The sequence below is a fragment of the Streptomyces sp. NPDC030798 genome, assembly GCF_055572275.1.
The window spans coordinates 285,137-340,439 of the sequence record NZ_JBVIDR010000008.1 but is presented as its reverse complement, the minus strand read 5'-3'; the positions used below and the strand labels follow the sequence as shown (position 1 = coordinate 340,439).

Sequence of the window (55,303 nt, the reverse complement as noted above, 5' to 3'; positions counted from 1 at the left end):
CGGCAGAACGCGCTGTTCCGCGACCCACTGGCACAGGCCTTCGCCGCCGCCGGCGGCCTGTGGCCCTCCTCGCCGCCGCCCGGTGACGAGGCCGCGCGACGCCGCCGGTTGGCCGTGGCGTTCTCCATCGTCATCAGGACGAAGTTCCTCGACGAACTGCTGGAGCAGGCTTGCGCGTCCGGGATCCGGCAGGTCGTTCTGCTAGGCGCCGGTATGGACAGCCGGGCCTTCCGGATGGACTGGCCCGAGGGCACCCGGCTGTTCGAGGTCGATACCACCGCGCCGCTTGACTTCAAGGCTTCGGTGCTGCGCCAGGAGCGGGCTGTCGCGCGCTGCGAGCGGATCACCGTCGCGGTGGATCTCCGTGATGACTGGCCGGGCGCGCTGGCCGCCGCAGGGCACGACCCGGCGGTGCCAACCGTGTGGATCGCCGAAGGACTGCTGATCTATCTGCCCGAGGAAGCGGTGGAGTTGCTACTGGCCCGGATCGGCGCGCAGTCGGCGGCAGGCAGTCGGATGGGGCTGACATTGGGCTCGCGCGGTGTGATCGAGCGATTCGGCGCGGATGCCGGGCCGGGATCGGCGGCGTCCATGTGGGTCTCGGAGATGCCCGACGACCCGGTGGCCTGGCTGGCCGGGCACGGCTGGGAGGCCGACACCCACACCCTGCGCGAGCGCGCTGCCGCCTACGGCCGCCCGGTCAGCACCCCACCGCAGCGCGAGGAGGGACCCGGCGGGCTGATCTCGGCGGTCCGCCGGTAGAGCGCGTCCCGGTTCCCTCACGGGCTCGTACACGGTTTGGGGTGAGATAGGCCCGTGGGGTTGCGCAAGAAATCCGGTGGCGGTTCGTAACAACCGCGCCGTCCATGAGTCGAGAAGGAACGGCACGCCGTCGCACGCTCAGAGCTGCCCCGGCACTCGGAAGCCGCCTGAGTTGCGTTGCTGCTCACACGCCGGACGGGACCACGGCGGTGTGCCGTACTGTCCCGTGTAGTGCTGGCGCGCTGTTGGTGCTGTGCTCTCGTGCTGGGGAGTCAGGATGGCTGGACCTGGTCGAAGTGGGCGAGGGCTTCGGCGGGGTTGGGGCTCACGAGGCGGTCGAGACCGGCCATCGTGATCTTCGCCCACCTGCCGGCTCGTGCCCACATCTGTTCCTCGAAGGCGCGGATGGTCTTGTCCAGATCGTCGGGGCCGGTGGCGATGGCCTCGGCGAGTTCGGCGCCTTCCAGCATCGCGAGGTTCGCGCCTACCCCAAGCGGGGGCATCAGATGGGCGGCGTCGCCCAGTAGCGTCACCCCGGAGACGTGGGGCCAGGTGTGGTTCACGGGCAGGACGTAGAGGGGGCGGTGGACGAAAGCGGTGCCGTGGTGGAGGAGGTCGAGGACGGGAGCGGCCCAGCCGTCGAACAGAGCCAGCAGACTCGATCGCACCGCCTCGGCGTCGGCCAGGTCCAGGTTCGTGTGCCAGTCCAGCGGCGCGCGGAACCGGGCGTACACCTTGACGTGGCCGCCGCTGTTGCGTTGGGCGACGAGAGTTCGGTTGACGCCGTACACAGCCACGGAGCCCTCGCCGATCAACCGGGCGAGGTCGGGGTGGCGGGTGTCGACGTCGTCCAGGGACGTCTCGACCACGGTGACGCCTGTGTAGTGCGGCGTCACCGATGAGACTGCGGGGCGGATCCGGGACCAGGCGCCGTCCGCGCCGACTACGAGGTCGAACGCCTCTTGTCGCCCGTCCGCGAACTGGACCCGTACGCCGTCCCGGGTCCCTGGCACCACCTCGGTGACGCCCCTCCCCCACTGGACGTCCAGGGGGCCGAGCAGCAGATCGCGGAGTTGACCGCGGTCGATCTCGGGATTGGCCCGGTCATCCGGCCGGGGCTGCCAGTCACGCAGGACGGTACCGGCCGTGTCGAGAATGCGCATGGCCTGCCCCTCGGGACGAGACAGCGCCTGGAACTCCGCCAGCAGCCCCGCCTTGTCCAGCGCTAGCTGCCCCAGCCCTGTGTGCAGGTCCAGCGTGCCTCCAGGAGGACGGGCGTCGGGGGCGGGATCACGCTCGAGGATGGTGACGGGGTGGTCATGGCGGTGCAGGACGCGGGCGAAGGTAAGGCCGGCGGGACCGCTTCCGACCACTGCGATGCGATGCCTCATGGCGATACACCGTATTGCTCCGAGACAGTGTATTGCAACAGTACAGTGTGGCCATGACTGTGTGGGACCGGCCGGAGCCGCCGACTCGCCCCGTACCGCTCGACCGGGAGCGGATCGTCGCCGCCGCCGTCGCACTGGCCGACGAGGGCGGGCTGGAGGCGGTGTCGTTGCGCAAGGTGGCCGCCCGGCTGAACGCCGGCCCGATGCGGCTGTACGGGTACATCGCCACCAAGGAAGAGCTGTTCGACCTCATGGTGGACGAGGTCCAGGGCGAGATCCTCCCCGAGGAGCAGCCCGGTGACTGGCGGGAGGCGCTGCGCATCCTCGCCCACCGCACCAGGCAGGCCGCTCTCCGTCACCCATGGCTGGCCGACCTCCTCGGCGGCCGCCCGACCCTGGGTCCGAACGGCCTCGCCGTGACCGAGGCCAAACTGGCCGCCCTCGACGGTCTCGCCGACGTCGACACCGTCATGCGCGCCGTGGAGACTGTCAGCGCCTACGTCACCGGCGCGCTCAGGCGCGAGATCGCGAACCTGCGGGCCGAGCGGGCCACGGGTCTGTCCAAGCGCGACTGGCAGCGCGCCTCCGGCCCGCATGTGACGAGGATGCTGGCCACGGGCCGCTTCCCGGCGCTGGCCAAGGCCGTGCACGACGGCACCGATGTGGACGCCGAGACATCCTTCGCGACTGGCCTGGACTGGGTCCTCGATGCAGTGGCCGCCAAGCTCCCCCAGCCGCCGGCGTGATCCTCAGCCCGGTGAAGGGCGGCCGGGCATCGGAACTTTGGTTGTCGGTGGCTCCTGCCAACATGCATGGATGACCTCAACTGGCCCCCTGTCCACGGCCCCTGATGGACAGTCTCGTGCCCGCCTTCTCGAGTTGGTCGGTGCCATCGAACCGTGGGACGACCTGGAGCACACCCATCTGGAAACCGCCACGCGGTGGATCGCCGGCGGAGCCCCGCTCTACCGGGTACGCAAACCGGATACCCCAGCCATGCACCTGGTGAGCTACTTCGTCGTGCTCGACAACACGCGCCAGCAGCTGCTCCTCGTCGCACACCGCAAGGCAGGCCTGTGGCTGCCGGCCGGAGGGCACGTCGAGCCCGGCGAGGACCCGTGGGCCACGGTGGTCCGCGAATGCAACGAGGAGCTGGGCATCGAGGCCGTGGCATCACCGGTCACCGGCGAGCACCCTCTCTTCCTCACCGTCACTCGAACACGGGGGCACAGACCGCACACCGACGTCTCCCTCTGGTACCTCCTCAGCGCCGACGCCCGCACCATCACCTCCTACGATCAGGAAGAGTTCACCGCTGTCCGGTGGCTGACCGATGAGCAGGTACTCGACGAGCCCGCCGAGCTGCTCGACCCCCACATGCACCGCTTCACCCGCAAGCTGCAGCACGCCCGGACCAGAAGGCACCGCGGTTAGCCTCCTGCGGTACCCGAGGGCGGAGAGCTTGCGCAGCCGGGCAGGTGGGGCAGCCGCTTCCACGGCTGCAGATCGGCTTGCAACGCGCGCCATCCGGGTGAGCGTCCGACCGCCACAGCCAGCGGAGGGCGTCGGGAAGCAGGACACCGCCGTGGTGGGGGCTGTGGCCGCCGTCGCCCAGGGCAATGCGGAAGTCGTAGCCCACCATCAGCGAAGCCGGCTCCGAGGAGTCGTATCGCGCGGGCACGTGCACCCAGAACTTCCGTGACGTTCCTGGATAGATCGCGCTGTCGCTCCAGTCGTACTCGATCGTTTCGCCAGCCGGTACGCCTGACCGCACTGCGGAGTCGGGGCCATGGGCGTAACGCACGTCCGACTGGTCGATCAGAAGCGTGGGCGGGCGCAATGCCCGTAAGGCGCGCTCAGCGGCTGTTCAGCGGCTTGCCGTACTTCTGAGCCGTGGACAGGTACGGGAGGCCGAGCGTGCGGGGCGAGAAGGCCGCCGAGCCGCCCGCCGAGCCACTGCGGAGAAGCCACACGGCGCCCAGGGAGGCGTTCTCGCCAGGGGATCCGACCGTGACATCCGGTACGCCGTCGGCGTTGTAGTCACCCGTGGCGACCGCCGCACCGAAGGAGTCGCCAGCCTCTGCGACGCCCGGGACGCCGGGCGTGGCCTGGTTCCAGGCGACGGACGTGGCAGCGCCGTTGGCATCGAGCAGGCCCTGAGAGCCGCCGTAGAGCAGCCAGGCGGCGCCCGCCCCCGCCTTGCTTCCTATGGCCTCGCCGGGAGCGCCCGCGATCAGGTCGTCGCGGCCGTCGCGGTTGACGTCGGCGACGGCGAGGGCGGCGCCGAAGCGGTCGCCGGCCTCGGCCACGCCCGGGACGCCCGTCGTGTCCTGGTTGAGTGTCTGGGCGCGGCTGCCGAACGAGCCGCCCTCGGGGCTCTGGTAGTGGATGTGGATGCCGCCGCCCTTGGCGAGTTCCTCGGGTCCGCACGGGTCGTCGATGTTCTCGTCGGCGATCTCTCGGCATTCGCCGAGCGCCAAGTCGTCGCGGCCGTCGCCGTCGAAGTCGCCGGCGGCCAGGGCGGTCACGGCGGCGTTGTCCGTGTTCCAGAAGTTGGCCATCGCGGACTCGTCGGTGTCCCACTTCCACAGGCGTACGTGCGACTGCGTGTTGGGGGTGCCCGCCGTCCAGTACGCCACGGCCAGGTCGTCGCGGCCGTCGCTGTCGAAGTCGCCGGTGGCCAGGACGGGGGCGCGGCCGCCCATGGGGGCGGCGACGACGGTGGTGACCATGCTGTCCTCGCCGAGGATGACACGCGCGACGACCTTGTCCGTGCCGCCGATCATGATCTCCTTGTTGCCGTCTCCGGTCAGGTCGGCTGCCGCGAGCGATGTGCCGTACGCAGCCGACGGCGACGGACCGGTGAGGACCGTCGACCCCGGTCCCGGCCCGTTCTTCGAGCCGCCCACGGCGATGACCATGCCCGCGTCCTTGCCGCGGTCGGTGACGTCCTCGCCGGGGACGCCGACGAGCAGTTCCGCGATGCCGTCGCCGTTGAGGTCCGTCAGGGCCACGGACGCACCGAAGCGGTCACCCGCCTCCGGGGTGCCGGGGACCTCGGGAGTGGTCTGGGTGACACGGATGCTTCCGTAGGCGCCGACGCCCTTCGGGCCGCCCCACACGACGTTCACATACCCGGCCTTGGCCTGGCCGCCGACGGTTCCGTCCGGGACGCCGACGGCGACGTCCGCGTAGCCGTCGCCGTTGAAGTCGCTCGCCGGGGTGCGGGGTGCGGCGGCGGTGGCGGCGGACGGGAACACGAACCCGGCGGTGGCCGCGGCGGTTGCGATGGCGTACGTCAGGATGCGGCGGCTGTGTGCCACGGAGGCTCCCACTCGGTCGACGGGGTGCGGAACACCTGGTGTGACCGTCGAAGGGTAGAGCGGGTTGTACGGCGTTCACCGGTGGTTGGTGCCGAATCTTGGTGGGCGGGCGAGGCCGCCGGTGTTGCGGGCGGCACCGGGCTGGACAAGGTGTGGCACGAAACGGTGTTTCACGGGAAATACGGGCCGGTGTATCACTCACTCAAGTCCAACCAGTCCCCGGCGGGTCATGGGCGAACCCTGAGCCGTCCACGGACATACGGGTGCGAGGGGCGGTGACGGACACGGCGCCAGGTACTCCAGCAGCGGCTGGTGTGCTGAGCCGCGTTTTGGTGGTGGCGTCGTGGCGGTGGCGGGCGACCGGCCGGCGGTGCCTGCTCCGCCGTGGCCACGGACCGTCGTGGCCGCAGGCAAGCGGTCCTCCTCTCGGCTCAGGATCGGCGACACAGGAGCGTGGCCGTCAGCGGCGCAGCGCCTCGAAGGCCTGCCGAGTGGCGACGCCGATGGCGAGGTCGATGTCCGGTGCCTGGCGGGCGAGCCGGTCGGAGCGGGTCAGCGCGGCGATCGCCACCCGGTCGCCGGACTCGGCCCCCACCACGCCGATCTCGTGCCGCAGCTCTTGGCTGCTCCAACTCGCGCAGCTGACGGCCTGGAAAATGGGGTGCGGTCGGCTGAGCTGGGGTGATAGGGAGGCGATGTGACAGAGAGTCTTGAGTTTTCCACCCTGCTGCAATTGATCGACGAGCGGTCGGCAGTGTTCCGGAGTGCGGTTGCCGCCGCGCCCAGCCTTGACGCGCCGGTGCCGTCCTGCCCCGAGTGGACGTTGTTCGATCTGGTGCACCACTTGGGTACGGGCCAGCGCTGGTGGGCCGCGATCGTCGCCGCGGGGCCGGCCGAGGCTCCGCCGGCCAAGGATGCCGCGGAGGTGCCGCGCGAGCTCGAGGCGCTGCTGGCCTGGTACGCCGAGTCGAACGAGCTGCTCTTGAGTGCGCTGCGCGAAGCCGGCCCGGAGCGCGAGTGCTGGGCGTGGTGGGGCGCCGGCGTGTCGCCGGCGAATGCCTGGGGCGTTGCCCGGCGCCGGGTGCACGAGGTGCTGGTGCACACCTACGACGCCCAGCTCGCCGCAGGCGCCGTGCAGCCGATGCCGGTGGATGTCGCGATCGACGGTGTGGCCGAGTTTCTCGATACCTGCAACTCCACCCCGGCGGCCTGGCCGCACGAGGCCGCCACCCTCCACTACCACGCCACCGAGGGCCGCTCCTGGCGCCTCACGTTGGACGGCACCGGCGCCTGGCCCGCACCCCTCACGGACGACGCCGCGCCCGCCTCCGCTTCGGCCACGGGCACGGCCGAGCAGCTGCTCCTCTTCGTCTGGGGCCGCCTCACGCCGAGCGATCTGAAGATCGAGGGCGACCAGCAGGTGTTCGAGCGGCTGATCGCCTGGGAGCCCGAGGAGTAGGCAGTCCATACCGCCGGCGGCGGCCTTGATGACGTCCGCGCCGGTGAACGTCCCGAACAGCTCCGTCGCCGCGCGCGGGACGGCCACTACGGCCTCGTACAGCTCGGACACGAGCGCCTCCGCGCCTCCCGCAGCACTGCGCTCGGAAACGATCAGTCAGTCGCCGAGGATCCGCTCCCACAGCAGCGCGTCCCGCCAGTCCCCATCGAGGAAGATCGAGGAGTGCGCGACGCCATACGGACTGAACCCGTTGCGGCGCAGCACCCGCTGCGACGGCAGATTCTCCAAGTTGGTCGACGCCTCGGCGCGGTGCAAGCCGAATTCGTCCCGCATCACCCCGAGTACGAGCCCGACGGCGTGCCCGGCGTGCCCTTGATTCTGGGCGGCGCCGGCGATCCAGTATCCGACGGAGCCGCGGCGCAGGTGCGGCTGCGGCAGGATGCCTCCGACGGTGACCTGTCCGATCACCTGGTCGTCGGCGAGTACCACGCCCGGCCATACCGTGCCGGCCCGGTGTCCGGCCAACAGGCGGTCGATCCGCTCCGTCTGGCCCTCAGGGGTGAAGAAGTCGGCCGGCTGGTCAGGTTCCCACGGCGGCACTTCGCGCCCCCGCACTGCGTCGGGACCTTGTCGGCGACGTGCCCGCGCGGGTGATCACGGAGGGGATCACTGAGGTCGGGGTCTGCTCGGTCACGACCGTGTGCCGCACGGAGGCATGCGGTGGGATGCCGCCGGAGGTGAGGGCAGAGGGAGGTGCGGTGGCGATCGGGCAGGGCTCCAGGTGTGACCGGATCGGTCCGTAGCCGGACCCGATGAGGCCTGTCGCCACTGCCGTGCCGCCGGTCAGGGTGGGGGACATGACCCGAGCATTGATCGTCATCGACGTCCAGGAATCCTTCCGCGCCCGCCCGCTGTGGCAGACCATCTCCGACCCGAAGATCGCCGACCAGGTGGACCGACTGGTCCGGCTCGCCCGCCAGGCCGGGGACCTGGTGGTGTGGGTGCTGCATTCCGAGCCTGGCAGCGGCGATGTCTTCGACCCCGCCCTCGGCCATGTGCGGCTGATGGAGGAGTTGCAGCGCAAGGAGGGGGAACCGCTGGTCCACAAGACGTCGCACAACGCGTTCACCACCACCAACCTGCAGCAACTCCTCACGGAGCGCGGCATCCGCGAGCTCACTGTCTGCGGCATCCGAACCGAGCAGTGCGTCGAGACCACCACCCGCGTCGCGAGCGACCTGGGCTACGCGGTCACCTTCGTCATCGACGCCACCGCGACCAACCCGATCCCGCACCCCGACGCTCCCGCCGACCAGAGCGTCGCCGAACTGCTCGCGGACCCCCGCACTCTGACCGCCGAGGAGATCATCACGCGCACCGAGTACGCCCTTGCCGGACGCTTCGCCACCATCACCACTGTCGGGCAACTGGAGGCCGTGGCGAGGACTCGGGCATGATGACCGGATCGTGAACCACATCGCCTTCCTCCTGGTGCCCGGAGTCCATCTGCTGGACCTGGCAGGCCCCGCGCAGGTCTTTTCCACGTCCGCCGACTTCGGGCACCCCTACACACTCAGCTACATCGCCGAGCAGCCGCAGGTCTGCACCGCTCAGGGCCTGCCGCTGGTGGCCCGGCTCGACTGGCCCGAGCTCGGCCCCGAGGATCTGATCGTGGTGCCCGGCTGGCGAACGCTCACCCTGGCCGACGGTCCCGCCATCGGCAGGGCCTCACTGCAGTCTCTTAGGGACCACCACGCCAGGGGCGGAACCGTTGCGAGCGTCTGCGCCGGAGCCGAGGCGCTCGGCCGCGCCGGACTGCTCGACGGACGCCGCTGCACCACCCACCACGACGTGCAGGACGAGCTGGCGCGCCGCTACCCCGAGGCGACCGTCGTCCGCGACGTCCTGTACACCGCCGACGACCGGGTGGTCACCTCGGCCGGCATCGCCAGCGGCATCGACCTTGCCCTGCACCTGATCGCCACCCGGCACGGCCCCGCCGTCGCCGCCCAGGTGGCTCGGGACATGGTCGTCTACGCGCGGCGCAACGGCCACGAACCGCAGGCCAGCGCGATGCTCCGGTACCGATCCCATCTCGACGACACCGTGCACCACGCCCAGGACCTGCTCGACGCACGCTTCGACCAGCCATTGCCCCTGTCCGCACTGGCCACGGCCGTGGGGGTGAGCGAACGGACCCTCACCCGCCTCTTCACCCGCGCCACCGGCGGCCTCACCCCGCTGCGCTACCAGCAAACCCTCCGTCTCGAACGCGCGCAGCACCTCATCAGCCACGGCGCCACCGTCGATGCCGCCGCCCGCGCGGTCGGCTTCGCCGACACCCGCATGCTGCGCCGCCTGCGAGCACGCGAGCACTGACCAGCAGCAGCGCACGCCGAAACGGTCGCCGTCCCGGGCGCGCTGATCCGCCGAGCCTGAGGTGTGCTCCCGTGCAGCGTCCGGCCATGAGGTACGCAGCGGCCCCGTAGACAGGAGGAGCAGGGTTCCACTGCTGGGTCTGCGGGGCCGGTGCATGACTCACGTACCCTGCGGTGCGTCCGATAAGCCCGATCCCTCCCAACTGTCTTGGAGGCGGCGCCTTACACACGGGTGGGCCCGGCCGTGTCGGCCGGGCCCACCTCATCGCCGGTTCGCGTGGCGCGCTGCTCGCACCAGCCGCCTTGCGTCTACCAGCGGTACCAGCGCCCCTTGCGGCCTGCGCCGTCCGCGGAGCGGACGACGAAGCCCAGCAGCCACACGATGAGCACGATCACCGCGATCCACCACAGCGCCTTCAGGGCGAATCCCGCGCCGAAGAGGATCAGAGCCAGCAGAAGAACCAGAAGCAGGGGAACCATAGTTATCAACCTCCTGGCCACCGGATGCCCTTACTTCGGCCCTACAAGCACACAAAACATGAGTTACTTTCACGCGGTGAGGGGCATATACGCGCCGCGCACCATGCGCGGCTTCCCTCCGTTGCGCACCTCATGTACGGCAGCCATGCAGCGTGCATCGCTCAAGGTGATGTCATGGTGCGAGTGCCGGGACCAGGGCGCGCGTGCCAGACATCGAACCGTTTCCGTGCGCTGCGGGAACAGCCGTCCGAGAAGCGCTGTTGCACCAGCCGAGGGACCGGCGCCGCGTGGGCGGGGAACAGAGAGAGACCATGAGATCGTTCGCCCCGACGCGATCCGCCGCCCTCGGGTCCGCTGTACGCCGGTCACCCTCTTACCGGGGCGAACCCTCGCACCTGCCGCAGACACGGACCGAGGCCTTTTCACACTGGAGGAGTTTCATGACTGACCGGCCCCTGACGCTCATGGCCGTGCACGCCCACCCCGACGACGAGGCCACTGGCACGGGCGGCGTCCTCGCACGGTACGCGGCGGAGGGCATCCGCACGGTCCTCGTGACGTGCACCGACGGCGGCTGCGGTGACGGACCTGGGGGCGTCAAGCCGGGCGATCCCGGGCACGATCCGGCAGCCGTCGCCCTGATGCGGCGTCAAGAGCTCGAGGCGAGCTGCGACATCCTGAAGGTCGGCCATCTGGAAACCCTGGACTACGCCGACTCCGGGATGATGGGTTGGCCGACCAACGACGCCCCCGGGTCCTTCTGGCAGACACCCGTGGAGGAGGGCGCTGCCCGGCTCGCGGAACTCTTGCGCCGCTACCAACCCGATGTGGTGGTCACCTACGACGAGAACGGCTTCTACGGCCATCCCGACCACATCCAGGCAAACCGCATCACGATGGCGGCACTGGCCATGACCTCGCAGACACCGAAGGTGTACTGGACGACCGCGCCCCGCTCGATGATGCAGCGGTTCGGGGAGGTCATGCGCGAGTTCGGTGCGGACTGGCAGGAGCCGGACCCCGACGAGGCCGCCGCGATGGCCGAGATCGGACTCCCCGACGAGGAGATCACCACCTGGGTGGACACCACCGCGTTCGGCGGTCAGAAGTTCGACGCGCTGGCCGCGCACGCCAGCCAGGGTGAGAACATCTTCTTCCTCAAGATGGGCCAGAAGAGGTTCACCGAGTTGATGGGCGTCGAGACCTTCGTACGTGTCCAGGACACCACCGGCGCGCCCGTGCCGGAGAACGACCTGTTCGCCGGACTGCGCTGATCCGCCCGCCTCCCGGTTCCCAGCCGGCTCGAGTGAGGCGCTCGTGAGCCGGGCTCGGCGTCGGTGAGAGCGACTCCGATCTGCGCCGAGCGCGCGGGACCGGGAGGCGTCAGCTGCGCGACACGGAATGGCGGAATCGCGGCGGCAGGGGCGACCGAACTAGTATCGGCCCCGAGTGCGCAGATCAGCGCCATGAGGGGCTGCCCCGGCCGACCGTCCCGCAGGAGGTCCGCAATGGCGACGCTGCTGTCCGTCAACGTAGGAACGCCCAAAGACATCACCTGGCAGGGAAGAACCGTCCACACCGGAGCCTGGAAGGCCCCCGTCAGCGGTCCCCGGATGGTGCGACGGCTGAACATCGACGGGGACGGCCAAGGAGACCTGGCTGGGCACGGCGGCGAGATCCGAGCCGTCCTCGTCTACCAGCTGCAGTCCTACCAGTACTGGCAGCAACAGCTCGGTCGTGACGACCTGACCTTCGGAATCTTCGGCGAGAACTTCACCGTCGACGGCCTGCCCGATGACGAAGTGTGCATCGGCGACCGCTACCGCATCGGCGAAGCGGAATTCGAAGTCACCCAGCCGCGCGTGACCTGCTACCGCGTCGGCATGCGCCTGGGCGAACCCACGATGGCTTCCCTGCTGGTCGCCCACCACCGGCCGGGCTTCTACCTGCGCGTGATCACCGAGGGACATGTCCAGGCCGGCGACGAGATCACCCTCACCCGCAAGGGACCCGAGGAACTCAGCGTCGCCGACACCGACGCCCTGCTCTACCTCCCCCATCGCGACCCAGCCCAGCTGCGCAAAGCGTTGAACATCCCCGCCCTCAGCCCTGGATGGCAGCAATCCTTCCGGGAACTCGCCGCCGCTCAGCCGCCCAAACAGGAACCGGGACGGCCAGGGGAACGCGCCGGCACCCTGCAGCCCGGGGAAGCGCCGGGGTGGCCCGGCTTCAAGACCATGCGCGTCGCCCGCATCGTCCCCGAGACCCCCACCGTCTCCTCGATCTACCTCGCCACCGCCGATGGCGCATCCCTGCCCGAAGCTCGCCCGGGCCAGTACCTCTCCCTCCGCCTCCCCGTCGGCGACACCGCACCCGCCGTGCGCAGCTACTCCATGTCCTCCGCGCCCACCGCAGACACGTACCGCATCAGCGTTAAGCACGAGCCCCATGGGAAAGTCAGCAGCTACCTCCATGCCATGCTGCGCCCGGGGGACCTGGTGGACGTCGCCAGCCCCCGCGGAACCTTCGTACTGCAGGCGGGGACCCGCCCGATTCTCCTCATCTCCGCAGGGATCGGCGCCACCCCCGTACTGGCCATGCTCCACCAACTCGCCGCCGCACGAGATCCACGCGCCGTCTGGTGGATCCACACCGCCCATGACCGCGCACACCACGCCTTCGCCGAGGAGGCCCACGCACTCCTGGCACAACTCCCCCACGCCCACGAGCACATCTACTACACCGCGGGAGCCGGCCCACACCTCGACGAGCGCCACATCACCCAGGGGCGCCCGACCGCTCGATCACTCGCCACCCTGGGCATTCCCACGGACGCCGACGCCTACCTCTGCGGACCGCCCGCCTTCATGGACGACGTCGGCGGCTATCTGCGCCATCACGGTCTGCGACCCGAGCAGATCCGCACGGAACAGTTCAGTTCCCTGCCCGCCCTCAACCCCGGCGTCGCCCCCAGTGCCTCGGTCCAGCCCCATCGGCCCCCCGGCCCCCCAGGCGCCGGTCCCCTCATCACCTTCGTCCGCAGCGGCATCACCATTCCATGGTCACCCGCCTACGATTCGCTCCTCGATCTCGCCGAAGCCTGCGACATTCCGACCCGCTGGTCGTGCCGCACCGGCGTCTGCCACACCTGCGTCACCCCCCTTGTGGCAGGTGACACCTCCTACACCGTCCCGCCCCTCGAACTCCCCGAGCCCGGCACCATCCTCGTCTGCTGCAGCCAGCCCACCGGCGAAGTGGTCCTCGACCTGTAGCCGGATTACAGCACCACCAGCGAGTCCCCCAGCAGCGACGGGGAGACAACGAGGCGCCTGCGCCGGCGTGTTGAGACGTCGAGCATGTGGGCAGGACCCGCGTCCGTTCGCCACAGGTTTCCACCCCCGGTACGGCATCCGACGCGGCTCGGCTCGCGACGGCCTCGCTCAGCTCTCCCCCGGCAGCGGGTGTTGTTCGACGAAGCGGCGGATTTCCGCGGTGAGGCCGGCCGGGTTGTCGAAGGGGACAAGGGTGCGGGCGTCGGGTATCTCCACGTAGCGCGCGTTCGGCAGCAGTTCCGCCAGGCGGCGCCCCGTGGCGTGCGGCATCATGCGGTCCTCGGCGCCCCAGGCGACCAGTGCGGGGCGCGTGAAGGAAGGCAGGTTCGCAGCAGCCTTCAGATAGCAGTCCGGGTCCGCGCTGCGGCAGAACTTGGCGAAGTCGCGCCGGATGTCGCGGCTGCCCAGCAGCGGACCGTACCAGCGGGTGATCAGCTCTTTCGGGAGCCGCTTCTTCGCCATTCCGCCGAGCGACGTCTGCATACGCGCCAGGGGCGGAAAGCGGAAGGACTGGAGAAGGAGAAAGAGGCCGCCGGGGATCCTGCTGGCTCGGTGGAGCGTTCTGCCCTGAATGCCCGGTGGGTAGTTGTCCAGCGCCTCGCAGGAGGTGAGAACGAGCCGGGCGATGCGATCGTCTCGTACGCCGATGAGGAGTTGAGCCGTTCCGGTGTCGTTCTGTACGAGGGTGACCTCGTGGAGGTCCAGGCGGTCCATGAACTCGGCCAGGAGTGCCGCGATGCCGTGGGCGGACAGGTCGGCGTCCGGCCGCATCGGACGCCGGTGGCTGCCGATCGGCAGGACAGGGATCAGCACACGGAAGTCGGGCCGTAGGTCGGAGGCGACCGCGTGCCAGACCGATTCGTCGAAGCCGAGGCCGTGGACCAGGACCACGACGGGGCCGTCGCCGCCCGTGTCCTCGTAGTCGATCGTCCCTGCGCTCAGCTCGATCTCGGGCATGGCGTCGCCTCCGGCTCGGTGGCATGGTTCTTGATAGATCGTTCTAATGAGAGAATAGGCGGCCACCTACAACGGCCGCCACCCGGAGGCTCCGCCTGTGAGCGACAGCAAGGACACCACGCCACGAGACACCAAGCAGCGCATCGTCACCGCCGGCACCGAGTTGTTCCGGCGAAAGGGTTACACCGGGACGGGCATGAAGCAGATCGCCGAGGCCGCCGACGCGCCGTTCGGGTCGATCTACCACTTCTTCCCAGGGGGCAAGGCCGAGCTGGGCGAGGAGGTGATCCGCACTTCGGGAGCCGTCTATCTCGGCCTTGTCGCCGAGTTCCTGGATCCGCACGAGGACAGAGCCGCCGCCACCGGCGACTTCTTCACCGCCGCGGCGGACACCCTGAGCGAACTCGACTTCGCCGACCCCTGCCCGATCGCCACCGTCGCACTCGAGGTGGCCAGCACCAACGAGCGGCTGCGGCTCGCCACTTCGGAGATCTTCGACAGCTGGATCGACGGCCTCGCCGCCTACTACGCGGCGGGCGGCATCCCACAGCCGGCCGCGCGTGAGACGGCCAGCTCAGTGATCGCACTGCTCGAGGGTGCCTTCATGCTCGGCCGTGCGGCGCGCAGCACCGCGCCGGTGCTCGCGGCGGGCGCAGCGGCCACGGCGATCGTACGCGCGGCGCTGGCCGGCGAGTGAAGTCGTGCCCGCGAGCAAGTGAGGAGGAAGAGCGCGGCTGCCCGTTTTTCGCCGTCACGCACACCCGCCCTCACGCGGTCCTGACCGGTGCGGCACAATCGCGGTCAACTGGGCGGTAAAGGTGGGGGGAAACGTGGGGCGTTTTGGCGCGCGAAGCCGGCGTAAGGGCATACCGAACGACCCGGCGCTGGTGGCCGCGGCTGCTGAGAATCCCGGTGGCAGCGTCGCCGAGATCGACCCGACGTACATCGACGACCCGAACGGCTACGTACCTCCCGAGGCGATCCGCGGCGCGTGGTTGGTGGACAGCGGCGGGAAACTGACGGGTGAGTACCGGGAGAATCACCGCCACGGTGTGCCCCAGGACGACTTCGGCAAGCTCACTGGTCCTGATCACTGGCTTGGCTGGCTCGGCGACGATCCCGCGACCGCCGTCCGGAGGGGCATCGAGGAATCCTTGCGCGCCCAGGTGGCGGACGCAGTGGTCGAGTGGGTCAAGATCCTTGAGACGCCCCGGTTCCTCACGGGTGGGCGTCGGCATGCTGAGGACGAGCAGCTCATGTTGGTCACCCGCGCGGCACTCGCCGCGCCGTTCGCGTTGTCCGTGCGCACGACGCAGCACGGGCGTTCCGTCCTCCTGGGGGTGTTCTCCTGGGCGGCGGTGAACCTCTCATCGCCCGAAGGCCGCAAGGATCGGCACTGGTTCGACCTGGGCGTCGGGCTGGACTGGGCCGGTGAACGGCTTCAGGGGCGGATCTACGAGATTGACGGCGAGGACGGCACCGCCGAGCGGTAGGAGCCGCCATGTTTCAGGGACGGGCGCTGCGGCGCCACGTCACCGCGGTTCAGTCGCTGATGCGCAGGACGATCTTTCCGCGCCGGTGTTCGTGTTCGAGGGCCTCATAAGCGGCCCGGGCCTCGTGCAGTGGCAGCACGCGGTCCACCGCCGGCGTGAGACGGCCGTCTTGGATGAGCTGCGTGATGGACTGCAGCCCGGCCTGGTCGGGTTCCACCACGAAGAAGACACCGCGAGCGTGATGACGATCGGCCTCCTGCTGGTCGGGGGGTGCCGCGATGCCGACCAGCACGCCGCCCGGTACGAGGACGTTCCAGGACCGGGCCAGTGTCGGTCCTCCGACCGGATCGACGACGACGTCGACGGGCCCGCTCTCGTCCTCGAAACGCTGATGGACGTAGTCGATGACCGTGCCGGCTCCCAGCGATCGCACGAAGTCGAGGTCGGTGGGGCCCGCGCTGGCCACCACATCCGCGCCGAGGGCGGCGGCGATCTGCACGACGAAGGATCCCACCCCGCCGGCGCCGCCGTGCACCAGGACGCGTTGGCCGGGGATCAGATGGGCGTGGTCCACCAGGGCTTGCCAGGCGGTCAGTGCGGCCAGCGGCACGGCCGCAGCCTGGTCGTGTGACAAGGACCGCGGCTTGGCTGCCACGACGTCGGCAGGGAGGGTGACGTAGTCGGCCGCAGCGCCGTTGCGGGTGAACGGGATCAGCCCGTACACCTCGTCGCCCTCCCGCCAACTGGTGACGGCCTCCCCACGGGCGGCCACCACGCCTGAGAACTCGTGCGAGGGAATGATCGGGGTCCGGTCGCGGCCCGAGCCGTCCAAGCTGTCCGTCCAGGTGGCATCCCAGGCCAGTTCGCCGGCGGTCACGGACGCGGACCGCACGGCAACGAGGATCTCGCCGGGGCCGGGCTGCGGGCGCGGAGCCTTTTCGTAGGTGAGCTGCTCCGGGCCGCCGCGGCGGTGCGCCCGGATCGCGTTCATCTCAGCCATGAGCATTCCTTTCGGTGCGGAGGCGTGGACGGCCGTACAACGCGGTGCGCGGAACGGCAGAACCCGGCGTATGCCGCTGTTGTTGCGATCACCAGGTGGGGACGAACCCTCCATCGATGATCATGTCGCTCCCGGTGATGTTGCGCCCCTGATCGCCGGCGAGGAAGAGGACCAGGTCGGCGACCTCCTCGGGGGTGGTGAATCGTCCTGTGGCGGTCGAGCCGGCCACCTGCGCCACCACGTCGTCGGGGGTGATGTCGGCGGCGGCGGAGACGGTGGCTGCGACTCCGTCCTGCGCGAGCCACAGGTCGGTCTGCACCGGTCCGGGGCTGACAGTGTTGACGCGGATGCCTTTGGGCCCGACTTCCTTCGACAGCGCCTTGGAGAAGGCGACGAGGGCCGCCTTGCCTGCGCTGTAGTCGATCACCATGGGGTCGGGCAGGGTGGCGTTGACGGAGGCGACCGTGACGATCGAGCCCTGCCCGGCCTGGAGCATGAGCGGCAGGGGCCGCTCGGGTGACCCGGACAGCACTCAGCAGGTTCAGATCGAGGATGTGCTGCCAGTCGGCGTCGGTCACCGACAGAAACCCTCCGGTCCGGGCAGGCGCGGCACCGACATTGTTGACCAGGACATCGATGCGCCCCCTGGCCTCTTCGATGAGCCGTTCAGCGTGCGGGGGCTCGCTGAGGTCGACGGGCACCCAGGTGACCGCGCCCCCCTCCACCAGTGCCTCCAGTGCGGGGGTGGAGGTTCGGGATCCGGCGATGACCGTCGCCCCCGCCTGTGCGAGAGCTGCGACGACGGCCAGTCCGATGCCCTTGCTGGCACCGGTCACCACGGCGGTGCGGCCTTGCAATGGGGTGTTCATCCGTGCTCCCAGGGGATGGTGAAGAAGATGCGGCCGCTGCTGCTCGCGGTCCCCAGGGGAGGTGCCGTTGAGGGTTGCGGTCACCTGGTCCGCGTTGCCGTAGAGCAGAGGGCGTCACTGCTGCTGATGGAGCCGGCGAAGTCGGTGTCGTAGCCGCTCTCCCGGTACTGCAGGTCCAGGATCGTCACGTCGGCGGGGATCGTGTACTGCACGGCCTGCCGCTCATCCAGGCCCGCGGCTCGAACTCCTGGACGCCGCCGGTGCAGAGGTAGGTGGCGCGCATGTTGTAGCGGGTCCCGGGCCCCGTGGCCGGCAGCGAGGAGTCGTTGGTGCAGGACTTGAGTCCTACCTTCTGAGGACCCGTCATGCCCGACCCTTAGCGTCGCCCGAACGCGCATCGGCTCGTGCCGAACGCATGCGACCCCGCGGGCTTCAGGACGCGAGCTGTTGGCGGTCCCCCATCACCACGACGGGATGCCGCGTCGGGTCCAGGGTGCGCAGGAGGAGCTTCATGCCGGACTCGGGTACGGTGACGCATGCCGAGGTGCCGTCACCGTGGTCCATGTGGAGCCAGATCCCGCCACCCTTCTCCACCCCCTCCGGGCGGTTCCAGTCGAAGGGCGGAACGCCCTTGAGCCGGTTGTAGTCAATGGCGATGACGTAGTCGAAGTCATGAGCATGGGCCGGCTCCGGGAGCAGCATGGTCGCGTAGGCATTGTCGTCGTGCCAGTACTTCAGCCGGCTCCCGGGATCGGCGAGCGCGCCTCCCGCGTCGGTGAGCGTGAACACCCCGACGGGACTGTGTCCGTCGTCCATGCGGTGGTCCTGCGTCCAGCCCAGTCTGCCGTTGTGTGCGGGCCAACTATCCGTCCGCACCCACGTAGAACCCTGCTTCTCATAGAGCACGGCAAGGCTTTTCGGCGAGTCCCGGCGCTCACCGTAGACGACCACCGCCTGCCCGGTGTCGGCCGGTATCTGACTCCACATCCGGTCACCGACACCCGGAAGGCGCCGGCCCACAACCTGGCCGGGATAGGCCGACTCAGCACCGGGTGCGCCGCCGGAGGTCGCCCACTCGGCCCCTTGACCGCACGCCGTGGCACCGGTCAGCAGGACGCCACAGGCAAGAGCCGCGGATATGGCAGGACGCACACCGCCTCTCCGCACCCGTCGACGGCAGGAGGAGGTCACCGTGAATTTCCACATGGTCAGGATCGTGTGACGGGGCGTATGCGCGTGCAACCGGGCGCGGCATCCGGCCCAACTGTTCACCTTCCTCGCACTGCGGCGTCCTCGGTGCCGACCGGACGCGCGCGTGCCGGGTTCCGCTGCCCGGGTGACAGTCACCGACACCGTTTGGGATCGGTCATCCAGTCAGGGTGGCGGAGGGCGCCGGCGCTTGCAGGCGACGGACGTCCCATCCGGCATGGCCCGGCCGGCGTGCCCTTGCCCGGAACTTCACAGGACACCGGCGGAGACGTTGCCACCGGGCAGCTGAGGCTGCTGCTGCAAGGGGCGGGCGGCAGGCCAAGGGGCGGAGGGCAGGATCCGCGCCAGTTCGTGGCGTATGCGGTCGGCTTCACCACGAGCCTGAGCCGGCACATCACCGCGCTCTGCGACAAGGCGGTTGAAGATCGGGGTTTCCTGGAACACGCTGGATCTGCCTTCTGAGGTCGACGCGGCACGGCAACCGCCGAACTGCGAGCTGATCATGTGACAGATCGAGTATCCAGCACCGCGAGCCGGAGCAGTGACCAGCCATCTGCTGAGCGGGGGCGTGAGAAGGTGCGCTTCGGCCCGGCAGAGGGGGGAAGATGGGGCTGACCTACGGCTACGACATATACCTGCGTCCCCGGAACGTCGCAGGGGCACTGGCCAATCTGGCCGGGCTGGCGCCACCGCACCGTGATGTGCCGCCGCTTGAGGTGACCCTGCCCGGCGGTGACCGGCTCGTCCTCCCGTTCACGTCCCGTTTCAGGAGCGAGCCGGTCGACTGCTCCACGAGCAGCACTCTCGAACTCGACACGTCCCTCATGTTCGGCATCGATGAGGCGATGCGCCAGTACGTGGAGGAACACAGTCATGGAACGGAGCACGACGGGCGAGTCGGAATCGGTTACGTCTACCTGACGGTCCGGTTCGAGTCGTTGCTGCACCCTGGCTACGCGTCAATGGAGTTCTGGGCAGCGACGTCGGCGATGAGCCGCATGTTCGCGCGGTCGGCCGGCGTCAGAGAGGTGTTCACCGGCCTCGCCGCCGCCAGCGGCGGAGTGTGCTGCCTGTTCGACACCGGCGACGGCGGCCCGGAGCAAGTGTGCTGGCTCAACGGCGAGGCGAGCGAGGAGATGGTCTCCGGTCCCCGCTTTCCGGATCTGACCGCCCTTGTGGCGACTTGGCCCGACCCCGACCGCTGCGTCGAGGCGCTTCGGCCCGACGACAACCCTGCCGCATGACGTCGCGCGACGCGGCGCGCGCGAGGAACTCTCCCTGCAGCCACCCGAGTACGCCCTCGCACGCCTCACCCTGACCGAGCAGAGCACCAGAGCATCGAGTACGTGCGCTTCCGCCCAGCGGACGTGGTCCGCTGCCTCCTGCGCCCGGACCGCTCCGCCGCTGTGCCCCGGTCACCCCGGCCCTGTTCCACCTGCCGAAGCGGGGATGGCCACGGCGGGAGTCGCCTTCTTCGAAGACGGCCTCGGTGCGGACGAAGGCCCTCCGACGCGTGCTGACCGGTGCCTCCCCGGATCTTGCGGAAGCGGCCGCCGTTGACGAGGACCTGGGCCCTGGGCGGCAAGGCGGTCCTGATCCGCGAGGGGCGGCTCGCGAACCGCCGCAAGGCAGCGCTCCCGCCTCGGCGGTTCGCCGGAGGGGCCCGGCAGCACGTCGGCCTGTGCCCTTCCCGGGCGAGGGCGGGAACGGGACCACCCGATGGTGAACATGGCGTCTCCCACGCCGGCGCCCGGACCAGGCGGTGAGCCCGCCGGCGGCTTTGGACGTTCGGCGGACCGGGCGCGGTCAGGTGGCGGCAAGTGGCCGGTTCGCGTGCGGGTGCAGGCGGTCGGTGAGGAAGGCGAGGATCTCGTCACGGGCCCGGACCGTGGGGTGGCCGGCCTCGTCGACGAGATGGGCGGTGACGACGCTGTGCGGAGTGCCGACCAGGTCGGCGAAGAAGGGCGGTGGGGCCGGGTTGGCGGCGCTGTCCGGGAGGACGCGCCCGTCGAAGGCACCGCCGAGCAGGGCGCGGTAGGCGGCGAAGCGCTGCCCCGTGCACCAGCGATCACCCTCGAAGCGGTAGGCCAGGACGGTGAGCCCGTCGCGGTCGAGCCGATCGCGCACCGCGCGCGCGTCGGCCTCGTCGAGTTCGAGTCCGCCGGGGTCGTCGAGCGGCAGCGAGGGGTGGTTCACCACCGGGGCGATCACCGCCGGCTCCAGGGCCATGGTGAGGGCGAAGTTGCCGGTGAAGCACAGGCCGATCGCACCCACCCCGGGCCCACCGCACGCGGAGTGGGCCTGGCGCGCCAATCCGCGCAGCCAGTTGGTCACCGGGCTGGTGCCGCCCCCGGCGAAGGCGCGGAACTCCGCGCTGACACAGGCACGGCGGACGACCTCCCGGCCGCCCTCGACCGTGGGGAAGGCGCCGTCCGTCCCGAACAGGGAGGGCACAAAGACGGTGAAGCCCGCATCCCGCACCCAGCGTGCGAGCCGGAGCACGTCGGGGCTGATGCCCGGCATCTCGGGCAGCACCACGACCGCAGGCCCGGCCCCGGCCACGTACACCGTCTTCTCCACCCCCTCCACGGCCACGCTCCGGCGGTTGAAGTCGGTCATCGGATCGTCGTCGCTCATGGGGCCAGCCTGGTACCAGAGCCGGCCACCGGGAGAGGGGCGGGATCGCCAAGGCCCGGGGTAATCTCGCCACAGGCGAAGAGCGGGCGCCCGCAACGCGGTCGGCGATCCGGAGTCGGGGACATCAGGGGTACGGGAATGGTGGCGGAGGCGGCGCGGCAGGCGGAGGACAGTGCGGGTCCGGGTGCCGGGCCGGGTGCGCTGCGGGTCGGGGTCCTGGCGTACCCGGACTGTTTCGCGTCCGAAGTGTTCGGCGTCCCCGACCTGTTGACCATGGCCGGGCACGTCGCCGGACCGGGCGCGCCCGGCTACCGGGTGTCCCTCATCTCACCCCGCCGCCGGGTCACCGCCTCGGGCGGCGCGAGCCTGGACGTGCGTCCCTTGCGCGAGGTCGACGTCCTGGTGGTCCCCGGCTTCGAACTGCTCCCGGACGCGGACCTCGACGCGCGGCTCGCCCGGCTCGCCCCCGAGATCGCTGCGATCCGCGCGCAGGCCGCCGCCGGCACCGCCGTCGTCTCCCTCTGCGTCGGCGCGTTCCTGCTGGCCGAGGCCGGGCTGCTCGACCGGCGCCGGGCCACCACCTCCTGGCTGCACGCCGGTGAACTGGCCAGGCGCTGCCCGGACGCCGACGTGCGGCCCGAGCACCTGGTCGTCACCGACACGGGGGTGACGACCACGGCCGCCTTCAGCGCGATGTACGACTTCGCGCTGGACCTGATCCGCCGACACAGCGGCGCCCCGGTGGCCCGCACCACGGCGCGGTTGGCGCTCGTCGACGACGCACGGACCTCCCAGACGCCGTACGTCGACCCGCGGCTCCTCCCGCAGCCCGGCCGGGATTTCTCCCAGCGGGTCATGCGGCACCTCGACCAGAACCTCGCCGAGCGCTACGACCTCGCCGCGCTCGCCGACGCCTTCCGGGTCAGCACCCGCACGCTGTTGCGCCGCTTCACCGAAGAGACCGGACGCAGCCCGCTGGCCCATCTGCAGGCTTCCCGGGTGCGCCGCGCCTGTCATCTGCTGGAGACCACCGACCGCACCGTCGCCGCCGTCGCCGCGGCCGTCGGCTACCAGGACCCCAGCACCTTCGCCGCCCTCTTCGCCCGCCACACCGGCCACCGCCCCAGCGCCTACCGGGCCGCCTTCCGCCGCACGGCACGAACCTCGGCCCCGCACCACGGCGTCCAGGCCGCCCGTGCCGCCGGCGTCTGCGGGCAGACAGGCAGGTGGGCGCGATGAGAGCCGCACGCTCCACGACCTGCGTGCCCCTCATGGAGGTCCGCGGTGGTGTCCGCCCCGTGCCAAGGCTGCTCTGATCCGTGCGGCGTCGTCGTCCAGATCGGCTCGGGATCGCTCCTGCCACCTGACCTCCAAACGGAACCGGTCGTCCGCGGTACGGGGAAAGACGTGCGCGTGAAGGTGAAAAACCGTCTGATCGGCTGCCTCACCGTCGGCCAGAAACACGTTCACTCCCTCACACGGCAGCCCCGAGCGCCGCAGCCCCCGGGCCAGCAGGTGGACGACCCGGAACAGGTGGGCCGCCAGAGCCTCGTCGATGTCCTCCAGACCTGCCGCATGCACCGTGGGAATGACGAGGAGGTCGCCGGGCGCGGCCGGATGGATGTCCATGAAAGCCAGGACCCGCGAGTCCTCGTACACACGGCTGGCGCGCACTCGGCCGGCGACGATGCCGCAGAAGGTGCAGGTCGGGTCCGTGGTGAACCATCCCATAGCGCCAGCATGAGGCATCTGCTTGTCTTCCGCCCCGGTCGTCAAGGGGCAGGACGGCACCTTCGCCGAAGGCCGTCGGCTCTCCGGGTCAGGACAGCAGCAGTACGGCGCCGGCGGTGGCCATGACGGCGGTGGTGCTGCCGTGGATCCCGTAGTAAGCCTTGGCGGGACCGCCGCTACGCTTGGTGATGATCGCGTCTCCCACAGTGACGAGCGAGCCCGCCAGCATCATCCAGCCGTGCAGGTGCGTGCCCGCGCCGAGCAGCACGATCAGCAGGAAGAGGCCGTAGCCGATGTCGCGGACGGCCAGGACGGACAACCATGCGCGGAAGGCGGGGTCTTCGGTTCGGGTGCCGGGAATACCGAAGTCTGCCGCGGCGTGCGGAGCCCACAGTTGACGGAGGCCGATGAAGATGATCCCGACGGCGATCGCCCAGGTGATCACGGTGGCAGTGGTGGTGACAGCTGTAGGCATGGCAGATGTTCCCCTCTCGTGACGGTCCCGGCCTCCAGCCGAGCACCGCTCCATCTGCTAGCGATGCTAGATGTAGCGCCGCCCTGATGTCTAGCGGCGCTAGGAATTCTCTCGCCGAATCGCCCTGCTGTCGGTCTCAACGGCCGCGTCCGGGACGTCGGTGCGCGTATCAGCCAGCACATCGCGGGACGTCGGTTCGCGTATCGGCCAGCACGTCGCGCGGCGGGCCGGCCGCCCACAACGCCCACAGAGGGAAAACCCTGCAAGAGCCGGCGTGCTCTTGTCGCGGTCGCCCCCAGGCGCTTCACTGGCGCTGCTCGCCCCCCACAGGAGAACGCCCGTTCCGTCCGTAGAAGGGTTTCTCTTGACTGCCCTACGCGCTTGCGCCGTCACCGCCGCGGCCTGTGCCGCCGTGCTCGCCGCCGCACTCCCGTCCTCGGCCATCAACTCGTACAACGCGACCCCAGCACCCGAACGCACCGAGGTCGGCGCGCTCATCGCGACGTGGGACGACGACGGCGACCCCACGACACCCGACCGGGTCGACTGGGTGTGCTCCGGAACCATGATCGACGCGGACACGTTCCTGACCGCCGCTCACTGCACCACCGACTGGCCCGACAACGTGAAGTTCTACGTGTCCCTGGACCAGGACGTACAGGCCGCCCTCGACGCCGCCGCGAAGCAGTACCCCGGCCGTCCGGCCGCGCAGGCGGACTCCGTTGCCGTCCAGGGCACCGCCCACAGCCATCCCGACTACCCAGGACCCGCGTCCGACCCGCACGACATCTCGGTGATCGAGCTGCCCGCGACCAAGGTCAAGGCACGCTGGACCTTCACCCCGGCCACGCTGCCCACCGCGAACCAGCTCGCCGCGCTCGGCCCGCAGGCGCTGAACTCCACCGACTGGTTCGTCGCCGGATACGGCACCCAGGAGGCCCAACGCGGCCCCGGCGGCCAGACCCACCCCGGCGGCGGTGTACGGATGAAGGCGCCTGTCACCTTCAACGCCCTCAACGACGCCTGGGTACGCCTGGCGATGACCGAACCCCAGGGCAACGGCGGCGCCTGCTACGGCGACTCGGGCGGCCCCAACTTCGCCGTGATCGGCGGCCGGAACGTGCTCGCGGCCACCACGATCACCGGTGACGGCCCGTGTTACGCGACGAACGTGTCGTACCGCCTGGACACACCGGGTGCCCGCGCCTTCCTGGCACCGTTCGTGAAGCTGCCGTAGAACGCCGGCCGGGCAGCACGGCGCCACCCGGCAGCGCCCTACCGCGCTGCCGGGCCCGGCGTGGACGACTGCTCGCGCCGCCGGCCCGCCTGCGGCGACGCCCGTCGGCGGACTCTTCACCGGATTCGGTTCCGGGCCTCACGGGATGCGTCGGTGCGGTGAATGCTCGACGGCGAGGCCCCGAACCGCCCCTGTCTGGCAGGCGATTGCTTTCGAAAGCGTGCCCAAACACTCGACAAGCCTGGGGTAACCGGCGGTAACTTTTTGGCGTGTTCCCACCGCAACCGCTTTCCCTCTCCAGGAGACGTCCCCTCATGCGCAGACTCTTCGCCTGTCTGGCGGCGGCAGCCGCCGCCGTCGGCGGGCTCATCGGGGCCGCGCCCTCCGCGGCTGCCGCCGACTCGGGCACCTTCAGCGTCCTCAGCTACAACGTGGCCGGCCTGCCCGAGAGCCTCTCCAGTGCCTCGACGCCCCGCGACACCAGCACCACGGCCATCGGCCAGCGGATCGCGCCGTACGACATCGTCCATGTGGAAGAGGACTTCAACTACCACGCCTACCTCTACGCCGCCGACACCGCGCACGCCTACCGCACCCCCACGAGCGGCGGCGCAGGCATCGGCAGCGGACTCAACACCCTGTCGAAAATCCCGTACGACGAGGACGACTTCCAGCGGGTCCGCTGGAACTCCTGCCAGCTCGACTCGGGCGACTGCCTGACCCCCAAGGGCTTCACCTTCATGCGAGAGCGCCTCGCCGAGGGCGTCTACGTCGACTTCTACAACCTGCACACCAACGCCGGCACCAACGACGGCGACGAGGCCTCCCGCGCCGACAACCTCCACCAGCTCACCGCCTTCATCAACGCCCACTCGGCCGGAAACGCCGTCGTGGTGATGGGTGACACCAACACCCGTTACACCCGCTCGGCCGACACCATCGGGGAGTTCGCCGCGGCCAACGGCCTCACCGACGCCTGGGTGAAGCTGATCCGGGGCGGCACCCCGCCCGCCAAGGGCAGCGACGCCCTGGTCTGCGACCAGTCCGGGGCCACCGTGCCCAACACGTGCGAGGTCGTCGACAAGGTCCTCTACCGCGGCAGCAAGCTGGTCTCGCTCAACGCGACGTCGTACGACAACGAGCACGCCAAGTTCCTCACCCATGACGGGCTGATGCTCTCCGACCACGACCCGATCGCCGTGGGCTTCACCTGGTCCCGAAACACTGCCTTCCAGCTCAGCGACCAGTTCGGCGGCCCGCACGGCGACTACTACAACGACATCGACAGCGTGCCCGCCGCGGCCCGCGCCACCACCATCGCCCTGCGCTCCGGCTCCCGCGTCGACCAGATGAGCCTCACCCTGGCCAACGGCACGACGCTCGCCCACGGCGGCACCGGCGGCACCGCCTCCTCCCTCACCCTCGGCAGCGGCGAATACGTGACGACCGCCCAGCTCTGCCAGGGCGAGTACAACAACCACACACGGATCTTCTACGCCAAGTTCACCACGAACCTCGGCCGCACCCTGGCCGGCGGCAGCACCACCTCCGACTGTGTGACCCGCACCGCCCCGACCGGCTGGCAGATCGCCGGCTTCCACGGCCGGGCCGGCGACGCGGTCGACAAGATCGGCTTCATCTACACCCAGCGCTGAGCCGACCGACAGGCGTGGCCTGTGCGCACGGATGTCACCCAGGACGGCCAAGACCGTCCACGCGGTGCGCGGCCCGCGGCATGGACCCGAGGGAAGCGGCCCGCCGCGGGTGAGGGCGTCGCGCAGGGACACGTCGCGGCCGGGGGCGCAGGTGGGCTCCCAGTCGTGGGCCGCCCCTCATGCAGAGCATGGCCGGCCCGGCGGTGCGCACGAAGCACACCTGGAGTCCTGCGGCCCGAACGCGACCACGCCGCAGAAGCTGATGCGAAATTATCTCTTTGCCGAGGTACCGATGCCCCAGCTAGATTCTCCCAGCCGTCCGGGGTGTTCCGGATCGGCGCTGTCGACGAGGAGGTGTGGAGCACATGCGCAGGAGTGCCCAGCAGTTGAGCCCGCGTACTGACCTTTGCCACCTCCTGACGACGGAGACACCTTGTCGCTTCGCATCACCCCACTGACCGACCCCGCTCACGGACCGCACAGCCGACGTCTTGCATGGCTGGCGTCCGACGCCGATTCCATCCCTGTCGGAACGGCCTTCCTGCGTCTGTTCATCGATCCCGGACAGGATCACCTGGCCGAACTGACCCTGCATGTCCACGCTGCGGAGCGACGCAAGCGCGTCGGGTCCCGGCTCCTCGACGCCGCTGTGGCCGGCGCCCGGGAAAGCGCCCGACGCTGCGTTGTCGCGCAGGCCGAGGCCGGATCGCCCGGTGACCACTTCCTGGCGGCTCGCGGCTTCCGCAAGGTGCTCACCCTGAGGTTCTCCCGCCTGCCACTGGCCGATGTGGACGCCACGGCCCTCGCCGAGATCATTGAGAGTCCGCATCCCGGCTACCGCCTGGTGTCATGGCAGGGAACCGTCCCCGACGGCCTCGCCGAGACGTTCGCCGCCTCACGTCGCGCGATGGACGACATGCCCATGGACGACACCGACTACGGGACAGTGACCTGGGACGTGGACCGTGTCCGCGCCGCGGCGAAGGCCGTCGAACAGCGCGGCGACCACCTGCACACCGTCGTCGCCATCGATGCCTCCCACGGCTCCATCGCCGGGTTCACCGAACTCGTCGTCCCCGGCAACGGCACGGGTGATGGGCAGCACTACGGCACCGGCGTGCTGCCCGAGCACCGTGGACACGGCCTCGGCCGATGGATGAAGGCCGAGTCGATCCGACAGGCCCGTGAACACTGCCCGGACCTCGGTGGCCTCCTGACGGACACCGCCGACAGCAACACGTACATGAGACGGATCAACGACAGCCTGGGCTACACACCCACCCACACGACACACCAGTACCAACTCGACCTCTAGCGGCGAACAGACGGGCCGGACCCCGGCATGGCCTCGTCCGGCCCGTCGACGCCCTGCGCCCCCTGGCGGAAGGAGCGATTCGGTTCGATATTCGCTTACTCCCCAACTCTGTTTCGAACGGACATAGTTGGCTTCAGAGCTGTCCGGCGCACCGACCGGCATGACGGTCCCGGAGGCACGCCGGCGGCACCCCGGACTGCGGTTGGCCTGGCTGGCCGAGCACGGGCTGGTGGACCTCGTGCCGGCGCAGGGCCTGCGCCCTCCGACGGCGTTGACACTGGCGCTGTGGCGGCGCAATTGCGTCCACCGGTCGCTTCAGTGGGTGAGCGGCTGGCGGGACATGCGCCGGGCATTGGAGCGCGGCCCGGTGCCCGGCGGTCGTGAACCGGCGTGCCGCCCGCTCTTCTTCGACCTCCTCGAGACCGCGGCCCGGCTGAGCTTCGCCCTCCCGGGCACGTCCCGGCAGTGCACGGTCGTCGCACTCGCCCTCGTGGGCACGCTGCGACGGCACGGATACGCCGGCCGGGTCGCGGTGCTGGGCGAGCACGACCAGGTCTTCCTGCACGCCGTTGCCCAGGTCGGCCCGCACGTCCTCGACCCCGGCATGACACTCCCCCAGCTTCGCGGGTTCGCCGCACCGGGGACGCGGCGAGACGCCTGAGGCCGGGGCTCGGCCCGCTCGCCCAACGGCCTGGTGCAGCACCGGGCTAACGGCGGCGCACGGGTGGCCTGGCGGTGGCCGGGAGCGGTCCGGCCATCTTGATCGTGCGCAGCACGGGCGCGGTCTCCAGGGTGCGGATCGCCGTCAGGGTGCCCAGGCGTTCGGTGAGGTAGCGGTGCAGCGCCGCCGGGCCGGCGCACAGGGCATGGGCGGTGAGATTGTGGGGGCCGGTGACGGCGGCCACGTAGGCCAGCTCGGGGTGCCGGGCCAGGGTCCGGGCGACCTGGTCGAGGTGGGCGGGGGCGACCGCCATCCACAGGAGCGCCTGGGTGGTGACGCCCAGCAGGGTGGAGTCGAGTTCGACGTCGAAGAAGAGCAGGCCCCCGGCCCGCAGTTGCTCCAGCCGGCGGGCCACGGTCGCGGGCGACCAGCCGGTGGCCGCGGCAAGGCTGCTCAGGCTCGCCCGACCGTCGAGCTGGAGGGCAGCGAGCAGGTCGGAATCGGCATCGCCGGGAGCCGTCCGCACCCCAGGGGCTGCGGTGACGGACGCCGTCCCGGCCACGGCGGTGCGCAGGCGGCGCTGCTGCGCGGCGCTGAGGGCCTGTTGGTGGCCTGACCACGCAGTGGGCCCACCGAGGTAGGTGTGCAGCACGCAGTGTGCGGAGACCGCGGTGATGCCGGCCGTGCGCGGGATGTCGTGCAACAGCAGCGTGTGCTCGGCGGGCCCGTCGGCGGTGGAGGTGTGCACGATCGCGACGATCTCGGTGCCGCCCGAGGCGAGCTTGACCCAGGAGGTGTCGGCGCGGCGGGCCAGCGCGTCGGCAAGGTCCTGGGCCGGGCGTGGGCCCGCGGTCAGCCGCAGCAGCCACTGGGTGCGGTCGCTGCGCTGCGGCTCGGCCAGACCGACCACCCGCAGCGCCGCCTCTGCGGACAGCCGCCGGTAACGGCGGGAGACCGTCTGCGCCGAGACGCCGAGGACATCGGCGATCGCGCTGAACGGCGCCCGCCCGTCGATGCGCAGGGCGTGCAGGAGTCCACGGTCGATGTCGTCCAGCATGTGAGAATCATGCACCAGGGAGGTCCCGATGGAATGATTCGGCGATCCGGCCGCTCAGAGTGGAGGTGCTCCGGCGGCAGCGCGCACGCTCGGGCGCATGTCGTACTCCATCTCCCCGCCTTCACGGCGGACTTGGGCCGCACTCGCCGTGCTGCTGGTCGCCGAGGCCATGAACCTCCTCGACGCCACCGTCATGACCGTCGCCGCCCCCGTGATCCGCGCCGGTTTGGGCGGCCCCGCCTCCAGCATCCAGTGGTTCAGTGCCGCGTACACCTTGCCGTTCGCCGTCCTCCTGATCACCGGTGGGCGGCTGGGTGACATCGTCGGCCGGCGGCGGGTGTTCCGCCTCGGCATGGCCGGCTTCGTTCTGGCCTCGCTGGGATGCGCGCTCGCACCGTCCACGGTGGCGCTGATCGTCCTGCGGGCGGTGCAGGGCGCCGCGGCCGCGCTGATCATCCCGCAGACCATCGGCATGATCCGCGCCATGTTCGCCGGCCCGGCCCTGGCCCGGGCCATGGGCACCATCGGCCCGGTCATGGGGCTCGCCGCGGTCACCGGCCCGGTGGTCGGCGGCGCGCTGACCCAAGCAGATGTGTTGGGTTCCTCCTGGCGCGCTGTCTTCCTCGTCAACGTCCCCCTCGGCGCCGCCGTGCTGGCGGCCACGCCGCTGCTGCACGAGGACCGTGCCGCGCTCCGGCCGCGGCTGGACCACGTCGGCACGGCCCTGGCGGTCCTGGGCAACGGCTTGCTGGTCTGTCCGCTCATTCAGGGCGGCACACACGGTTGGCCAGGCTGGTGCTGGGCCATGCCGGCCGTCGGCGGCGCGGTGCTGGCGGGCTTCGCCGCACAGCAACGGCGGCGGGCCCGCGCGGGCCGCAGCCCGCTCATCGAGCCCGGCCTGTTCGCCGACCGCGGCTTCACCGCCGCGCTGGTGTCCAGCGTGCTGTTCTTCGCGGTGGTGGGCGGCCTGATGCTGGTGGCCGTGGCGCAGGTGCAGCTCGGGCTGCACCGCGACGTCCTCTCGGCGGGCTTCACGCTGCTGCCGTGGTCCGCGGCGATGGCAGTGTCGTCCTGGGTGGCCGGCGCGTGGCTCGTACCCCGCTACGGGGCCCGGGTCATGAACGCCGGCCTGCTGGCCCTGCTCACCGGAGTCGTGTCGGCCGCCGCCGTGTACGCCACCAGTCCGCCCGCCTCCTACCCGTGGCTGCTGCTGCCCGCGCTGGCCGTGGCCGGGACCGGCCAGGGCCTGTACGCCGTGCCGTTCTTCACCACCGCCCTGCACCGAGTCCGCCCGCACGAGACGGGCTCCGCCGCCGGCCTGCTCAACGCGGTGCAGCAGCTCGGCGGCACGCTCGGCGTCGCCCTGCTCGGCAGTCTCTTCCTCCATGCCGCCGTGCCCGCCGGCCCCACCCCGGCCGCCGCGGCGCTCACCGGCGCCCGTGACGCCTTCGGCCTCGCCGCCTTGCTCGTCCTCGCCACCGCAGGGACCACGGCCATGATGCTCCCGCCGCGGCGCCGGAATGGGCGGCACCCGGCCCGCGGAGCCTCCGGAAAACCCGTTGGCGGGCAACGGTGACCGTTGCTAACCTCCCCGAGGCCGTGCGGCAGAACGAGGAGGTGGTACCCGTGAACGCAGTTTCGACGTGGGTGCTCCCCTCCGGGGTCACGGTCGGGCGATAGGTCGTCCGGGAGCGCCGTTCAACAGCCTCCCGAAAGGCACGACCGTGCACTTCACTTCTGAACAGCGCCTCGACGACGGCGTCCTCGAGCGCGCATTCACTCTCGGCGAGATCCCCGGCACCCTGTGGACGCCCGGCTCCGCACCGGCCCCGCTGGTCCTGATGGCCCACAACAACGGCCTGCCCAAGGCGGAACCCCGGCTGGTGGCCCGGGCCCGGTACACCGCGGCGCGCGGCTACGCGGTGGCCACCATCGACGCCGCAGGGTGCGGTGACCGTCCCCGTTCCGCCGCCGACGAGCAGGCCCGTGCCGACCTGCGGCGGGCGATGCGGGCCGGCGAACCGGTCGACGAGATCTTGGAGTCCTTCGTCGGCCCGCTGGTCGAGAACGCGGTCCCGGAATGGCAGACCACTCTGGACGCCCTCCTTGAGCTGCCCGAGATCGGCGGCCCGGTCGGATACTCCGGGGGATGGGCCGCCCTCGGCATCCGGCTGGCGGTGGCCGAGCCGCGCATCGCGGCCGCAGCCTTCTTCGCCGGCGGGTTCGTGCCCCGAGCCCAGCGCGAGGAGGCCCGGCAGGTCACCGTTCCGCTGCTGTTCCTGCTGCAGTGGGACGACGAGGGGAACCCCCGGCAACGGGCCCTGGACCTGTTCGACGCCTTCGGCAGCAAGGAGAAGACACTGCACGCCAATCCGGGAGGGCACACCGGCACCCCCTGGTTCGAGCTGGAGGACGGGTGCCGGTTCTTGGACCGGCACCTGAAGTGAGGCCCAGCCGTCCGGCGAGGAGCCGACGGTAGGCGTGCCGGCAGGATGCCGTCATCGAGGACAAGCCCCGCCCTCCTCGGTGGCGGTAGCGGCCATCGGCGCCACCGGTCCGATCCAGCCGGCCCGGTGGATCCGATCGTCGTGCGGGGGCATCGACCTCGGTGTCGCGGCGAGCGATCGAGCACTCCCTCGCGTATCCCCTGGCATGGCTCAGGAAGTCGGCCTGGAACGGCAGAGCCGAACGGGAAGGATCTGGGCACTGATGAATGGGCAAGCACAGACAGTCCCGGGCGGCCAGGCCCGGCAGCACGACGTTCACGACGAGAGAGGGAGACGATGGTCCCACCGGAACCGGTAGCGGAACCCCAGCGGATCGGCATCCCCGCCGAGTCCACCGCGGGCGAGACCAGGGTGGCGGCGACCCCGGCCACCGTGGCCAGACTTGTCGCGCTCGGGTACCACGTGGTCGTCGAACCGGGAGCGGGCGAGTCGTCCCGCTTCTCCGACGCGGCCTACGAGGAGGCGGGAGCCCGTCTCGGTGACCCCTGGCCGGCGGAGATCGTACTGAAGGTCAACGGCCCCTCGAGCGAGGAGATCGGCCGCTTGCGTGACGGGGCGACACTGGTCGCGCTCATCGGTCCCGCGCTCCATCCGGAACTGGTCGAGGAGCTGGCGCGGCGGCCGATCACCGTGCTCGCCATGGACGCCGTCCCGCGCATCTCGCGTGCCCAGTCCCTGGACGTCCTCAGCTCGATGGCGAACATCGCCGGATACCGGGCCGTGGTGGAGGCCGCGCACGCCTTCGGGCGCTTCTTCACCGGCCAGGTGACCGCCGCGGGCAAGGTGCCGCCGGCCAAAGTGCTGGTGGCCGGCGCCGGGGTGGCCGGGCTCGCGGCGATCGGCGCGGCGCGCAGCCTCGGCGCCGTGGTCCGCGCGACCGACCCCCGGCCCGAGGTCGCCGAGCAGGTGCGGTCGCTGGGCGGGGAGTTTCTCGCGGTACGCGTCCCGCAGGACGAGCAGGAGGTCAGCGGCGACGGTTACGCCAAAGCCACCTCGGACGACTACAACCGGCTCGCCGCGCGGCTGTACGCCGAGCAGGCCGCCGACGTCGACATCATCATCACCACCGCGCTCGTCCCGGGCAGGCCGGCGCCGAGGCTGATCACCGCCGACGACGTGGCGCGTATGAAGCCCGGCAGCGTGATCGTCGACATGGCCGCGGCTCAGGGCGGCAATGTCGAGGGAACCGTCGCCGGGAAGGCGGTCGTCACCGACAACGACGTGACGATCATCGGCTACACCGACCTGCCCGGCCGGCTGCCCGCCCAGGCGTCGCAGCTGTACGGCACCAACCTGGTCAACCTGATGAAGCTGCTCACCCCGGGCAGGGACGGCCGGCTCGTCCTCGACTTCGACGACGTGGTGCAGCGGTCGATGACCGTGGTCCGCGACGGAGAGAAGACCTGGCCGCCGCCACCCGTGCAGGTGTCCGCCGCGCCCGCCCCGGGCACGGCCGCGGAACCCGCCACGCCCCGGGACGCACCGGCGAGCCGCACCCGCTCCGTACGGTCCGCGTACGCGCTCGTCGGCACAGGAGCGCTCGCGCTGTTCCTGGTGACCGCGTTCTCGCCGCCCCAGCTGATCGGCCACTTCACGGTCTTCGTGCTGGCGATCGTCATCGGCTTCTACGTCATCGGTCATGTGCACCACGCGCTGCACACCCCGCTGATGTCGGTCACCAACGCGATCTCCGGGATCGTCGTGGTCGGCGCGCTGCTCCAGATCGGGCACGGGAACACCGCCGTCACCGTGCTGTCGTTCGCCGCGATCCTGCTGGCGAGCATCAACATCTTCGGCGGATTCGCCGTCACCCGCCGCATGCTCGGCATGTTCTCGAAGGGCTGATCACGGATGACCACCGCCACGGCCGCACAGGCCGCCCACGTCGTCGCCGCGCTGCTGTTCATCCTCAGCCTCGCCGGACTCTCCCAGCACCGCACCTCCCGCTCGGGAGTCGTCTGGGGCATCGCCGGCATGGTCATCGCGCTGGCCGCCACGGTCGCGCTGGCCTCCCGGAGCATCGACGCCACTGCTCTCGTCCTGATCGCCGTCGCCACGGCCGCGGGCGCGGGCATCGGGCTGTGGCGTGCCCGGGTGGTCGAGATGACCGGCATGCCGGAACTGATCGCCGTCCTGCACAGCTTCGTCGGACTTGCCGCCGCCCTCGTCGGCTGGAACGGCTATCTCGACGTCGAAGCCCAGGGCCACGCCGGACGGGAGACGGCGGTCGGCTCGCTGCTGCACATCCACCACGCCGAGGTGTTCATCGGCGTGTTCATCGGCGCCGTCACCTTCACGGGTTCCGTCGTCGCCTACCTGAAACTGTCGGCGCGGATCAAGTCCCGCCCGCTCATGCTCCCCGGCCGGCACGCCCTCAACCTCGGCGCGCTCGCCGCGTTCGTGGTGCTCACCGTGGCGTTCGTCGCGCGGCCCCACATGGCCCTGCTCATCGCGGTCACCGTGGTGGCACTGGCTCTCGGCGCGCATCTGGTCGCCTCCATCGGCGGCGGTGACATGCCGGTGGTCGTCTCGATGCTCAACAGCTACTCCGGCTGGGCCGCGGCGGCCTCCGGCTTCCTGCTCGACAACGACCTGCTGATCGTCACCGGCGCGCTGGTCGGCTCCTCCGGCGCCTATCTGTCGTACATCATGTGCAAGGCGATGAACCGCTCCTTCATCTCGGTGATCGCCGGCGGCTTCGGCGTCGAGGCCGTGGCGAGCGGCGACAGCGACCAGGGTGAGCACCGGGAGATCACCGCGGAGGAGACAGCGGAACTCCTGCGCGACGCCTCCTCGGTGATCATCACGCCGGGCTACGGCATGGCGGTCGCCCAGGCCCAGTACCCGGTCGCGGAGTTGGCGCGCGGGCTGCGCGAACGGGGCATCGAGGTGCGCTTCGGTGTCCATCCGGTCGCCGGCCGGCTGCCCGGGCACATGAACGTGCTGCTCGCCGAGGCCAACGTGCCCTACGACATCGTCCTGGAGATGGACGAGATCAACGACGACTTCGCCGCCACCTCGGTCGTCCTGGTGATCGGTGCCAACGACACCGTCAATCCGGCCGCCGCCGAGGACCCGGCCAGTCCCATCGCCGGGATGCCGGTGCTGCACGTGTGGGAGGCGGCCGACGTCGTCGTCTTCAAGCGCTCCATGGCCACGGGGTACGCGGGCGTGCAGAACCCGCTGTTCTTCCGGGAGAACACCCAGATGCTCTTCGGCGACGCCAAGCAGCGGGTCGAGGACATCCTGCGCAGCCTCGACGCCACCGACGCTCCGGCCCCCGCCATGGTGGGCACGAACCGCTGAGGAGAGGAGACAGGCGTCGCGGTCGGGTCATCGGGTCGGGCCGGACTCACGGCCTGCCCGTCGTGCACGAGGTCGCCGAGACGCCGGTACCCCTGCGGGCTGCCGCCCCAGAGAGCCGAAGCCGCAGCAGCGGTGAGGGGGCGGCGGTCCGGCTCAGCGCCTTCCGTTGCGGCGCTAGTCGGTCACGGGCCGGTCGGGCCGTCTCCCGGCTCGTTCCGGTCCGGGTCTGCCACGGCGTAGCCGGGCACGGACGGCCACCGAACGGTCAGCACCACCGACTCTTCCTCCGCGAACCATGAGTGGTCGACTCCGCGTCCCCACACGACGTAGTCGCCCTGCTCTTCCAGAAGAACGCTGCGGCCGGGCAGTTCGACGCGGAAACGGCCGCTGATCAGAACCAGCAGAGCGGTACGCTCCTCGCCTCTCACCCACTGCAGTCGACGGTCACCGCGGGGGTGGATGCCCCATTTGATCTCCACGGCCTCACTGTGGCGCGGATCGCCGGTGTCCTTGAAGTGCCCGAGGAGCCATCCCCGGTCCAGTGGCGCGTCCTTGCCCGCGTTGCCCACGTACACGCTGTCGTTCACGTCGGCCGATGCTAGCAACCGGTTCGGTGCGTACCCGGCACCGCCGGACGGCCCACCCGGGCCCCTCCGGAAGAGACCGAAAAAATCTTGGACGGCGATGTCGAGAACCCGTGACCGGCTCCGTCCCCGAGGTGAACGCGACCACAATGGGTCGCACCAGTACCGAGGAGAACCACGATGGCCAAGTACCTGCTGCTCAAGCACTACCGCGGCGCTCCGGCTCCGGTCAACAACGTGCCCATGGACCAGTGGACGCCGCAGGAGATCTCGGCGCACATGCAGTACATGAACGACTTCGCGGCCCGCCTGGAGAAGACCGGCGAGTTCGTCGACGGGCAGGCGCTCGCCCCCGAGGGGTCGTGGGTCCGTTACGACGGTGAGGGGCGCCCGCCGGTCACCGACGGACCGTTCGCCGAGACCAAGGACCTCATCGCCGGCTGGATGATCATCGACGTCGACAGCCATGAGCGCGCCGTCGAGCTGGCCGGGGAACTGTCGGCAGCTCCCGGGGCGGGTGGCAGGCCGATCCACGAGTGGCTCGAGGTGCGCCCGTTCCTGGCCGCGTCGCCCACCATCACCGAGTGCCCCCATCGATGAACGAGGCCCTGCTCCGCAGCCTCACGCCGAGCGTGCTCGCCATCCTCGTCCGCCGCGGAGCCGACTTCGCGGCGGCCGAGGACGCCGTACAGGACGCCCTTGTCGAGGCGCTCCGCGTCTGGCCCGCCGACCCGCCCCGGGACCCGAAGGGCTGGCTGGTCACCGTGGCCTGGCGCAAGTTCCTCGACCAGGCCCGGGCGGACGCCGCCCGCCGCCGACGCGAGGACCGCCTCGACCGGGAACCGGCGCCGACGCCGACGGCGACGCCCGCGGTGGACGACACCCTGGAGCTGTACTTCCTGTGCGCCCACCCGTCGCTGACCCCGTCGTCCGCGGTCGCGCTCACCCTGCGCGCCGTCGGCGGGCTGACCACCCGCCAGATCGCCCAGGCCTACCTGGTGCCCGAGGCGACCATGGCGCAGCGCATCAGCCGGGCCAAGCGCACTGTGGCGGACGTGCGCTTCGACCGGCCCGGCGACGTCGCCACCGTGCTGCGCGTCCTCTACCTCGTCTTCAACGAGGGCTACTCCGGTGACGTCGACCTCGCCGCCGAAGCCATCCGGCTCACCCGCCGGCTCGCCGAGGAGGTCGACCACCCCGAGGTGGCGGGGCTGCTCGCCCTCATGCTGCTCCACCACGCCCGGCGCGCCACCCGGACGGCGCCCGACGGCAGTCTGGTCCCGCTCGCCGAACAGGATCGCAGCCGCTGGGACACCCGGTCGATCGCCGAGGGTGTCGGCATCCTCCAGGCGGCCCTCGCCCGCGACCGGCTCGGCGAGTTCCAGGCCCAGGCCGCCATCGCCGCCCTCCACGCGGACGCACCCGCCGCCGAGGAGACCGACTGGGTACAGATTCTCGAGTGGTACGACGAACTCGCACGCCTGACCGACAACCCCGTCGTCCGGCTCAACCGTGCGGTCGCCGTCGGCGAGGCCGACGGTCCGCGCGCCGGCCTGGCGGCGCTCGCGGAGCTGGACGCCTCGCTCCCCCGTCACACCGCGGTGGCGGCGTACCTCCACGAGCGCGACGGCGACCTGGCGACGGCGGCACGGCTGTACGCCGAGGCAGCCCACAAGGCACCCAATCTCGCCGAACGCCACCACCTCACACGCCAGGCCGCCCGCCTCAACACCGCCCGGGACCACTGACACGTCACAACAGATCTCCGGGATCCTTGGCACCCCTCCGCCTCCACCTGGCCCGGTCATCCGTAGGCGGACCGGTCGTCCTGCGCCGGGCGGGGCCGGAGACGTGGGACGTCACGCTGTCGAACCGGGGCTGGTGGTGGCCCTGCGCCGGCCACGCTTCCGGGCCATCCCCGGCGTCACCCGAACGGTGGCCTCCATCGTGCCGGAGCCACCCCCGGCCGACCACCCGCTCGTCCCCGTCCGAGGGCGAAGCTCGGCAGAGGCCGGGACCGGTGGCCCTGGCTGCCGGCCCGGGTGAGCACCTGCATGCCGGACCCCTTGCCGGAACTGCCGTTACCGGCAGTAGTAGGCCGACGGTTTGCACGCCCGAGGCTGCGTTTGCGGACGACGAGCTCATCGATGTCGGCCCTCCTCACCCCGGCGCCGAACCCGATGGCCGGCCCCAAGGGTGCCGTCGCAGCCGAGTGCCCTGACGGGCGCGTACACGCTTGCTGGGTGATGCTGAGAGCGTGAGCATCAGTAGTGAGCGCCCGGTAAGTCCCCAGCAAATCTACGCCGCGCTGGCTGCTCTTTCGGCTGAGCCGGTGGCAGATCCGCAGAAGCGACCAGAGGGGCCGCAGGAAGAGGACCGCCTGCACCTGCTGGGCAGCCTGCTGGCGAAAACGGAGCTGGAGATCACCGTCGCTACCCGTCTGACCGAGGAAGAGGAGATCGAAGACGTCCTCGAGACATTGCTCGGCTGGCGGGAACAGGTCGGAGAGGATCCCGGTGTCGCGGTCAACGTCGTGACGAACCGGCTGCAGCGCACCGCGCTGCAGGTCTCCGAACCCGAGGCGGAGGAACTGCCGCCCGGCCGGGAGGCCGCCTTCGCCGCCGTCATGACAGCGGTGTACGCGCTCAGCGCCCAGCTGCACGCGGAACGCGGCGACACGGAGGGAACCCGACGCGCTCTGAGCGGAGCGGAGGAAGCCCTCATCGACATCCTGCAAGGCATGCACGACCTGCGCGTCGCCATCGGTGACGCGCCCGGGCCGGAAGACGATTCTGCCAACCATCCCTCCTGACCTGCGTGTTGAGGCGCAAGTGATTTGACACCACCCTGCCGCACCACCATCCTATGCGCATGACATTCATTTTCATTAGAGGGGCCTCGCCATGCGCGTGGCCTTCGTAGGCAAGGGCGGCAGCGGCAAGACGACGCTGTCCGCGCTCTTCTCCCGTCACCTGGCGCGCTCGGGCACGCCGGTCGTCGCGATCGACGGTGACATCAACCAGCACCTGGCGTACGCCCTCGGCCTCGACGAGGACGAGGTGTTCACCGCCCCGCCGCTCAGCGCGCGGACCGGTGAGATCAAGGACTACCTGCGAGGCAGCAACCCGCGAGTCCCGTCCCGCGACGCCATGGTCAAGACGACCCCGCCCGGCTGCGGCTCCCGGCTGCTGCGCCTGCTGGGTGACGACGAGGTTCACTCCTGGCACGTCCAGGAAGTCGACGGCGTACCGCTGATGGTGACCGGCGCGTTCGACGAGAGCGATCTCGGCGTGGCCTGCTACCACTCCAAGCTGGGAGCGGTCGAGCTGTACCTCAACCATCTGGTCGACGGCTCCGGCGAGTACGTCGTCGTCGACATGACCGCCGGCGCCGACACCTTCGCCTCCGGCCTGTTCACCCGCTTCGACATGACGTTCCTGGTCGTGGAGCCGACCCGTAAGAGCGTCTCCGTGTACCGCCAGTACCGCGACCACGCCGCCGCGTTCGGCGTTCCCATCGCGGTCGTCGGCAACAAGGTCACCGGCGAGGACGACCTGCTCTTCCTCAAGGAACACGTCGGCGACGACCTCATCGCCCACTGCGTGCAGTCCTCGTACGTCCGCGCCCAGGAGCAGGGCCGCGGCCACGGCGAGCTCGAACCGCACAACGCCCGCACGCTCGAGCAGCTGCGCGAGGCGGTGGACGCCCGGCCGAAGGACTGGGCGGCATTCCAGAAGCACGCCGTGGAGTTCCACCTGCGCAACGCCGCCGCCTGGGCCAACGAGGCCACCGGCCGGGACCTCGCGGCCCAGGTCGATCCCGACTTCCAGCACGGCCCTCCAGCACTGGCCGCCCTCGTCTGACCCCCTACCGTCCCAAAAAACATAGCCACAGAAAAGGACAGCCTTCATGTCGCTCGACGTCTCCGCGCAGTTGTTGGCCGAAGCCGAGAACGGCGAGGTCCGGGAACAGGACTTCGTGGAAACGGTCCGTACGTCCCTGCCGTACGCGTACGACCTCATCGCCCGCCTGGCCGCCGAACTGCGCTCCGGCACAGCGGAGTTCGCCGACAACCAGACCCCGCCGCCCTCCGAGAAGGAACGCGGCCAGCTGTTGCGCGCGTTGTCCAGCGATGCCATCCGGGGCAGCCTGGAGCGCCACTTCGGCGTCGCCCTCGCCTTCCAGAACTGCCACCGTGTCGCCGCCTTCCACCCCGAGGCACGCGGTGGTGAGACCCACGCGCGCTTCACGTCCCTGCGGGCTCAGATCCTCAACCAGTCACCGGAGTTCCGCGACTGCTGAGCCGCTTGCGAACCCGGGCCGTCCGGCGGCGGGTGGGTGAGGGACCGGCGCCGTCAGCACGTACGCACTGTGATGAACTGACCTCTGATCACCAGTGACGCAGGGGGAGAGATGACGGCAGACGCAGAGCGGTTCCGCCAGGACGGGCACCGGATCGAGAAGTGGTCGATCGGGTGGATGCTGCTTTCGCTCGCGATGTGGGCGTGGTTCGCCTACCGGTTCCTGATGAACGACGACCGGGGGCCGTTCACCCGCGCGGAAGACAGCCGCGCGCTGGTAGGCATACTCGCGCTGGCGGTCATCCCCACGATCATCACGGCGGCGACCCTCGTGTACGCCCGCGTCCTGTTCCGCCTGGCTCGCCGGGCCGGGTCAGGGGCCGGGTGAGTTCGGTTCATTCGGCGGGCCCGGTGCCTGTACTGCGGCCAGGTCGTCGTAGACGAGCAGACCGTCCTGGCGCAGCCGCACTCCCGGCGTGGGAACGTGGGCATACCAGCGTCCGTCATGCATCAAGTGGTGGACCGGCACACCATGCGCGAGGACGGCGAAGTCGGCGATCAGACGACGGTGGCAGCGCCACCAGACCGCTTCGCTGCACATCACCGCCGTGCGAGCCAGGGCCGCCTCACGGAGCAGGCGGTCCATGGCGGCGACGAAGCCGGGCGTTCGGGTGTGGGCGGCGTAGCCGCGGAAGGAGGCGTTGCGCCAGACGACGTCCGGGCTGTCCTGGGGTGGTTTGCGGTATCCGCCGAGGTCGGGTTCCCAACGGTAGGTGATGCCGTGGGCGGGCATCCACACGGCAAGCTGCGGCCTGGACAGGTCAGGGTTGCGACGGCTCCCCGGCGCGATGCGCACGTCCACGACGGCGGTGACGCCGGCGCTCTGAAGCAGCTGGACGAGCTGTTCACGGCCGGCGGTACCGTGCCCGAAGGTGATCAGGAGATGTGGCACCCGTCCCTCCGTTCGGGCCGACCGCTGCGGTCGCGCCGTCGGCGCCCGCCGCCTCCGAACGGCGAGCGACACACCAACCAGAGGTTTCGCGCTGATGACCTATGCTGCCACGCTCGACGTCCCGCCGCTTGCCCGGCGGACGAGCCGGCTAGCGTGCCACGCGGTAGCGGAGATACACGACTTTCGAGCGGAAGGTGCGGGTCTCGACGAGTTCGAGATCCACCCGGCGCTCGCGCTGGGGGAAGAACGGGATGCCACCGCCGACCAGCACCGGGTAGACCCTGGCCCGGTACTCGTCGATCAGACCCGACGCGGCCGCCTCGGCGGCGAGAGTCGCGCCGCCGATCGCGATGTTGCCCTCCCCCGGCTCGGCTCGCAGCCGCTCGATCTCGTCCGCCAGGCCGCCGGAGGCCAGGCGGGCATTGCCCTGCACCACCGACAGCGTGGTGGAGAACACCACCTTCGGGAGCCGCTTCCAGATCGCGGCAAATTCGAGCATCGAGTCGTCGAGCGAGGGATCCTGGTCGGCGGTCTCCCAGTACAGCATCGTCTCGTAAAGCCGTCGCCCCAACAGGTGGACGCCGGCCCCGCGCACCTCGTCGGTGGCGAAGCGGAAGACCTCGTCGTCGGGCGCCGACCAGTCGAAGCCACCGTCCGGTCCGACGATGTAGCCGTCGAGTGAGACGCTCATCGAATAGGTCACCGTGCGCATGAGAAGTCCTCCTCGGTAGCGGTTCGAGGCCCGGCACGGAGCCCGGCGCACGATGGACCGCGGGGCCGTCAGCCGGGGCGGTCCGCGCGGAGGTGTTCCCTCAGGCCCTGTTCGGTGTTGCTGACGTGCAGCAGTGCCGCGGCCTGGCTGAGAGCGGCGTCGCGGTGGGACAGGGCGTTGAAGATCGCCTCATGCTCGGCGAGGGTCCGGCCCGCGGCCTGGTTGTCGACCAGGCCGCGCCAGATCCGGGCGCGCAGCGTGCGGCCGGAGATGCCCTCCAGGAGGGTGAGCAGCGTCTCGTTGCCCGTGGCCCTGATGACGGCGCGGTGGAAGGCCGCGTCGTGGGCGTTGAGCTGTTCCACGTCGTCGCGGGCCTCGCGCATGGCGTCCAGGTGCCGCTTGACCTCGGCCAGCTGGGCGTCGGAGATCCGGGTGGCGGCCAGCGCGGTGGCGACGGGTTCCAGGAGCCGGCGTACCTCCATGAGGTCCTGCAGGGCGGCCGAGTCGCCCTGCAGCAGCTCCACCGCACCGCCGAGTCCCTCCAGGAGCAGGCTGGGCTGCAGGCTGGTCACGTACGTGCCGTCGCCCCGCCGGACTTCCAGGACCCGGGCGACGGCCAGTGCCTTGACCGCCTCACGGGCCAGGTTGCGGGACAGGCCGAGCTGGGCGGCGAGGTCCGGTTCCGGCGGGAGCTTGGAGCCGGGAGGCAGGGCGCCGCTCGTGATCAGCTCACGGATCTGCGCTATGGCCTTGTCCGTCAGTGACACCACGCACTCCTTCCGGCCCCGTTCCCCGCGGGCACGTCCGACCTGATCAGCCCCTGAGCGCGGAGTTCGTCCCAGAGGGCGTCGGGGATGTGCCGAGCGTGGAGTTCCACGTTGCGCACGACGTGTTCCGCGGTCCGCATGCCGAGGGTGACATTGATGATACTGGGATGGGTGTAAGGGAAGGCGATCGCGGCGGCGGGCAGGGTGGTCCCGTGCGCGGCGCACACGTCGGCGATGGCCCGGGCGCGGGCGACCAGGTCGGACGGGGCGTCCTGGTAGTCGTACTTCATGCCCTCGGCGGGCCGCGGACGGGAGAGCAGTCCCGAGTTGAACACGCCGACCGCCACCACGCTCTTGCCCAGCTCCCGCGCGGCGGGCAGGACGTCGTCCAGCGCGGACTGGTCGAGGAGGGTGTAGCGGCCTGCGAGCATCACCAGGTCGGCGGCGCTCTCGCGCAGGAAACGGGCGAGCATGGCCGACTGGTTCATGCCCGCGCCGATCGCGCCGATCACACCCTGGTCGCGCAGGTCCGCGAGCGTGGGCATGGCCTCCTCGACCGCCTGGCGCCAGTGGTCGTCCGGATCGTGCAGGTAGACGACGTCCAGCCGGTCCAGGCCGGTGCGCTCCAGCGTGTCCTCGAGGGAGCGGAGCACGCCGTCCCGGCTGAAGTCCCACCGCCGGCGCAGATCGTCCCGTACGACGAAGCCCTCGGTGTCGACGCCGCGCGGCTCCTCGTTCGGCACGAGCAGCCGGCCCACCTTGGAGGAGACGACGTACTCGTCGCGGGGGCGGCCGCGCAGGGCGGCGCCCAGTCGGTGCTCGGAGAGGCCGAGGCCGTAGTGCGGTGCGGTGTCGAAGTACCGGATGCCGGCGTCCCAGGCCGCGTCGACGGCGGCTCTCGCGTCGCCGGCCGGGGTGACGCGGTACAGGTTGCCGATCACGGAGGCACCGAAGCCGAGTTCGGTGAGTGCGACGGACGTGTGCTGGATCTTCCGGCGTTGCATGGGCCGATGCGTCAACTGTGCTCCTGCGGTGTGCGGACGGGTGTGGTCGCCAACGGGCCGGTCATCTTCTGACGGCGGCCGAGCCGCCTGCCATGAGCGCCTCGACCTCGGCGAGCGAGGCCATGGAGACGTCACCGGGCGTGGTCATGGTGAGTGCGCCGTGGGCGGTCCCGTAGGCCAGGGCGCGTTTCAGGCCGGCGGTGTCGAGATTCGCGGCGCTCCAACCCTGGTCCGCCGGGCCGCCCTCCCTGCTGTCGGCGGTCAGCAGTCCGTAGATCAGACCGGCCGCGAAACCGTCGCCGGATCCGATGCGGTCCAGGACATGCAGACCGGGCATCTCGGGGCCACGGACACAGCCGGTGCGGGCCGACCAGGCGGCCGAGGACCAGTCGTTCACACCGGCCGAGGGCACGGTGCGTACGGTCGTCGCCAGCACCTGGATCCGGGGCAGGCGTCCGGCCACCTCGGCCAGGGCCTCCTTCACCTCGTCGGCCTCGACGCGCACCGCGCCCGGGTACGGACCGGCCAGGCCCAGGGCGCCCACGACGACGTCGGCGTGCCGGGCGAGGCGCAGGTCGGTCTCGCGGGCGCGGTCGGCGCCGCCCCGGTCGGTCCAGAGGCTGGGGCGGTAGTTGGGGTCGTAGGAGACCGTGACGCCGTGGCGGCGTGCGGCGGCCATGGCCTCGTCGGCGACGTCGACGGTGGTGTCGGACAGCCCGGCGAAGATGCCACCGGTGTGGAACCAGCGCACTCCCGACGAGAACACCGCGTCCCAGTCGACGTCCCCCTTGCGCAACTGCGAGACGGCTGTGTGCGCGCGGTCGCTGACGCCGAGCGCGCCGCGGATTCCGTAGCCGCGTTCGACGAAGTTGAGTCCGTTGCGGGTGGTGCGGCCGATGCCGTCGTCGGGGGCCCAGCGGATCAGCGAGGTGTCGACGCCGCCCTGCAGGATCAGATCCTCGACCAGCCGCCCGACCGCGTTGTCGGCCAGGGCGGTCACGACGGCGGTGCGCAGGCCGAAGCAGCGGCGCAGTCCACGTACGACGTTGTACTCGCCGCCGCCTTCCCACACCTGGAAGGTGCGCGCGGTACGGATCCTGCCCTCGCCCGGGTCGAAGCGGAGCATCACCTCGCCGAGGGCGATCACGTCGGTCATGTCCCGCTCCCCTGCACGGCCTCGGCGGTCAGCCGGCGGATCTCGGCGTAGTCGCCTCGTTCCAGGTGGACGGCGGTGGCCATCCAGCTGCCGCCGACGGCGAGGACCGCCGGGTCGGCGAGGTAGGCGGCCAGGCGGGGCGCAACGATCCCGCCGGTCGGCACGAACCGCACCCGGGGGAAGGGGGCCGCGAGCGCCCGCAGCGTACGGATGCCGCCGAGCGGTTCGGCGGGGAAGAGCTTGACGGTGTCGAGGCCGGCCCTCAGGGCGCGCATCAGCTCGGTGGCGGTGGCGATGCCGGGGACGACGGGCACCCCCAGCTCGCGGCACCTGGCGACGACGTCCTCGTCGAAGCCGGGGGCGACCACGAAGCGGGCCCCCGCCGCCACGGCCCGCTCCGCCTGCTCGGGAGTGAGGACGGTGCCGGCGCCGACGGCCAGCCCGCCGTGGGCGGCCATCGCCTTCACGACCCGTTCGGCGTCCGGTGTGCGGAAGGTGACCTCGGCGCACCGGGCGCCGCCCGCCGCGAGCGCCTCGGCCAGCGGAGCCGCGGTGGCCGTATCGGGCACGGTCAGTACCGGCATGACGCGGGCACCGGCCAGCACGCCGGCCAGGTGGGTGTCGCTCATCGGCCCAGCCATCCGCCGTCGACGGGCAGGATCGTGCCGTGGACGTAGGCGGCGGCGTCGGAGGCGAGGAACACGGTGGCACCGGCCAGGTCCTCGGCCCTGCCCCAGCGTCCGGCCGGGATGCGTTCCAGGATCGCCTTGCTGCGGACGGGGTCGGCCTGCAGTGCCTGGGTGTTGTCGGTGGCGATGTAGCCCGGCGCGATGGCGTTGACGTTGACGCCGTGCGGGGCCCACTCGTTGGCCAGCGCCCTGGTCAGTCCGGCGATGCCGTGCTTGGCGGCGGTGTAACCGGGGACGGTGATGCCGCCCTGGAAGCTGAGCAGCGACGCCGTGAAGACGACCTTGCCCCGACGGCGGGCCACCATGGCGGCGCCGACGGCCCGGGTGAGGGCGAACTGGGCGCTGAGGTTGACCTGGAGGACCAGGTCCCAGTCGGCGTCGGGGTGTTCGGCGGCCGGGGCGCGGCGAATGGTACCGGCGTTGTTGACGAGGATGTCCACCGGCCGCTCGCGCCGGGCCAGGTCGGCGCCCAGGGCCCGGACGGCCTCGGGGTCGGCGAAGTCGGTGCGGATCGCCTCGAACGTGCGGCCCACGGCGACGACGTCCTTCTCCACGTCGCTGCCGGACTCCTCAAGCGAGGCGCTGACACCGATCACGTCCGCGCCGGCTTCGGCGAGGGCGCGGGCCATGGCCCGGCCGATGCCGCGCCGGGCGCCGGTGACGACGGCGAGCTTTCCGGTGAGGTCGAAGGCGTTCATTCGGCGGCTCCCTGAGCGTCGTCGGTGCAGTCGACGAGGATCTTCATCACGTCACCGCCGCCCTCCAGGGCCTCGAACGCGGCCGACGCCTGCGTGAGCGGCACGACCTTGCTGATCAGCCGCTCGGCCGGAACGGTGCCGTCCGCCACCAGCGCCACCGCCCGCTCGAAGTCGGACCGGTCGTACAACCGGGCGCCGACGAGGGTGAGTTCGCGCCAGAAGAAGCGGTGCAGGTTCAGCTCGCGGGGCCGGGGATGGATGGCCACCAGGCACAGTCGGCCGCGCACACCGAGGACGTCCACCGCGGTGTCGACGCCGCCTGCCGCGCCGGAGACCTCGAAGGCGACGTCCGCGCCCGCGTCGCCGGTCCACTGCCGGACCAGCTCGGGCACGTCGTCGACGGCCGGGTCCCAGGTGACCAGCCCGAGTTCCTCGGCCAGCAGTCGCCGGTGCGCGCTCAGCTCGACCACCCGGACGTCGGCGCCGGCTGCCCGCGCGACCAGTGCGATGAGGATGCCGACGGGCCCGCCGCCGACCACGACGGCCTTCTCGCTCTCGCGCACCTGGGCCCGCCCGACGTCATGCACGGCCACGGCCGTGGGCTCCACCAGGGCGGCCCGGTCCAGGGGCAGCGAGCCGGGAAGGCGGATGAGGGTGGCGGCGGGCACGGTCCAGCGCTGCTGCATGGCGCCGGGAGAGTCGATGCCGATGAAGTCGAGGTGCTGGCAGATGTGCTGGTTCCCGGCCCGGCAGGCCGGACAGGTGCCGTCCCAGCGCAGCGGCATCACGGTGACCGCGTCGCCGGGCGACCAGCCCTCCACGTCCGGGCCGACTCGTACGATCCGGCCGGACATCTCGTGCCCGAGGACGGCGGGCGCGGCGACCCGGGCGTCCATGTCGCCGTGGAAGATGTGCAGGTCGGTGCCGCAGATGCCGACGTAGGCGGGGGCCAGTTCGACCTCTCCGGGGCCGGGGGGCGAGGGCTCGGCGGGCGCCGTGTCCAGGGTGCGGGCGGCCAGGTAGCGGACGGCGAGTGTCATGGTGCTCTCAGGGTCCCTTCAGCGCGGACGCCGACCGTGAGCAGCAGGTTGGCGTAGGTGCGGATGTCGGCGGTGACGATGGCGAGGGCCAGCTCGGGTGAGCGGGCGGCGTCGTAGAACTCGTGGCGGCCGAGCGTCCCGACCGGGACGGGTGCCAGCATGGAGCGGTACTGGGCGAGGGGAAGCGGCTCCGGCTCACCCTCGGGCGGCACCATGACCTGCGCCGACTCGACGGGCAGGACGCGCAGCAGGACGCCGAGGACGGTGGTGACGTCCAACTGCCCCGGCGCCAGGTTGAGATGGACGGTTCTGGCCTGCGGGCCGGTGGCCGTACTCGCCGGGTAGTGGCCGTCGGCGAGCAGGACGCGGGCTCCGTGGCCGGCACCGGCCAGGGCTTCGAGGATGCCCGGATGCAGCAGTTCGGTCAGGAGCATCAGGTCCCCTCCTGCAGGTGGTAGAAGTGGGTCGCGGTACCGGCGAGGACCGCGTCGGTCTCGGCGGGGGAACAGCCGTCCAGGAGTTCCTCGACGGTGGCGGCCCACCGGTTCCAGCCGCCGGCGAGGACGCAGACCGGCCAGTCGGAGCCGAACATCAGCCGGTCGGGGCCGAAGGCGGCCAGCAGGGCGTCCCACACCGGGCGGATGTCGTCGAGGGTCCACTTGTCGTGGTCGGCCTCGGTGACCAGGCCCGACACCTTGCACCGCACCTGGGGATGCGCGGCCAGCCGTCGCACCTCACGCTCCCAGTCGTCCAGGTCGTGCCGGGCGATGGGAGGTTTGCCGGCGTGGTCCAGGACCAGCGGCAGTTCGGGGAAGCGCTCGGCCAGGCGGATGGCCTGCGGGAACTGGTGGCTGCGGACGAGTACGTCGTAGGCGAGTCCGCGTTCGGCCACCGCCCGCAGTCCCCCCTCGACGGAAGGCCGTTGCAGCCAGCCGGGGTCGGACTCGTCCTGGACGAGGTGGCGTACGGCCCGGAGGTACGACCCGCCGGGCCCCGATCGCAGTGCGTCGAGTACGTCGCCGATCGCGAGGGAGGTCAGGTCCACCCAGCCGACGACCGCACCGATGAGCGGGTCGGTGTCGGCGAGGGCCAGCAGCTCGCGTGTCTCGGCGACCGACGTCACGCACTGGACGAGCACCGTGCGGGACAGCCGGCGTCCGGCGAGGGCACGGGTGGCGCAGGCGCGCAGATCGTCGGCGCCGAAGGTGCGGCGGATCGGCTCGTGACCGGGCTCGTCCAGCCAGGGCTGGGGGCGGCGGTCCAGGTTCCACAGGTGATGGTGGGCGTCCACGAGCCCGGGAGCGGTGTCAGACACGGGCGGACCACACCGGGCCGTCGGGATAGGCGTACTCCTTGAGGGAGTCCGGGTGCATCTGCGCGCTCAGCCCGGGCAGGGTCGGTGGCAGGTAGTGGCCGTCGACGATGCGTACCGGGTCGATGAAGTGCTCGTGCAGATGGTCGACGTACTCGATGACGCGGTCCTCGGTGGTGCCGGAGACGGCGACGTAGTCGAACATCGACAGGTGCTGGACCATCTCGCACAGGCCCACCCCGCCGGCGTGCGGGCAGACCGGGACGCCGAACTTGGCGGCGAGCAGGAGGATGGCGATGTTCTCGCCCACGCCGCCGACCCGCGCCGAGTCGATCTGCACGATGTCCACCGCGCCGGCCTGCAGGAGCTGCTTGAAGACCACCCGGTTGGCGATGTGCTCGCCGGTGGCGACCTTGATGGGCCTGAGCGCCTCGCGGACTGCCGCATGGCCGAGGATGTCGTCGGGCGAGGTGGGCTCCTCGATCCAGTACGGCTGGTACGGCGCCAGGGCGCGCATCCAGTCGATCGCGGGGGCGACGTCCCATCTCTGGTTGGCGTCGACGGCGATGCGGATGTCCGGACCGACGGTCTCGCGGGCGACGCTCATGCGCCGTACGTCGTCCTCCAGTGAGGCGCCGACCTTCAGTTTGATCTGGGTGAAGCCGTCGGCGACGGCCTCGCGGGCGAGGCGGGCCAGCTTCTCGTCGGAGTACCCGAGCCAGCCGGGGGTGGTGGTGTAGGCGGGATAGCCCTTGTCGAGAAGGCGTTCGATGCGGTGTTCGCGGCCGGGTTCGGCGCGGCGCAGGATGCCCAGCGCCTCCTCGGGGGTGAGCGCGTCGGACAGCCAGCGGAAGTCGACCTGGGCGACCAGTTCCTCGGGCGACATCTCGCCGAGGAAGCGCCAGACCGGTTTGCCGGCCCGCTTGGCAGCCAGGTCCCAGGCGGCGTTGACCACCGCGCCGGTGGCCATGTGGATGGCGCCCTTCTCCGGTCCCAGCCAGCGCAGTTGGGGATCGTGGACGAGGGAGCGGGAGAACGCGCCGAGGTCGGCGCAGACCTGTTCGACGGGCAGGCCCACCACATGCGGCGCGAGGGCGGCGATGGCGGCAGCCTGGACGTCGTTGCCCCGGCCGGTGGTGAAGGCGAGGGCGTGGCCCTCGAGGCCGTCGCCGGCGTCGGTGCGCAGGACGACGTAGGCGGCGGAGTAGTCGGGTTCGGGGTTCATCGCATCGGACCCGTCGAGGTGCTCGGACGTCGGGAAGCGCACGTCGAGGACGTCCAGGGCGATGATGCGGGCGGAAGCGGACACAGCAGGGGGCATGACAGCAACTCCTGGAGGAGCAGGGGGGAGAAGAGGCCCCTGCGACGGGATGGGGGACGGCGAGGAGGGGCCGGCGGCGGCCGCCCGGTTCACTCCTGGACCTTGCCGCCCGTGATGCGCGAGATGGTCAGCGCGACGAGGATGATCAGACCGTTGAGGGCGCCGATCCACTGGGCGGGGACGCCCGCGAGGGTGAGCACGTTCTGGATCATGAAGAGCAGCAGGATGCCGCTGAAGGCGCCGAACATGGTGCCCTTGCCGCCGTTGAGGCTGATCCCGCCGATGACGGCGGCGGCGAAGACGGTGAAGATGTAGCCGTTGCCCTGGGCGGAGGCGACGGAGGCCAGCCGCCCGGACAGCAGCAGTCCGGCGAGGGCGGCGAGCACGCTGCCGGTGACGATGACGGTCCACAGCACCCGGTCGGTGCGGATGCCGGCGGCCCTCGCAGCGTCGACGTTGCCGCCGATGGCGTACAGCGAGCGGCCGAAGCTGGTCCAGCCCAGAACGACGATGGCGACGGCGAACAGTGCGAGGCAGATCCAGATCGAGGCCGGCACCCCGAGCCATTCGGCGGTCCCGAGGTAGAGCATCGACTGCGGCAACTGGAAGAAGGTCTGGCCGCCGGAGATGCCGGTGAGGATGCCGCGCAGCACGATCAGCATGCCGAGGGTGACGATGAAGCCGTTGAGGCCGAAGCGGATGATCAGCAGTGCGTTGATCACTCCGACCAGCGCGCCCACGGCCAGGGTGACCGGAATGGCCCAGGCGCCGGGGAGCAGTCCGAGTCCGTGTCCGGCGCCGGCGGGGACCACCAGCCAGGCCGCGACACCGGGTGCCAGGCCCATGGTGGACTCCAGCGACAGGTCCATCTTCTTGACGATCAGGATCATCGTCTGGGCGAGGACCAGCAGGGCCATCTCGGACATGGTCTGCAGGACGTTGATGAGGTTGTCCGCCTGCAGGAAGACGGGGTTGACGACCTGTCCGACGATCGCGATGACGACGATGGCGGGGACGAGGGCCAGGTCACGCAGCCGGGCCAGGGGTATCCGGCCGCCGAGCAGCGCCGTCCGCCTGGCGCCGGCCGCTTCCGTCTTGGGGGTGGGCGTGTCCGCGAGGGCGGTGTCAGGCATGGAGGTCCACTCCTTCCATCGCGGCGACGAGGTCGTGGTCGTGCCAGCCGCGGGCGATCTCTGAGGTCACTCGGCCCTGGAACATCACCAGGACCCGGTCGCACATGCGCAGGTCGTCGAGTTCGTCGGAGGCGATGAGCACTCCGGTGCCGGTCCGCGCGGTCTCCTCGACCTTGCCGAGGAGGAACTCCTTGGAGCGCACGTCCACGCCCGCGGTCGGGTTGATCAGCACCAGCAGGCGCGGGTCGTCCGCCAGGGCGCGGGCCATCACCACCTTCTGCTGGTTGCCGCCCGAGAGGGCGGAGACGGGCAGCTCGGGTCCCGGCGTCTTGATGGCGAGGTTCTCGATCATGCGCTCGGCCAGTCGGTCCCGCCGGGCACGGCTGAGAAACCCGTTCCTGCCGAGCCTGCGCGGCACGGACAAGGTGGCGTTGTCGGCGATCGACATGTCGGGCACGAAGCCCTGGTGGTGCCGGTCCTGGGGCACGAACCCGGCGCCTGCGGCGAGCGCGGCGGGCACGCTGCCCGGCCGGGGGCGGTTGCCGGCGATCTCCAGCGCGCCGCCGTCGGCGGCCCGCAGTCCGACGATGGTCTCGGCCACTTCGGTACGTCCGCTGCCGGCCGCCCCCGCGAGCCCGACGATCTCTCCGGCGCCCACCTGGAAGGTGACATCCGCGTAGGTCTCGCCGGTCAGCTCCCGCACGCTCAGCGCGGCCCGGGCGCCGGGGTCGAGGGTGCTCGCGCGTTCCTCCTGCCGGTCGGCCGCCGCCTCGCCGGTCATGGCGGCGACGAGTTCGGTGCGGGGCAGGTCCGCGACCGGCGCGGTCAGGATGTGCCGGGCGTCGCGGAAGACCGTCACCATGTCGCAGATCTCGTAGATCTCCTGGAGATGGTGGCTGATGAACAGGAAGGTGACGCCTTGGCGTTGCAGGTCGCGGATGCGGCCGAAGAGCCGGTTGATGGCCGCCCCGTCGAGTTGGGCGGTGGGTTCGTCGAGGATGATGAACCGGGCGCCGAAGGACAGCGCTCGGGCGATCTCGACGAACTGCCGCTGCTCCACGCTGAGATCTGCGGCCGGGGTCTGCGGGTCGACGTCCACGGACCAGGTCGCCAGCAGATCGTGTGCCCGGCGGCGCACACCCTGCCAGCTGATGAGCCGGTTGCGGCCGTGGTCGTGCCGGTTCAGGAAGAGGTTCTCCGCCACCGTGAGGGTGGGGATGATGGTCGACTTCTGGTAGACGCAGGCCACGCGCTGCCGCCACGCGTCACGGTCCGCGAGCCGTGGCGCGGGTTCTCCGCCGAACGTGACCGTTCCCTCGTCGGGGACCTGCAGCCCGGTGAGGACGGACACCAGGGTGGACTTGCCGGCCCCGTTGCGGCCGACGAGGGCGTGGGTCTCGCCGGGCCTGATGGTGATCCGGGCGCCGTTCAGGGCCACCGTCGGGCCGAATCGTTTGACTATGCCCGTCGCCTCGACGACGGGCGGGTCCGCCGGGACCCGTCCGTCGTCCGCCGGTGCGGGCGCGGGGGTGACTGCTCGCTCCCCGTCGCTCATCTCAACCGCCTTGCGCTCGATAGCCGTTGCGTTCCTGACCGGGGAGATCAGCCGAGGTTGTTGCCCCAGAGGGACTTGTCGTCGCTCTTCAGGCTGGTGATGCCGCCGTAGGCGCCGCCGTCGGCGGTGACGAGCGGGGCGGAGAGCTGGTCCTCCAGCAGCCCCTCGCGGACCTGGACGATGGTGCTGTCGTGGTCGGTCTTGCCGGGCTTGAACGTCTTGCCGTCGATCGCGGCCTTCAGGTAGTACAGGGCGTACTTGGCGTAGAGATCGGCCGGCTGGGAGACGGTGGCGTCGATCTTGCCGGCGGCGATGTCCTTGAGTTCCTCGGGGATGCCGTCGTTGGAGACGACGAAGACGTGCTTCTTGTCCTTCGGACCGACCAGCAGGCCCTTCTGCTTGAGGACCTGGAGGGTGCCGGACAGGGCGAAGCTGGACTGCATGTAGACGCCCTTGATGTCGGGGTGGGCGGTCAGATCGGTCTGCAGCTTCTGCGCGGCCACCGCACCGTCCCAGTTGGTGGCCTCACCGAACACCTTGATGCCGGGGTAGTTCTTCTTCATGCAGTCGTTGAACGCCTCGGTGCGGTCGCGGCCGTTGATCGAGGACAGGTCGCCCTCCAGCATCACGACCTTGCCCTTGCCGCCGAGCTTGGTGCCCAGGTACTGGCACGCCTTCTCGCCGTAGGCGCGGTTGTCCGCGCGCACCACCATGAAGACCTTGCCGCTGTCGGGGCGGGTGTCCACCGTGACGACCGGGATCTTCTTCGCCTCCAGCTGCGCCAGGGTCGGCGCGATGGCGGCGGTGTCCTGCGGTGCCATCGCGATGCCCTTGACCCCCTGGCTGATGAAGGTCTGCGCGTTGGCGGTCAGCTTCGCGACGTCGTTCTGCGAGTTGGTGGTCTTCAGGGAGAGGTCGAGCTGACCGGCGTACCGCGGCGTGTACTTGATGTACGAGTTCCAGAAGTCGGTGTCGGACCGCGGGTAGTCGACGCCGACCAGCGGCCGGTCGCTGGAGGTGGCGGCGGTGCCGGAGCCGCTGCAGGCGCTGAGCAGCGCCAGTGCGGACAGGGTGGCGGCGGTGGAGCAGAGGGCGGCTCTGAGTCTCATGGGTGCTTCCTCGCGCTGGGGTCGAAGCGGGGGATCTACCGGTGCGACAGCCGGTGTGTCGCTCACTCGTAGAGATGGGATGTTTATAGATGCCGAAGGAGCGCCCTGTCTAGGCCGGGGCGAGAACTTGCCGGAAAAAGCGGGCCAGGGCGACCCGACTGGATCGCTCTGCCGTCGACCTGGAGATGAATCCATCCCATCAATGGTGCGCATTCGTGATGCGTCGGCAACGAGCGGCCGGCGGGTTCACCCACCCGCGGCTGTCACACTCCGACCGGTTGCCACTCCTGGTCTGTGCCGCCGTTGGAGGTGCGTGCGGCCGGTGGCGGGCAGCAGCTCATGGACGATGACCTGGTCGGCCCGGGAGACGGAGACCTGGCGCTTCCAGGTGCCGTAGCCGTCGGTCCAGGTGCGGGTGACCTCGCCGGTGCGGAAGTCGGTGATGCGGGCGGTCTGCGTCCACCGTGGCCCGCACCTCCCGGCCGTCGCAGTGGCCGGTTCATTCCTCGGCGGGCCAGGACCGCGGCAAGGACGTTCTTTCGCACGCCGGGCGATAAGCGTCCCGTTACCGCTCGCGCGTCGAAGCGCTGGAGCGGACGTCCCGGACAACCATGCCGAGCATCAGGGTCAGCCCGGCCAGGTGCGAGTCGAGCAGGGAACAGGGTGCCCCACCCGTACTATCGATGCACCAGGGCACGGTTCGCCCGGCCACGATTCGAGGAGCGAAAAGATGTCCGAAAGCACCGCGCATTCCTCCGAGTTGACATCGCAGTACGTCAACCAGGTGATGGGCGACCTGGAGCGCAACGTCAAAGAGCAGGAGCGCATCACGGCGGAACTCGCAGCGCTGCAAGAACAGTTGGCCGTCCTGCAGCACGATCACACGGTGTTGGTGAACATGCAGAAGGCGCTCGGCGCCGCAGCGGCTCCGGCGGTCACCCCTGCCGGTGCCGACAGTTCTGACCGTGCCGGCAGTGCTGTGGTGCCTTCCCCTCGGCGGAAGAAGGCGGCTGCGCCCGGGACACGCCGCTCGGGGCGGACAGCCACCGCACGGTCCGGTGGAGAGAAGGGACCCGCGAAGAAGCCTACGGCCACAGCGTCGGCCTCCAAGGCGGCGAAGCCCACCCTGGTCGAACTCGTCCGCCGTCACCTGACGGAACAGAGCGAACCCCGCTCCGCCGCGGAAGTCGCCGAGGCGCTCACCCAGGCGCACCCCATGCGTGCCATCCAGACCAACGTCGTGCGCACCACCCTGGAGAGCCTTGTGGCCCGCAACAAGGCACAGCGCACCAAGCAGGGAAGCTCCGTCTTCTACACCGCTTCCGACGCCTCTGCGCCGGCGGCAGAGCCCAAGGGTGAGACACAGCCGGAAGCTACGTCCTGAGCAGGCGACTGTTCGGAGCGCATGGCCACGCTCATCGGCAAGATCAGCTGTACCTGGCCGAGCCAAGTCCTCGCCTCCGACGAGGACACCGCCGGGGCGAGGCGTGGTGCGCCTCCGCCGTTCTTGCGCGTGCGGCTTCGCCGCTGCCCGCCTGCCCCGGGGGCGGGCAGCAGCCAGAAACTCAGCCGCAGTTCGTCGCGTCCCCGCCGGCGTAGCCGCCGAGGTAGCTCCCGTACCAGTCGACGCAGGAGCCCGCCGCCGACACGTACACGGGCCCGGCGTAGTACCTGTAGTCGCCCTTGTCCACGACCCAGGTGGAGGAGCCGGTGCGCCGGATCTTGGCCACCATCTC

General features: G+C 70.7%; 57 protein-coding genes and 1 pseudogene (2 of these 58 cut by a window edge). 27 read left to right on the top strand and 31 right to left on the bottom strand.

What is annotated here, in order from left to right:
* Window positions 1-762 carry the 3' portion of a class I SAM-dependent methyltransferase gene (locus ACZ404_RS20775; protein WP_468442024.1) on the top strand. It extends 51 nt beyond the left edge of the window, so the window shows 762 of its 813 coding nt (coding positions 52-813); the start codon falls outside the window, past its left edge; its stop codon occupies window positions 760-762.
* 272 nt (window positions 763-1,034) lie between these two features.
* On the opposite strand, the gene ACZ404_RS20770 is transcribed toward ACZ404_RS20775, so the two are convergent.
* On the bottom strand, window positions 1,035-2,153 hold the full coding sequence (locus tag ACZ404_RS20770; RefSeq protein WP_468441932.1) for an FAD-dependent oxidoreductase: 1,119 nt from the start codon (window positions 2,151-2,153) through the stop codon (window positions 1,035-1,037).
* 53 nt (window positions 2,154-2,206) lie between these two features.
* Between ACZ404_RS20770 and ACZ404_RS20765 the strand changes: the two genes are divergently transcribed.
* Together ACZ404_RS20765 and ACZ404_RS20760 are read left to right on the top strand one after the other, a co-directional pair.
* Window positions 2,207-2,899 (top strand): TetR/AcrR family transcriptional regulator, encoded by a 693-nt coding sequence (locus ACZ404_RS20765; RefSeq protein ID WP_468441930.1) that lies wholly within the window; start codon window positions 2,207-2,209, stop codon window positions 2,897-2,899.
* A 250-nt stretch (window positions 2,900-3,149) separates the two neighbouring features.
* Entirely contained in the window at window positions 3,150-3,587 is a 438-nt protein-coding gene (locus tag ACZ404_RS20760) for an NUDIX hydrolase (protein ID WP_468441928.1), read from the top strand.
* Window positions 3,588-4,009: 422 nt separating this feature from the next.
* On the opposite strand, the gene ACZ404_RS20755 is transcribed toward ACZ404_RS20760, so the two are convergent.
* Together ACZ404_RS20755 and ACZ404_RS20750 are read right to left on the bottom strand one after the other, a co-directional pair.
* Window positions 4,010-5,476, bottom strand: a complete 1,467-nt coding sequence (locus ACZ404_RS20755; protein ID WP_468441926.1) for an FG-GAP-like repeat-containing protein — start codon at window positions 5,474-5,476, stop codon at window positions 4,010-4,012.
* Between the two features lie 460 nt (window positions 5,477-5,936).
* A complete protein-coding gene (locus ACZ404_RS20750) occupies window positions 5,937-6,074 on the bottom strand; it encodes a hypothetical protein (RefSeq protein ID WP_468441924.1) in 138 nt (45 codons plus the stop codon).
* Between the two features lie 99 nt (window positions 6,075-6,173).
* Between ACZ404_RS20750 and ACZ404_RS20745 the strand changes: the two genes are divergently transcribed.
* Window positions 6,174-6,935: a maleylpyruvate isomerase family mycothiol-dependent enzyme gene (locus ACZ404_RS20745; RefSeq protein WP_468441922.1), complete on the top strand. Its 762-nt coding sequence runs from the start codon at window positions 6,174-6,176 to the stop codon at window positions 6,933-6,935.
* A 156-nt stretch (window positions 6,936-7,091) separates the two neighbouring features.
* On the opposite strand, the gene ACZ404_RS20740 is transcribed toward ACZ404_RS20745, so the two are convergent.
* On the bottom strand, window positions 7,092-7,550 hold the full coding sequence (locus tag ACZ404_RS20740) for a GNAT family N-acetyltransferase (RefSeq protein WP_468441920.1): 459 nt from the start codon (window positions 7,548-7,550) through the stop codon (window positions 7,092-7,094).
* A gap of 242 nt (window positions 7,551-7,792) precedes the next feature.
* On the opposite strand from ACZ404_RS20740, the gene ACZ404_RS20735 reads away from it, so the two are divergent.
* Both ACZ404_RS20735 and ACZ404_RS20730 read left to right on the top strand, forming a co-directional pair.
* Window positions 7,793-8,392 (top strand): isochorismatase family protein, encoded by a 600-nt coding sequence (locus ACZ404_RS20735; RefSeq protein WP_468441919.1) that lies wholly within the window; start codon window positions 7,793-7,795, stop codon window positions 8,390-8,392.
* Window positions 8,393-8,402: 10 nt separating this feature from the next.
* A complete protein-coding gene (locus ACZ404_RS20730) occupies window positions 8,403-9,314 on the top strand; it encodes a GlxA family transcriptional regulator (RefSeq protein ID WP_468441917.1) in 912 nt (303 codons plus the stop codon).
* A gap of 308 nt (window positions 9,315-9,622) precedes the next feature.
* On the opposite strand, the gene ACZ404_RS20725 is transcribed toward ACZ404_RS20730, so the two are convergent.
* On the bottom strand, window positions 9,623-9,793 hold the full coding sequence (locus ACZ404_RS20725; protein ID WP_121790737.1) for a hydrophobic protein: 171 nt from the start codon (window positions 9,791-9,793) through the stop codon (window positions 9,623-9,625).
* Window positions 9,794-10,233: 440 nt separating this feature from the next.
* Between ACZ404_RS20725 and ACZ404_RS20720 the strand changes: the two genes are divergently transcribed.
* Both ACZ404_RS20720 and ACZ404_RS20715 read left to right on the top strand, forming a co-directional pair.
* Window positions 10,234-11,067, top strand: a complete 834-nt coding sequence (locus ACZ404_RS20720; protein ID WP_468441915.1) for a PIG-L family deacetylase — start codon at window positions 10,234-10,236, stop codon at window positions 11,065-11,067.
* 234 nt (window positions 11,068-11,301) lie between these two features.
* A complete protein-coding gene (locus ACZ404_RS20715; protein WP_468441913.1) occupies window positions 11,302-13,065 on the top strand; it encodes an MOSC domain-containing protein in 1,764 nt (587 codons plus the stop codon).
* Between the two features lie 168 nt (window positions 13,066-13,233).
* Here the strand turns inward: ACZ404_RS20715 and ACZ404_RS20710 are convergent, their stop codons facing one another.
* Window positions 13,234-14,082 carry an alpha/beta fold hydrolase gene (locus ACZ404_RS20710; RefSeq protein ID WP_468441911.1) on the bottom strand — a complete coding sequence of 283 codons (849 nt, stop codon included), beginning with the start codon at window positions 14,080-14,082 and terminating at the stop codon, window positions 13,234-13,236.
* 97 nt (window positions 14,083-14,179) lie between these two features.
* On the opposite strand from ACZ404_RS20710, the gene ACZ404_RS20705 reads away from it, so the two are divergent.
* Together ACZ404_RS20705 and ACZ404_RS20700 are read left to right on the top strand one after the other, a co-directional pair.
* Entirely contained in the window at window positions 14,180-14,779 is a 600-nt protein-coding gene (locus tag ACZ404_RS20705) for a TetR/AcrR family transcriptional regulator (RefSeq protein ID WP_468441909.1), read from the top strand.
* A 133-nt stretch (window positions 14,780-14,912) separates the two neighbouring features.
* Window positions 14,913-15,575: a hypothetical protein gene (locus tag ACZ404_RS20700; RefSeq protein WP_468441907.1), complete on the top strand. Its 663-nt coding sequence runs from the start codon at window positions 14,913-14,915 to the stop codon at window positions 15,573-15,575.
* 49 nt (window positions 15,576-15,624) lie between these two features.
* On the opposite strand, the gene ACZ404_RS20695 is transcribed toward ACZ404_RS20700, so the two are convergent.
* From ACZ404_RS20695 to ACZ404_RS20675, 5 genes and pseudogenes are all read right to left on the bottom strand, one after another.
* Window positions 15,625-16,575, bottom strand: coding sequence for an NADP-dependent oxidoreductase (locus ACZ404_RS20695; protein WP_468441905.1), 951 nt, complete (start codon window positions 16,573-16,575; stop codon window positions 15,625-15,627).
* Window positions 16,576-16,663: 88 nt separating this feature from the next.
* A pseudogene (locus tag ACZ404_RS20690) lies at window positions 16,664-17,444 on the bottom strand (SDR family NAD(P)-dependent oxidoreductase).
* 80 nt (window positions 17,445-17,524) lie between these two features.
* A complete protein-coding gene (locus tag ACZ404_RS20685) occupies window positions 17,525-17,656 on the bottom strand; it encodes a hypothetical protein (protein ID WP_468441903.1) in 132 nt (43 codons plus the stop codon).
* 220 nt (window positions 17,657-17,876) lie between these two features.
* Entirely contained in the window at window positions 17,877-18,431 is a 555-nt protein-coding gene (locus tag ACZ404_RS20680) for a hypothetical protein (RefSeq protein WP_468441901.1), read from the bottom strand.
* A 471-nt stretch (window positions 18,432-18,902) separates the two neighbouring features.
* Window positions 18,903-19,157: a hypothetical protein gene (locus ACZ404_RS20675; protein ID WP_468441899.1), complete on the bottom strand. Its 255-nt coding sequence runs from the start codon at window positions 19,155-19,157 to the stop codon at window positions 18,903-18,905.
* A 101-nt stretch (window positions 19,158-19,258) separates the two neighbouring features.
* Here ACZ404_RS20675 and ACZ404_RS20670 point away from each other — a divergent pair, with 101 nt between their 5' ends.
* On the top strand, window positions 19,259-19,897 hold the full coding sequence (locus tag ACZ404_RS20670) for a hypothetical protein (protein WP_468441897.1): 639 nt from the start codon (window positions 19,259-19,261) through the stop codon (window positions 19,895-19,897).
* 562 nt (window positions 19,898-20,459) lie between these two features.
* Here ACZ404_RS20670 and ACZ404_RS20665 read toward each other — a convergent pair.
* Entirely contained in the window at window positions 20,460-21,290 is an 831-nt protein-coding gene (locus ACZ404_RS20665; protein WP_468441895.1) for a dienelactone hydrolase family protein, read from the bottom strand.
* A 138-nt stretch (window positions 21,291-21,428) separates the two neighbouring features.
* Between ACZ404_RS20665 and ACZ404_RS20660 the strand changes: the two genes are divergently transcribed.
* The gene (locus ACZ404_RS20660; RefSeq protein WP_468441893.1) at window positions 21,429-22,529 is read left to right on the top strand and encodes a GlxA family transcriptional regulator; all 1,101 of its coding nucleotides are present in this window, start codon (window positions 21,429-21,431) and stop codon (window positions 22,527-22,529) included.
* Window positions 22,530-22,559: 30 nt separating this feature from the next.
* On the opposite strand, the gene ACZ404_RS20655 is transcribed toward ACZ404_RS20660, so the two are convergent.
* Window positions 22,560-23,021, bottom strand: coding sequence for an HIT family protein (locus ACZ404_RS20655; protein WP_468441891.1), 462 nt, complete (start codon window positions 23,019-23,021; stop codon window positions 22,560-22,562).
* 88 nt (window positions 23,022-23,109) lie between these two features.
* Window positions 23,110-23,466, bottom strand: a complete 357-nt coding sequence (locus ACZ404_RS20650) for a DUF4267 domain-containing protein (RefSeq protein ID WP_468441889.1) — start codon at window positions 23,464-23,466, stop codon at window positions 23,110-23,112.
* A gap of 394 nt (window positions 23,467-23,860) precedes the next feature.
* On the opposite strand from ACZ404_RS20650, the gene ACZ404_RS20645 reads away from it, so the two are divergent.
* The 4 genes from ACZ404_RS20645 to ACZ404_RS20630 all read left to right on the top strand — a co-directional run bounded on the left by ACZ404_RS20645 (window position 23,861) and on the right by ACZ404_RS20630 (window position 28,364).
* The gene (locus tag ACZ404_RS20645; RefSeq protein WP_468441887.1) at window positions 23,861-24,733 is read left to right on the top strand and encodes a trypsin-like serine protease; all 873 of its coding nucleotides are present in this window, start codon (window positions 23,861-23,863) and stop codon (window positions 24,731-24,733) included.
* A gap of 314 nt (window positions 24,734-25,047) precedes the next feature.
* Entirely contained in the window at window positions 25,048-26,388 is a 1,341-nt protein-coding gene (locus tag ACZ404_RS20640; RefSeq protein ID WP_468441885.1) for a jacalin-like lectin, read from the top strand.
* A 433-nt stretch (window positions 26,389-26,821) separates the two neighbouring features.
* The gene (locus ACZ404_RS20635; protein WP_468441883.1) at window positions 26,822-27,703 is read left to right on the top strand and encodes a GNAT family N-acetyltransferase; all 882 of its coding nucleotides are present in this window, start codon (window positions 26,822-26,824) and stop codon (window positions 27,701-27,703) included.
* A 127-nt stretch (window positions 27,704-27,830) separates the two neighbouring features.
* A complete protein-coding gene (locus ACZ404_RS20630; protein ID WP_468441881.1) occupies window positions 27,831-28,364 on the top strand; it encodes a hypothetical protein in 534 nt (177 codons plus the stop codon).
* A gap of 46 nt (window positions 28,365-28,410) precedes the next feature.
* Here ACZ404_RS20630 and ACZ404_RS20625 read toward each other — a convergent pair whose 3' ends face one another.
* On the bottom strand, window positions 28,411-29,421 hold the full coding sequence (locus tag ACZ404_RS20625) for an Lrp/AsnC family transcriptional regulator (protein ID WP_468441879.1): 1,011 nt from the start codon (window positions 29,419-29,421) through the stop codon (window positions 28,411-28,413).
* Window positions 29,422-29,518: 97 nt separating this feature from the next.
* Between ACZ404_RS20625 and ACZ404_RS20620 the strand changes: the two genes are divergently transcribed.
* From ACZ404_RS20620 to pntB, 4 genes are all read left to right on the top strand, one after another.
* Window positions 29,519-30,997 (top strand): MFS transporter, encoded by a 1,479-nt coding sequence (locus ACZ404_RS20620; protein WP_468441877.1) that lies wholly within the window; start codon window positions 29,519-29,521, stop codon window positions 30,995-30,997.
* Between the two features lie 148 nt (window positions 30,998-31,145).
* Entirely contained in the window at window positions 31,146-31,868 is a 723-nt protein-coding gene (locus ACZ404_RS20615; RefSeq protein WP_468441875.1) for a dienelactone hydrolase family protein, read from the top strand.
* 336 nt (window positions 31,869-32,204) lie between these two features.
* On the top strand, window positions 32,205-33,773 hold the full coding sequence (locus ACZ404_RS20610; RefSeq protein WP_468441873.1) for a Re/Si-specific NAD(P)(+) transhydrogenase subunit alpha: 1,569 nt from the start codon (window positions 32,205-32,207) through the stop codon (window positions 33,771-33,773).
* A gap of 6 nt (window positions 33,774-33,779) precedes the next feature.
* Window positions 33,780-35,234 carry a Re/Si-specific NAD(P)(+) transhydrogenase subunit beta gene (pntB, locus tag ACZ404_RS20605; protein ID WP_468441871.1) on the top strand — a complete coding sequence of 485 codons (1,455 nt, stop codon included), beginning with the start codon at window positions 33,780-33,782 and terminating at the stop codon, window positions 35,232-35,234.
* Between the two features lie 182 nt (window positions 35,235-35,416).
* On the opposite strand, the gene ACZ404_RS20600 is transcribed toward pntB, so the two are convergent.
* Window positions 35,417-35,821 (bottom strand): cupin domain-containing protein, encoded by a 405-nt coding sequence (locus tag ACZ404_RS20600; RefSeq protein ID WP_468441869.1) that lies wholly within the window; start codon window positions 35,819-35,821, stop codon window positions 35,417-35,419.
* Between the two features lie 177 nt (window positions 35,822-35,998).
* Here ACZ404_RS20600 and ACZ404_RS20595 point away from each other — a divergent pair, with 177 nt between their 5' ends.
* The 6 genes from ACZ404_RS20595 (at window position 35,999) to ACZ404_RS20570 (ending at window position 40,507) form a co-directional block, all read left to right on the top strand.
* Window positions 35,999-36,418, top strand: a complete 420-nt coding sequence (locus tag ACZ404_RS20595; RefSeq protein WP_468441867.1) for a YciI family protein — start codon at window positions 35,999-36,001, stop codon at window positions 36,416-36,418.
* Window positions 36,415-37,566, top strand: coding sequence for an RNA polymerase sigma factor (locus ACZ404_RS20590; protein ID WP_468442022.1), 1,152 nt, complete (start codon window positions 36,415-36,417; stop codon window positions 37,564-37,566). The genes ACZ404_RS20595 and ACZ404_RS20590 overlap by 4 nt, the downstream gene beginning before the upstream one ends.
* A gap of 509 nt (window positions 37,567-38,075) precedes the next feature.
* Window positions 38,076-38,630: a hypothetical protein gene (locus ACZ404_RS20585; protein WP_468441865.1), complete on the top strand. Its 555-nt coding sequence runs from the start codon at window positions 38,076-38,078 to the stop codon at window positions 38,628-38,630.
* 91 nt (window positions 38,631-38,721) lie between these two features.
* Window positions 38,722-39,681: an ATP-binding protein gene (locus ACZ404_RS20580; RefSeq protein ID WP_468441863.1), complete on the top strand. Its 960-nt coding sequence runs from the start codon at window positions 38,722-38,724 to the stop codon at window positions 39,679-39,681.
* A gap of 46 nt (window positions 39,682-39,727) precedes the next feature.
* A complete protein-coding gene (locus tag ACZ404_RS20575; RefSeq protein WP_468441861.1) occupies window positions 39,728-40,120 on the top strand; it encodes an SCO5389 family protein in 393 nt (130 codons plus the stop codon).
* 111 nt (window positions 40,121-40,231) lie between these two features.
* Window positions 40,232-40,507 carry a hypothetical protein gene (locus tag ACZ404_RS20570; protein ID WP_468441859.1) on the top strand — a complete coding sequence of 92 codons (276 nt, stop codon included), beginning with the start codon at window positions 40,232-40,234 and terminating at the stop codon, window positions 40,505-40,507.
* On the opposite strand, the gene ACZ404_RS20565 is transcribed toward ACZ404_RS20570, so the two are convergent.
* From ACZ404_RS20565 to ACZ404_RS20500, 14 genes are all read right to left on the bottom strand, one after another.
* Window positions 40,493-41,071: a DUF488 domain-containing protein gene (locus tag ACZ404_RS20565; protein ID WP_468441857.1), complete on the bottom strand. Its 579-nt coding sequence runs from the start codon at window positions 41,069-41,071 to the stop codon at window positions 40,493-40,495. The genes ACZ404_RS20570 and ACZ404_RS20565 overlap by 15 nt on opposite strands.
* Window positions 41,072-41,219: 148 nt before the next feature.
* On the bottom strand, window positions 41,220-41,783 hold the full coding sequence (locus ACZ404_RS20560; RefSeq protein ID WP_468441855.1) for a dihydrofolate reductase family protein: 564 nt from the start codon (window positions 41,781-41,783) through the stop codon (window positions 41,220-41,222).
* A gap of 68 nt (window positions 41,784-41,851) precedes the next feature.
* Window positions 41,852-42,550: a FadR/GntR family transcriptional regulator gene (locus ACZ404_RS20555; protein ID WP_468441853.1), complete on the bottom strand. Its 699-nt coding sequence runs from the start codon at window positions 42,548-42,550 to the stop codon at window positions 41,852-41,854.
* The gene (locus ACZ404_RS20550; protein ID WP_468441851.1) at window positions 42,541-43,554 is read right to left on the bottom strand and encodes an aldo/keto reductase; all 1,014 of its coding nucleotides are present in this window, start codon (window positions 43,552-43,554) and stop codon (window positions 42,541-42,543) included. Before ACZ404_RS20550 ends, ACZ404_RS20555 begins: the two co-directional genes overlap by 10 nt.
* 61 nt (window positions 43,555-43,615) lie before the next feature.
* A complete protein-coding gene (locus ACZ404_RS20545) occupies window positions 43,616-44,710 on the bottom strand; it encodes a PfkB family carbohydrate kinase (RefSeq protein ID WP_468441849.1) in 1,095 nt (364 codons plus the stop codon).
* Entirely contained in the window at window positions 44,707-45,339 is a 633-nt protein-coding gene (locus ACZ404_RS20540) for a bifunctional 4-hydroxy-2-oxoglutarate aldolase/2-dehydro-3-deoxy-phosphogluconate aldolase (RefSeq protein WP_468441847.1), read from the bottom strand. The genes ACZ404_RS20545 and ACZ404_RS20540 overlap by 4 nt, the downstream gene beginning before the upstream one ends.
* A complete protein-coding gene (locus ACZ404_RS20535) occupies window positions 45,336-46,097 on the bottom strand; it encodes an SDR family oxidoreductase (RefSeq protein ID WP_468441845.1) in 762 nt (253 codons plus the stop codon). Before ACZ404_RS20535 ends, ACZ404_RS20540 begins: the two co-directional genes overlap by 4 nt.
* Window positions 46,094-47,137, bottom strand: coding sequence for a zinc-dependent alcohol dehydrogenase (locus ACZ404_RS20530; RefSeq protein ID WP_468441843.1), 1,044 nt, complete (start codon window positions 47,135-47,137; stop codon window positions 46,094-46,096). Before ACZ404_RS20530 ends, ACZ404_RS20535 begins: the two co-directional genes overlap by 4 nt.
* Complete coding sequence (locus ACZ404_RS20525; RefSeq protein WP_468441841.1) at window positions 47,134-47,571, bottom strand: RbsD/FucU domain-containing protein; 438 nt, start codon at window positions 47,569-47,571, stop codon at window positions 47,134-47,136. Before ACZ404_RS20525 ends, ACZ404_RS20530 begins: the two co-directional genes overlap by 4 nt.
* Entirely contained in the window at window positions 47,571-48,452 is an 882-nt protein-coding gene (locus ACZ404_RS20520) for an amidohydrolase family protein (RefSeq protein WP_468441839.1), read from the bottom strand. The genes ACZ404_RS20525 and ACZ404_RS20520 overlap by 1 nt, the downstream gene beginning before the upstream one ends.
* Window positions 48,445-49,770, bottom strand: a complete 1,326-nt coding sequence (locus ACZ404_RS20515) for an L-fuconate dehydratase (RefSeq protein WP_468441837.1) — start codon at window positions 49,768-49,770, stop codon at window positions 48,445-48,447. Before ACZ404_RS20515 ends, ACZ404_RS20520 begins: the two co-directional genes overlap by 8 nt.
* Window positions 49,771-49,859: 89 nt before the next feature.
* On the bottom strand, window positions 49,860-50,903 hold the full coding sequence (locus tag ACZ404_RS20510) for an ABC transporter permease (protein ID WP_468441835.1): 1,044 nt from the start codon (window positions 50,901-50,903) through the stop codon (window positions 49,860-49,862).
* On the bottom strand, window positions 50,896-52,458 hold the full coding sequence (locus tag ACZ404_RS20505; protein WP_468441833.1) for a sugar ABC transporter ATP-binding protein: 1,563 nt from the start codon (window positions 52,456-52,458) through the stop codon (window positions 50,896-50,898). Before ACZ404_RS20505 ends, ACZ404_RS20510 begins: the two co-directional genes overlap by 8 nt.
* Window positions 52,459-52,505: 47 nt before the next feature.
* The gene (locus ACZ404_RS20500) at window positions 52,506-53,567 is read right to left on the bottom strand and encodes a sugar ABC transporter substrate-binding protein (RefSeq protein ID WP_468441831.1); all 1,062 of its coding nucleotides are present in this window, start codon (window positions 53,565-53,567) and stop codon (window positions 52,506-52,508) included.
* Between the two features lie 730 nt (window positions 53,568-54,297).
* Here ACZ404_RS20500 and ACZ404_RS20495 point away from each other — a divergent pair.
* Window positions 54,298-54,951: a hypothetical protein gene (locus tag ACZ404_RS20495; RefSeq protein ID WP_468441829.1), complete on the top strand. Its 654-nt coding sequence runs from the start codon at window positions 54,298-54,300 to the stop codon at window positions 54,949-54,951.
* A gap of 181 nt (window positions 54,952-55,132) precedes the next feature.
* On the opposite strand, the gene ACZ404_RS20490 is transcribed toward ACZ404_RS20495, so the two are convergent.
* Window positions 55,133-55,303: the final stretch of a spore-associated protein A gene (locus ACZ404_RS20490; RefSeq protein WP_468441827.1), read on the bottom strand. 243 nt of this gene lie beyond the right edge of the window; only the last 171 of its 414 coding nucleotides appear in the window; the start codon falls outside the window, past its right edge; its stop codon occupies window positions 55,133-55,135.

Bases quoted from the DNA above. Each gene is read 5' to 3' on its own strand.
- ACZ404_RS20770 (WP_468441932.1), bottom strand. From the start codon at position 2,153: ATGAGGCATCGCATCGCAGTGGTCGGAAGCGGTCCCGCCGGCCTTACC.
- ACZ404_RS20765 (WP_468441930.1), top strand. From the start codon at position 2,207: ATGACTGTGTGGGACCGGCCGGAGCCGCCGACTCGCCCCGTACCGCTC.
- ACZ404_RS20760 (WP_468441928.1), top strand. From the start codon at position 3,150: ATGCACCTGGTGAGCTACTTCGTCGTGCTCGACAACACGCGCCAGCAG.
- ACZ404_RS20735 (WP_468441919.1), top strand. From the start codon at position 7,793: ATGACCCGAGCATTGATCGTCATCGACGTCCAGGAATCCTTCCGCGCC.
- ACZ404_RS20725 (WP_121790737.1), bottom strand. From the start codon at position 9,793: ATGGTTCCCCTGCTTCTGGTTCTTCTGCTGGCTCTGATCCTCTTCGGC.
- ACZ404_RS20720 (WP_468441915.1), top strand. From the start codon at position 10,234: ATGACTGACCGGCCCCTGACGCTCATGGCCGTGCACGCCCACCCCGAC.
- ACZ404_RS20715 (WP_468441913.1), top strand. From the start codon at position 11,302: ATGGCGACGCTGCTGTCCGTCAACGTAGGAACGCCCAAAGACATCACC.
- ACZ404_RS20710 (WP_468441911.1), bottom strand. From the start codon at position 14,082: ATGCCCGAGATCGAGCTGAGCGCAGGGACGATCGACTACGAGGACACG.
- ACZ404_RS20695 (WP_468441905.1), bottom strand. From the start codon at position 16,575: ATGGCTGAGATGAACGCGATCCGGGCGCACCGCCGCGGCGGCCCGGAG.
- ACZ404_RS20680 (WP_468441901.1), bottom strand. From the start codon at position 18,431: ATGTGGAGTCAGATACCGGCCGACACCGGGCAGGCGGTGGTCGTCTAC.
- ACZ404_RS20675 (WP_468441899.1), bottom strand. From the start codon at position 19,157: ATGATCAGCTCGCAGTTCGGCGGTTGCCGTGCCGCGTCGACCTCAGAA.
- ACZ404_RS20670 (WP_468441897.1), top strand. From the start codon at position 19,259: ATGGGGCTGACCTACGGCTACGACATATACCTGCGTCCCCGGAACGTC.
- ACZ404_RS20665 (WP_468441895.1), bottom strand. From the start codon at position 21,290: ATGAGCGACGACGATCCGATGACCGACTTCAACCGCCGGAGCGTGGCC.
- ACZ404_RS20660 (WP_468441893.1), top strand. From the start codon at position 21,429: ATGGTGGCGGAGGCGGCGCGGCAGGCGGAGGACAGTGCGGGTCCGGGT.
- ACZ404_RS20655 (WP_468441891.1), bottom strand. From the start codon at position 23,021: ATGGGATGGTTCACCACGGACCCGACCTGCACCTTCTGCGGCATCGTC.
- ACZ404_RS20640 (WP_468441885.1), top strand. From the start codon at position 25,048: ATGCGCAGACTCTTCGCCTGTCTGGCGGCGGCAGCCGCCGCCGTCGGC.
- ACZ404_RS20625 (WP_468441879.1), bottom strand. From the start codon at position 29,421: ATGCTGGACGACATCGACCGTGGACTCCTGCACGCCCTGCGCATCGAC.
- ACZ404_RS20620 (WP_468441877.1), top strand. From the start codon at position 29,519: ATGTCGTACTCCATCTCCCCGCCTTCACGGCGGACTTGGGCCGCACTC.
- ACZ404_RS20610 (WP_468441873.1), top strand. From the start codon at position 32,205: ATGGTCCCACCGGAACCGGTAGCGGAACCCCAGCGGATCGGCATCCCC.
- pntB (WP_468441871.1), top strand. From the start codon at position 33,780: ATGACCACCGCCACGGCCGCACAGGCCGCCCACGTCGTCGCCGCGCTG.
- ACZ404_RS20595 (WP_468441867.1), top strand. From the start codon at position 35,999: ATGGCCAAGTACCTGCTGCTCAAGCACTACCGCGGCGCTCCGGCTCCG.
- ACZ404_RS20590 (WP_468442022.1), top strand. From the start codon at position 36,415: ATGAACGAGGCCCTGCTCCGCAGCCTCACGCCGAGCGTGCTCGCCATC.
- ACZ404_RS20580 (WP_468441863.1), top strand. From the start codon at position 38,722: ATGCGCGTGGCCTTCGTAGGCAAGGGCGGCAGCGGCAAGACGACGCTG.
- ACZ404_RS20575 (WP_468441861.1), top strand. From the start codon at position 39,728: ATGTCGCTCGACGTCTCCGCGCAGTTGTTGGCCGAAGCCGAGAACGGC.
- ACZ404_RS20570 (WP_468441859.1), top strand. From the start codon at position 40,232: ATGACGGCAGACGCAGAGCGGTTCCGCCAGGACGGGCACCGGATCGAG.
- ACZ404_RS20560 (WP_468441855.1), bottom strand. From the start codon at position 41,783: ATGCGCACGGTGACCTATTCGATGAGCGTCTCACTCGACGGCTACATC.
- ACZ404_RS20550 (WP_468441851.1), bottom strand. From the start codon at position 43,554: ATGCAACGCCGGAAGATCCAGCACACGTCCGTCGCACTCACCGAACTC.
- ACZ404_RS20545 (WP_468441849.1), bottom strand. From the start codon at position 44,710: ATGACCGACGTGATCGCCCTCGGCGAGGTGATGCTCCGCTTCGACCCG.
- ACZ404_RS20540 (WP_468441847.1), bottom strand. From the start codon at position 45,339: ATGAGCGACACCCACCTGGCCGGCGTGCTGGCCGGTGCCCGCGTCATG.
- ACZ404_RS20535 (WP_468441845.1), bottom strand. From the start codon at position 46,097: ATGAACGCCTTCGACCTCACCGGAAAGCTCGCCGTCGTCACCGGCGCC.
- ACZ404_RS20530 (WP_468441843.1), bottom strand. From the start codon at position 47,137: ATGACACTCGCCGTCCGCTACCTGGCCGCCCGCACCCTGGACACGGCG.
- ACZ404_RS20525 (WP_468441841.1), bottom strand. From the start codon at position 47,571: ATGCTCCTGACCGAACTGCTGCATCCGGGCATCCTCGAAGCCCTGGCC.
- ACZ404_RS20515 (WP_468441837.1), bottom strand. From the start codon at position 49,770: ATGCCCCCTGCTGTGTCCGCTTCCGCCCGCATCATCGCCCTGGACGTC.
- ACZ404_RS20510 (WP_468441835.1), bottom strand. From the start codon at position 50,903: ATGCCTGACACCGCCCTCGCGGACACGCCCACCCCCAAGACGGAAGCG.
- ACZ404_RS20505 (WP_468441833.1), bottom strand. From the start codon at position 52,458: ATGAGCGACGGGGAGCGAGCAGTCACCCCCGCGCCCGCACCGGCGGAC.
- ACZ404_RS20500 (WP_468441831.1), bottom strand. From the start codon at position 53,567: ATGAGACTCAGAGCCGCCCTCTGCTCCACCGCCGCCACCCTGTCCGCA.
- ACZ404_RS20495 (WP_468441829.1), top strand. From the start codon at position 54,298: ATGTCCGAAAGCACCGCGCATTCCTCCGAGTTGACATCGCAGTACGTC.